The organism is Streptomyces sp. NPDC057438 (genome assembly GCF_042802995.1).
In the GTDB taxonomy this organism is placed as follows: domain Bacteria; phylum Actinomycetota; class Actinomycetes; order Streptomycetales; family Streptomycetaceae; genus Streptomyces.
Map to the genome: position 1 here is coordinate 1 of NZ_JBHVDD010000008.1, position 55,859 is coordinate 55,859.

The following is a 55,859-nucleotide window of genomic DNA, read 5'->3' on the forward strand; positions in this document are numbered from 1 at the left end:
CCCCCTGGAGACAGGGGGTGCCGCCCTCGGGCGTGTCCGGGGTCACATCGGACGCGGGCTCGGCGGCGGAATGCCGGGGCGGGCGGGGCGGTTGTCCGGAGAGTGGCTATATGCATGCGCATGTAATGCGGAGCCGCCCGCTGTTCCATCCGTTCGTCCCGAGGAGCCCTCACGTGACCACCGCATCCACCTCCCGCGCCGCCGAGGTGCTGTCCCGGCCCGTCACGATCAACGGTCTGACCGTTCCGAACCGGATCGCCATGGCGCCCATGACGCGCACGTTCTCGCCCGGCGGTGTGCCGGGGCCTGACGTGGCCGCGTACTACGGGCGGCGGGCCGCCGCGGGCGTCGGTCTGATCGTGACCGAGGGGACCTACGTCGGGCACGAGACCGCCGGGGACCTGGACAACGTGCCGAGGTTCGCCGGTGCGGAGCAGCTCGCGGGGTGGGCGAAGGTCGCGGAGGCGGTGCACGCCGGGGGCGGCACGATCGTCCCGCAGCTGTGGCACATCGGGGCCGTCCGGCGGCAGGGACAGCTGTTCCCCGACGCGCCGGTCCTCGGTCCGTCCGGTCTGCGGGTCGACGGCACCGAGGCCGAGGGCGGCCGGGCCATGACGCAGGCCGACATCGACGAGGTCGTCGAGGCGTTCGCCAAGTCCGCCGCCGAGGCCGAGCGCATCGGCATGGACGGGGTGGAGCTGCACGGCGCCCACGGCTACCTGATCGACCAGTTCCTCTGGGAGCGCACCAACCGCCGTACGGACGCCTACGGCGGTGACCTCGTCGCCCGGACGAAGTTCGCGGCGGAGGTCGTGGCGGCCGTGCGGGACTCCGTGTCGGCCGACTTCCCCGTCATCTTCCGCTACTCGCAGTGGAAGCAGGACGGGTACGACGCGCGCCTCGCGCACACGCCCGAGGAGCTGGAGGCGCTGCTCAGCCCGCTCGTGGCGGCCGGGGTCGACGCGTTCCACGCGTCCACGCGCCGCTACTGGCAGGCGGAGTTCGAGGGCTCCGAGCTGAACCTCGCGGGCTGGACGAAGAAGCTCACCGGCAAGCCCGCCATCACGGTCGGCTCGGTCGGCCTGGACGGCGAGTTCCTCACCGCGTTCGCCGGTGAGGGGGCGACCACGAAGGGGATCGACGACCTGCTGAACAGCCTGGAGGCCGAGGAGTTCGACCTCGTCGCCGTGGGCCGCGCGCTCCTCCAGGACCCGCAGTGGGCCGCGAAGGTCCTCGACGGCCGCTTCGGTGAACTGAAGCCGTTCCAGCCGGCGGCGCTGACCTCGCTCAGCTGAGCTTCCCCGGGGCTGTCACACGGGTGCCCTCTCCTGCTGCTCCGGCCGTCCCTGCTGCCCCTGCCCTGCCTCCTGCTCCTGTCGTCGCCGGTCCATCGCCGCGCGGATCTCCGCCGCGCGGGTGTGGACGGTCGACGAGGACACGAGCGCGTCGGGGCGGCGGGCCGGAGTGCGTTCGCCCCGGCACGGGCCGCAGACGCCGCCCGGCAGGGCCTCCGGGCGGCCCGGGGCGCGGCAGTGGGCGCATTCCAGCATGCGCAGGGGAGGGCGGGACGGCGACCGCTCCGGGGCCCGCCGCGGTTCCGGCTCCGGGGGGAGCTTGTCGCGGAGGCGGGTGCGGATGAGGGCCGCCGGGCTGTGGACGGGGGTGGGGAGGCCCGCCGTGAGGGCCCGGTGGATGCGCTCCTCGGTGGCGCCGCGCTCGAACCACGGTGCCAGGAGCGGAGCCAGTTCCGCGCAGTCGGCTTGGGAGAGGGAGAGCGCGGGGGTCTCCCGGCCCAGGGCCGCGAGGAGGATGTGGGCGCGGGAGCGGGTCGGCGGCGGCTTGTACGACTCCTCCGGTACGCCACCCCGGGTGAAGCTCGCCCACCAGGTGTCGTCGCGCGCGGTACGGGAGAACCACGTTCGGGTGATCCAGTGCGAGGTGCCCGACGCGGCGGTCAGATGTTCGCGCCCCCGGCGCAAGTGCCCCGCCTCCTGCAGCCTGTTGAGGGCGGTCCGCAGGGCGCACTGGCCGTACGGCAGCTCCTTGGCCAGCGTCTTCACGCTGATGTCGGCGCCGTCGGGGAGGCGGTCGAGGTACGCGGCGATCGCTGCTTCGCGGGGGAGGAGGTCTGCGAAGTCGTGTGGGGTGCGCGGAAGTTGATCAGGGGCGGCACGTTTGCCGTAGCCCGGTGCGGCCATGGGATGGCGATGCGGAGGGTGAGGGTCCGCGTGCGCGGGCGGGACGGCAGCACTAAAGTTGGCAACAGCCATGGGATCGAATTCTTCCTTCGATCTTGTAGGTCAAGCCCCCGCAGGTGCTGGTAACACCTGGCGGGGGCTGTTTCGTCTGCGGGCACCGTATCAGCAACGTCACGTTGCGTTGCAAGTCGACCGCATGCCGTCAACTTGCCGGGTGGGAGGGTGGGTTGAGGCCCACCTCCCGTTCCTTGAAAAGAGGGCTCGGGGCTGACGGCTTGAGCTTCGGGGGCCGCGGCAGGAGGCATCAGTGAAATTCTGTTCGAGCAGTAGGTGTTGATGCGGTAGGCGTTGGTGACGGACGGGGGTCCTGGTGGGTACGAGACGCGCGCGGAAGATGTTGCGGAAGATGGAGAGCGGTGAACCCGTACGGCTCGCCTTCGGCATGTCGACGATGAAAGGGCTCACCCGACTCGCCTTCCTTGCCGAGCAGTTCGGGTACGCGTACGGGGACCTGAACGTCACCGGCGACAACAAGATGGCGCTGCGCCTCATGCCCGACCCGAGCCCCGAGGGCCGGGAGCGTGCCGAGCGGAACCGGGCGCGGTATCCCGACGCACGGAACGGGGGTCCGTTGCCGCCCGTCGTGCCCGAGGAGATCGAACTTCTCAGGGCCCGCATGATGTTCGACCTCGGCCATCAGCACACGGACAAGGAGCGGTTGGGCCTCGCCGGTATCGGTCTCACCGGGCTGGCCTTCGGCATCGGATACCTGTTCAAGGGCGTTGCTGTCGGCGTTGCTGTCGGTGTCGGCGTCGGTAGCTGGGTCGTACTCATGGGGCTGGCCTGCCTGGGGCTCGCCGCGACCCGTCGCCGCAACGTCAGGTACACCGCCCGGCTGGAGGCCGCCGGGTTCACGCCGGTGACCGACCGGGCCGGGCGCCTGCGGTATCTGCCGTCGGGCGGCCGGCTGCCGGGCCACGGCAACCCGTTCGGCTAGTGCCGCTTCAGGCCGTCGACGAACGCGGACCACGCCTCGGCCCGGAACACGAGCGCCGGGCCGAGGGGTGCCTTCGAGTCCCGCACGGGGATGTGGATGGGGTGGCCTTCGGCGACTTCGAGGCAGTTGCCGCCGCTGTAGCTCGACTTGTGCCAGTGGGCGAGTGCTGCGGCCCCCGGTGCTGCAGGTCAACGGCGAGGGAAGACTGCCGTGTTGAGCGCTTGGTGACACTTGGAGGGAAGCTGTCCCCTTTGTGGCGCGGGCGTGCCAGGCTGGACGGTCATGGATCGAGGGCGGGGGGACGGCTGTGCGGCGAGGGATGCTCGGGCTGGTGTGTCTGGTGGGGTTGGTGTGCGGGTGCGGCGGCCCGGGCGGCGGCCCGGGGGGCGACGCGAAGGCGGGGTCGGACCGGCCGCGCACCACGGCCCCGGGCTCCCCCTCGGGTTCCTCGGGCGGGGGCCGGGCGTACGTGACGTTCACGTCCGCCGAGCCCGTCGCCGCGGAGGCGTTGGACCGGGCGGCAGGGCTGATGCGGGAGCGGGTGAAGGCCGCCAAGCTGACGGATGTCGAGGTGACGGTCGAGGAGCGGCGGCAGATCACGGTGGCCGGTCCGGCCGAGAGCCAGGAGTCGCTGAAGGCACTGGGCGCGCCGGCCGAGCTGGCGTTCCGGCCGGTGCTGGACCAGACGCCGACGGAGGACAAGGGCCGGTGCCGGGCGGACGTGGACGCCTCCCCGTCGCAGCCGCTCACCGCGTGCGGGGAGCAGCAGGACGTCCTGTCCACGTACGAACTCGGCCCCGTGGCCGTGCCCGGTACGGATGTGTCCGACGCGGCGGCGGACGTCGACGCGGCACGCGGGGGCGGCTGGTTCGTGACGCTGGAGTTCACCTCGGCGGGCGCGAAGAAGTTCGCCGACGTCACGGGCAGGCTGGCCCGGCAGACGTCGCCGCAGAACCAGTTCGCCATCGTCCTCGACGGTGTGGTCGTCTCCGCCCCCGCCGTGAGCAGCGCGATCACCGGCGGTGCGGCCGAGATCTCCGGGGACTTCACCCCGCAGGAGGCCGAGGAACTGGCGGCCAACCTGGACACGGGCGCCCTCCCCGTACGCCTGCGGGTGTCCTCCGTGACGACGCTGCCGGCCGGGGTCGGTTAGTCCCGGGCGGCTGTTAGTCTCCGAGGTCGACGAAGGGGGCAGCTCGTGGCCAAGGTCAACATCAGTCTCGATGCCGAACTGGTGGTGGAGGTGATGGTCCTGGCGGGGGTCGGATCGCCGCAGGACGCCGTCGAGGCGGTCGTGCGGGACTACATCGCCCGGGGGCACCGCACCGAGGCCCGCGCCGGGCTCACGGAGCAGGGCCTGCGCGAGGTCGACATCAAGCCGCAGGAGCCCCAGGGCTGACCGCGGTGCCGGCGGCTACGGGCGTTCCAGGTACTGGAGGATGCCGCCGACGGAGAAGCAGAGGGCGCCGGTGAGGGTGCCCCAGTTGGCGATGTCGGCGTTGATCAGGCTGCCGGTGGCCGGGCGGGTGTAGGCGGCGAACGCCGAGACCATGAAGAGGACCGAGCCGAGCTGGTTCACGGCGACGATCCACCAGCCGAGGTCGTGCGGCAGCAGGCGCGGCCGGCCGTGGCAGATCTCCACCAGGGCGAGGTGCCCGGAGATCAGGAAGAGCACGCAGCCGATCATGTCGGGCGTCCAGATCAGACGGTTGACCTGCTGCACGCTCAGGCCCTGGAGGAAGGAGTCGAGCAGGTTGACGCCGAAGACCAGGGTGCCGGCGAACAGGACGAACGTGCTCAGCCAGTCGGCCCGACCCGGCTCGTAGCTCCACCAGCGCCAGCGCCGGGTGACCAGGGCACCTTCGCCGCCCGGCACATGGCGAGGCGCGTTGATCACCTGGAGCAGGGACACATAGCCGCCGGTGTTGAAGCACAGACCGCCGGCGAAGTAGATCGACGCGGCGGTGGTGGCGTCGCCCGAGCCGAACTGGGCGACGGCGGCGCCCGCGGCGAACAGCGCTCCGCCGAGGACGAAGACGGTGGCGGCGATCGCGTTGAGCCTGCGCAGCCGGGCGACGGAGGTGTCGTCGGCGCGGGCGTGGTGAGGGGCGGCCGCGTCGGTCGGGTGGACGGTGATGAGCCCGCGGCGCCGGGCGAGCCGGGACTCCCAGACCGCGGTTCCGCCGCCGGGCGGCTGCCAGGTGAGCCGTGTCGTGAACGGGCCGGCGCCCTCGGCGTGCTGTCGGGCCTGTCCGGGCTGGCTCATCGAGGGCCGTCTGCCGCTGCGCCCATGGCATCTCCCCAGGTCACTGAGGCCGGGCGCCGTCGGCCACGGCCCCAGGACCCCCGTCGACTCTGCCAGACCCGAGGGGACGCGGCCCGGTGTCGGAGCGGCCGTTGGTCCGATCAGCGGATACCGGGCGGCGGCCGGTGATCAGCACGCTCGACACCCTCCCGCCGGATTCCCGCTCAGACGTTCCCCATCGGCTCGATGTCCATCCGGACCGGCTCGCCCCAGATACGGGTCACGTCGTAGTCCGTGAACTCCTGGACCAGGCGGTACGCGACGGCGGGGCGGGGGCCCCGGCGCTGGGCGGCGAGAAACAGCTCGGCCTCGCGGCGGTCGCGGCGGGGGGTGCCGCAGAGCTGCCAGACCTGGCCGTTCCACGCCTCGGGGAGCCAGCGCTGCTGGGGTTCGGGGCGGTCGTCCCGTACGCCGTAGCGCGAGGGGGCCTGGGCGGTGGGGCCGGCGGGGCGGGGAGGGCCGTAGCTGTCGTTCAGCTGGGTGCGGCGGGCTGCGCGGCGGCGGGTCTCGCAGAGAAGACAGAGGTCGGGGGCCTCCTCGTCGACCGGGCCGTTCGGATGCTCGGCGCAGCGCGTCGTCGGCTTGGCCGCCGTGACCGTCTCGTCCAGCAGCTCCAGGGCGCGCTTGATGTCGTCCTTCACCTCGTGCAGCTTGGCGTCCGGTGTGTCGGCGTTCAGCGCGTCGCCGTGCTCGCCGAGGAGGCGCAGGGCGCGGCCGAGGGCGGTGAGCTGGGCGTGGTTCACGGGCTCGGTCCTTCCCTGGCGGGAGTGGGCAGGGGGCATGCGGGACAACAACGATCCCCACCACCGTGCCACACCCCACTGACAACACAGTCCGGGGCCGGGCTGTGCCGGGCCTGGTGTCGGTGGCCGTGGGGGGTCAGCTCGTCGTCGCCGCTGCCAGGGCCGCTCGCAGGTGTCCTCCGGTCTCCGTCAGCAGGCGGGCCGCGGTGGTCGCGTCCACGCCGCTCAGGATGGTGAGGATGGCGTGTTTGACCTGGCCGTTCGTGGCGGTCAGGGCCGTCTCGATCTCGGCGTCCGTCGCGCCCGTGGCGAGGGCGACGATGCGGTGCGAGCGGGCGCGGAGCTTGTCGTTGGTGGCGCGGACGTCGACCATGAGGTTCCCGTAGGTCTTGCCCAGGCGGATCATGGTGATCGTCGAGAGCATGTTGAGGACCAGCTTCTGGGCCGTGCCCGCCTTGAGGCGGGTCGAGCCGGTGACCAGCTCGGGCCCGGCGACGATCTCGATGCCGTGGTCGGCCGCCGCGGCGAGCACGCTGGCCGCGTTGCAGGACAGACCGATCGTGAGCGCGCCGGCCGCGCGCGCGTGCCGCACCGCGCCGACCGCGTACGGCGTGCGGCCGGAGGCGGAGACCCCGACCACCGTGTCGTCGGGCGTCAGCCCGAGCGCGTCGAGGTCGGTCCGGGCCAGCTCCGCCGAGTCCTCCGCCCCCTCGATCGAAGTGACCATGGCCTCCCGGCCGCCCGCGATCAGGCCCACGACCTGCGAGGGCGCGGTGTTGAACGTCGGCGGGCACTCGGACGCGTCGAGGACACCCAGCCGCCCGGCCGTACCCGCCCCCGCGTAGACGAGCCGGCCGCCCCGCGCCATCCGCTCCGCGATCGCGTCGATGGCCGCCGCGATCAGCGGCAGCTGCGCGGCGACCGCCGTCGGCACGGTCGCGTCCTCGGCGTTCATCAGCTTGGCGATGTCGAGCGTCGGCAGCTGGTCGATGTCGGCCAGCTCCGGCCGGAACGCCTCGGTCGTCAGCGACTCCAACTCGGCGCGCACGGCGAGGCGGTTGGGGAAGGCGGCGTCGGCGGTGGTGTCGGAGGAGGCGGGAGGAGGGGTGGGGGGCATGGCGGCTCATTCCGTACGGGGCGGTGGTACGGCGGTGCTGCGCGGGTGACGGGGGCTGCGGTGCGTGAGTGCCGGGTGCGTGGACGGTGCTGGTGCGTGGTGAGGGCCTGGAGGGCCGGGCGGGACGCTCGTCGCCGGGCTCCCTACCGCGACGGGCCCCCGGTGCGGTGCCGGTGCGCCAACGCCTCGTACGACGCCGACAGCGCGGGCGCCGCCGACTCGTACGTCCGTTGCGCCACCCCGACGAACAGGCAGTCCACCACCAGCAGCTGACTCGTCCGGGACGACATCGCCGCTGGTCTCAGCTCGCTCTCCCGGGCCGTGGACGTCGTCAGGACGTGGTCGGCGTACTGGGAGACCGGTCCGTCCGGCCGCCCGGTGACCGCGATCGTCGTGGCCCCGTGGTCGAAGGCGACCCGCAGCGGCTCGATGACGTCGCCCGTCGAGCCGGAGTGGGTGATCGCCACGGCCACGTCCTTCGCGCGGAGCTGCACGGCGTTGGTGACGGCGAGGTGCGGGTCGCTGTGCGCGTGGGCTATCAGTCCTATGCGGAGCAGCTTCTGGGTGAGGTCCTGGGCGACCAGCCCGGACGCCCCGACGCCGTAGATGTCTATGCGGCGGGCCCCGGCGAGCGCTCCGACCGCCGCGCCGAGCTGAGCCATGTCGAGGCCGGCCGCCGTGTCCGCGAGGGTCTGCTGCTCGTCGTACGCGAGCTTGGCGACCACGTCGGACAGCGGGTCGTCGACCGCGATGTCGGCCGTGACCGAGGGAGCGCGGCCCGACTGCTGGTGGGCGGCGAGTCCGGCGAGGGCGAGGCGCAGGTCACGGTAGCCGGGGTAGCCGAGGAGGCGGGCCGTGCGGACGACCGTCGCCTCGCTGGTGCCGGTCAGCTCGGCGAGGCCGGTGACCGTGAGGGCGGCGCAGGCCGCCGGGTCGTTCGCGACGGCCTCCGCGACGCGCTGCATGGAACGGGTCATGGACGGGGCCAGCGTCCGCACCTTCGCCGCGAGGGCGGCGGGGGCGGGCGGCGTGGACGACGTGGTCGCGGAGCCGCTCCGCCCCTCGGCGGGGCGGCCCGCGGCCTGTCCCGCCGCGGCTGCGAAAATTTCCTTCACGTCATCACTCACATAATGAAAGATATTTTCTGTCCGGCCCTGTGGTCAAGGGCCGCACAATGGATGCATGAGCCCCAGCAGTGACCCCGTGAGCCCCCTTGAGCAGGCGCTGCACGCGGCCCGCGCCCTCGTGCTCGCCGACCTGGCGGCCGGGAGGGTCGCCGAGGCCGATGTCGTCTCCATGGTCGAGGAATCGGTCGTCCAGCGCCGCTGGTGGGTCGAGCAGTGGCCGGACGGCGTGCCGTACGTCGCCGGGCTCGTCGCCCAGGACGTCCAGGACGCCCTGCTCGAACGGTACGGCCGCTGGCCCCTCTGCCCGGTCTGCGACGACGGCGACCCGCACGCGCTCGACGTGGAACCGGAGCTGGGACCCGATCCGCGGTGGGTGTGCCACCAGGCGGGGGTGCGGGTCGCGGCGGTGGGGGCGCTGGGGGCGGCGTTCGGAGGGGAGTTCGGGGAGGGGCCCGGAGAGGGGTTCGAGAGGGGGTCTTCCTCGTGAGCCTCTACATCGATCCGCCCACCTGGCCGGGGCACGGGCGCATGTGGTCCCACCTCGTGAGCGACGCGTCCTTCGACGAACTGCACGCCTTCGCACGGCGGTTGGACATCCCCGAGCGCGCCTTCGAACGCGACCACTACGACATCCCGTCCCACCGCTACGAGGAGGTCGTGCGGGCGGGGGCCGTGCAGGTGGGTTCGAAGGAACTGCTGCGCAGGCTGACGGAGGCGGGACTGCGCCGGCCGAAGCGACGGGGAGCCACGAGGGCCTGAGCGGACCCGGCCGGTGCGAGCCCGGCCGGTGCGCGTCAGGCCGGTGCGCGTCAGGCCCGTGTGGTCCCGGCCCGTGCGACCCCGGCTTGTGCGGTCCCGCCCGTGCGGTCCCGGCCCCTGCGCGTCAGGCCCGTGCGAGGTGGGTCCGTGCGAGTCGGGCCCGCACGGGCGTCAGGTGCCGAAACGGAGTTCGTACGCGCACTGCGTCCCGTGCTCGCCGTCCCCCCAGTCGTCGCTGACCTTCTCGAAGCCGGCCCGGGAGACGACGCCCTGGGACGCCGTGTTGGTCTTCTCGACGACCGCGAACAGCGACTTCACGTCCCCCCGCTCCCGGGCCCGTTCCCGCGCCCAGCCGACCAGTCCGCGCAGGGCCTCGGTCATGTAGCCGCGGCCGCGCGCCCCCTCGACCAGGTCGTAGCCGACCTCGACGCGGCCCTCCTCGTCCGGTGCGCCGTGGTAGCCGAGCGCGCCGACGGCCAGCCCGTCCTCCTTGCGCACGAGCACGAACATGCCCCACTCGGGCCGGTGCACCCCCGCCTCGTACCCCTGGAACGCCAGCCCCGCCCCGACCCGCGTCCCGTCGATGGGCCCGCCCACGATCCACTCGAAGCCCCCGGTGCCGCCCTCGGCGAGATCGGACGCGGCGGCCGGGTGGACGCCCTGGAGGACGATCCGCCCGGCGTCGATGTGCAGCGGATTGCTCCACTGCCAGTGTGTGACGGGCGCGCGCCCCGGCAGCTCACCCCGGCCGGTGGCCCACAACAGGGTCGCCCAGGGGTCGTCACCGGGCCTGACGTGCGGGAAGAGGCGCGCGAGCACGGACTCGCACAGCCCGACGGGCGGCACGTGCGCGGACGCGGGCAGCCCGAGCCCCTCCGCGATGTCGTGGGTGTGCAGCAGCACCTCGGCGACCCCCATCGCCGCGAAGCCCTCCCGGTCGGCCGCGCGGAACGGGTACGGGTGGAAGGCGCGGACCGAGCGGGGAGTGGCGGTGACGGTGGCGGACAGCAGAGCGCCCATCGTCCGGATCACCTCCAGCACGTCGGCGTTCCCCTCGCAGTCCGACATGTCCATCTCGAACGGCACCCAACGCGTCGTCGGCCGCCCCGCCAACTGCCCCGCGTACTCGATCAGGTCCGTCGCGATGTGGTCGGCCGTCCCCCGGCAGCTCCACTCCAGCCGGCCGGCCTTGACGCCCTCCCAGTCCCGGTCGACCACCGTCCCCAGCACCGCCAGACAGTGTTCGACCGCTTCCTGTACCTGTTCCCCACCCATTGGTCGCATGGCGGCGAGGATAGGCGGGGTCAGACGTCCGTACGTACCGGATTTACGGCGCTGTCACCGCTCCCGGCCACGAGCCGGGAGGCCCGCGTACGCCGGTGCAGGCGCAGGGACACGGCGGTGGTGCCGATCGCGGCCGCCGTGATGGCGCCGCCCGCCCAGGCCGTGGAGGCGAAGCCGAAGCCCGCGTCGATGACCACCCCGCCGACCCAGGGGCCGCCGGTGTTGCCGAGGTTGAACGCGGCCGTGGTGGTGGCGCCCGCCAGGGTGGGGGCGGCGCCGGCGACGTTGAACAGCCGGGCGTTGAGCGCCGGGGCGGTGTAGAAGCAGGACACCCCGAGGAGGAAGGAGATCAGGACGGCGGCCACGGCGTACTGGGCGAGGAGGGCCAGGGCGACGAGGAAGACGGTGGAGGCGGTGATGCCGCTGATCAGCACCCCGAAGAGGTGAGCGTCCGCGACCCGGCCCCCGATCGCCGTGCCGATCAGCGCACCGATCCCGAACAGCGCGAGAACCGTCGGCACCCATCCGGCGTCCAGTCCCGCCACGTCCGTGAGCAGCGGCGCGAGATAGCTGAACGCGCAGAAGACACCCCCGGCGGCGAGCGCCACGACGGCGATGGTCAGCCAGACCTGGCGGTCGCGGTAGATCCGGACCTCCTGCCCCAGCCGGGGCAGCTCCTCGGGCCGGGGAATGGCCGGAACCAGGGTCACGACCCCGACGAGCGCGACCGCCGAGGCCACCGCCACCGCCCAGAACGCCGAACGCCACCCGAAGTGCTCCCCGAGGAACGCCCCCGCCGGAACCCCGAGCACGTTCGCGATCGACAAGCCGCCGATCATGATGGCCAGCGCCCGCGCCCGCGCGTTCACCGGCACCATCGCCACGGCCACGGCCGCGCCGACCGCCCAGAACCCCGCACAGGCGAGCGCGCTCACCACCCGGGAGGCGAAGAGGACGCCGTAGTTCGGGGCGAGGGCGCCCGCGACCTGCCCGAAACCGAAGATCGTGATCAGCGCGACGAGAGTCGTACGCCGGGGCAGACGCAGGGTCGCGACCGCCAGCAGCGGCGCCCCGACCACCATCCCGATCGCGAAGGCCGAGATCAGCAGCCCCGCCCGGGGAATGGAGACGTGCATGTCCTCGGCGATGGGCGGCAGCAGCCCCGAGAGCATGAACTCACTGGTGCCGAGCGCGAAGACGGCGAGGCCGAGGACGTAGACGGAGAGAGGTATGCGGAAGCGGGCGGAGGGGTCCGGAGCGGTGGCGGAAGAGGACATATACATGGGCAACCGACGGTCGACGGGCCGCATTCCCCCGGGTGCCCCGGAGGCCTCCCCGCCCGGCCGACCGCTGGGTCCGCATGCTTCCTGGCCGGCCGGCCGCCGGGCCCGCGTGCCTCCTGCTCGGCCGCTCCGGCCGGGTCCGCGGCCGCTATCCGGCCGGAGCCGTCAGTCCCGCCAGTTCGGTGCGCAGGTTCTCCCGCGCCGGGCCCTCCCACTCCCGTTCCCCGTACGGCGTCCTGAACAGCCGGGGCAGGTCGAGCAGCTGGCGCAGCACCGCCGCCCGGCCCTCCCGGAAGGTCTCGTCCGGCACGAACCCGTACTCCTCCCGCACGGCGGCGGCGTAGGCGGCGTACGCGTCCGGCGGCGACGCCAGGATCGCCAGATCCGCGTCGCACAGCACCTGACCGTTGGTGTCGTCGTCGGCCGGATCGTGGGTGATCGTCAGCCGCACCAGCCGGGCGACCTCCGCCACCTTCTCCGCCGGCACCCCGGCCTCGGTCAGTGCCCGCTCGGCGAGCCGGGCCGACCGCTCCTCGTTCTCCGACCGGTCGGGCAGGTACACGGCGTCGTGGAACCAGGTCGCCAGCCGCACGAGATCCGGGTCCGCCGCGTACTCCTCCAGCACCTCGACCCGGTCCAGTACCGCCGTGAGGTGATCAAGGGTGTGGTACTTCCGCTGGGGTTCCGCCCACCGTTCGATCAGGTTGTCGGCGTACGGCGTCGGCGCGGGACCGGGGGCCCCGTCCCGGGCGGCGAGCAGCGCGGGGAGCCAGCGGTGGCGGAGGGCGTCGCGGCGGGCGTCGAGGGCCTTGCGTGTCTCGGGCTTCGCGGGCGTCTCGGGCTTCTCGGGGTCGGACATGGACGCATTGTGCCGTGGCCGTGGCCCTGGCCGGGTCTCAGGGTGAGCCCGGCCATGAGTACCCGGGGATCAGCCCCAGGTGGCGAGGGACTTCGCCGCGCAGCCCTTCTCCTGGCCCGCCGCTTCGGGGTGGAAGGTCGCGGCGGATTCGGTGAGGTTGAGGTCGCGCCTCGGTCCTCGACCGTGTGGGCCGGGCGCTCGTCCGGGTGGCGGACGTGACGGACTCGTCCTTCGCTTCCACTTCTTGGTAAATTGGACTAGACCTGTTGGACTAGACCTGTTGCCGTCACGTGAAGCCGATGCCCGAGGGAAGGGGCCCCATGACCACGCGCGCGCTTCTGGAGGTGATCGCCCTCGACGCCGAGGACGCCGTCGCCGCCCAGACCGGAGGTGCCGACCGGTTGGAGCTGGTCGCGGACATGCGGGCCGACGGACTCACCCCGGCGGTCGCGACGTTCGTGGAGGTGCGGGCCGCCGTCGACATCCCGGTACGGGTCATGCTGCGGCTCGCCGACGGGTTCGCGGCGGGACGCGTGGACGCGCTGGTGCGGGTGGCGTGCGATCTGCGCGCGGCCGGGGCGGAGGAGTTCGTGCTCGGGTTCCTGGGCGAGGACGGCGGGCCCGATCTGGACGCGGTGGAGCGGGTGGTCGCCGAGCTGGACGGGCGGGCGTGGACGTTCCACCGGGCGATCGACCGTGCCGCCGACCGGGAGGCCCTGCGCAAGCAGCTCGCGGACCTGCCGGGGCTGGACACGTACCTGACGGCGGGCTCGGTGGACGGGGTCGACGACGGGCTCCCGGTGTTGCTGGCCGAGGCCGCGCGGCGCGGCGACCCCGGTTACACCCAGCGCCTGATGATCGGCGGGGGCCTGCGTCTCGACCACGTCCCGCGCCTGCGCGCCGCCCGCGTGGACGCCTTCCACATCGGAGGAGCGGCCCGCCCGGAGGGCTGGACCACCCCGGTCGCCGCCGACGCCGTACGAGAGTGGCGTACGGCCCTGGACGCGTGACCGCCCCGCCGTGACGGGCGGTCGTCCGCGGCCGGTGGCCGGTGGCCGGAGTCGCCGGTCACCGCCCGTGCGAGGGCAGCGCGGCCCTGCCGTACTCCGGGTCGCCGAGGTCCTCCCGCAACCGGGCCAGCAGCGGGACGAGCTGGCCGCGGGTCATCTTGCGCAGGCGTCCCTCGTGCGTCCAGGCGCTGACCGCCGTGGGGTCGATGAGCACGATCTCGGGGGTCCAGTCGGCGCCGAAGCGGATGACGGCCTGCATGAGCGGGACCCACTTCAGTCTGCCCGGGTCCTGGAAACCGGGGAGGGGAGGGAAGGTGGGAGGCTGCCACGCGGGGCCGTGCACCTCACGCAACTCCGCCTCCCGCTCGATCAGTTCGTACTCGGCGGCGAGCCGGAAGTGGTCGTACTCCTGCCGCAGGTCCGTGCCCTCGCGGTCGCCGTAGAGCAGCACGAGCACCGACTCGGGGCGGCGCAGGCGCATCACCTCGGTCAGTTCCCACAGGGTGCCCTCGCTGGTGCCGGCCACGAGGAGGACGAGGCGGGCGTCCGTGATCAGTGAGGTGACCGTGGGCTGCCAGTCCTGGAGGGGGAGGTAGAGGCGGCGCGAGCCGGGCAGCGGGAGCGCCTCGTCGGGCTCTCCCACGGCGAGGGGGCGTCCGAAACCACGGAAGGTCCGGCACACCCCTTCCTCCAGGGTGAGCGAACTGCCGCTCACCAGCGCGCCGCCCGTCCCCGTCCAGCGGCTGAACGCGTGCCGCATCGCCTTGCCGGTGACGTCCTCCGCGAAGGGGCGCAGATAGAGGACGTACGGCTCGCTCCTGGCCTCGTCGAGCGTGCGGACCACGCGGACGTGGTGACGCCGGCCCTGACGCCGCATGCGCAGGCCCACGGTCAGCGACACCGCGCCCCAGAGCCCGATCCCGAGGACGATCAGGACGTTGCGCGGCACGGACTCGTCGGCGACGGGAACGAAGACGGTGTGCAGCCGGTTCGCCGCCAGGATCACGAGCAGCCCACCGCAGAGCGTTCCGGCCAGCCCCACGACCCGTAACCCGCAGCCGAGCAGCGGACGCTGGCGCCGACGGGGTGCACCGAGGGGTGGAAGTGCGGGAGGCGGAAGGGCGGGCGGAGGGAGACCGGGAGGCGGAGGCCCGGGAAGCGGGAGTCCGGGGGGCGGGACGGGCGGACCGGGGTGATCTGGCATGGAGGCCACCAGACCGGAGGCCGTGGCCGCCCGCAATCGAACGATCACGGTTGACCGGCAATACCGGCCCGGATTCGCTCTTTCGTGGCACCTACCGGCCGCCCTCGCCCCCGCCCGCTCCCCGGCGGCCATGATGATCCGGTGGCCGACCTCAACCAGTCCCTGTGGAACTCGGACGCGGAGCCCGGCAGTTACACGGTTCCCGCCGGGTACTCGCCTGCCAACGCCCCGTATCTGAGCATGCTCTTCGAGCAGTACAAGCTCTGCGTCGAGACGGCCGACCGGGTCAGCGCGCGGCGGGGCGCCGCCAACACCTTCTTCCTCTCCCTCAACAGCGCGATCGCCACGGCCATGGTCGCGGGCCTCGGTCCGCGTCCGGGCCGGGTGTCCGCGTGGCTGCTCCTCGCCGGTCTGCTGATCCTCGTCGGGCAGTGCGCGGCGTGGTACCTGATGGTCCGCTCCTACCGCCAGCTGAACGCGGCGAAGTGGGCGGTGATCGGCGCCTTCGAGAGCCGGCTGCCCGCGTACGCCTACTCCCGCGCCGAGTGGGCGGAGCTGGGGGAGGGCGAGGACTGGCGCAGATACATGCCCCTGACCCGCCTCGAACAGGGGGTGCCGCCCCTGTTCGTGGCCGCCTACGGGGTCGGGTTCCTCGCGCTGGTGCTGTAGGGCCCCGACCCGCTGTCCGCTACGCGTTCGGGTCGAACGTGATCCCCGACGGCTTCGCCTTGCTGAGGTTGGAGGCGAAACTGCCGTCCTTGAGGCCGAAGTTGGCGCTGCCGAAGTCGTACGCGACCAGGGTGTCGCGGACGCCGGACGGGTAGCCGTTCCAGCCGACGAGCGGGGGGTACTGCCAGGTGCCCTTGTGGTTCTCCGGCGGCTCGTCGTTCGATCCGGCGAGGCGGAAGCAGTGCGTCCGGATGCCGTCCTTGTGGTAGACGATCTTCGCGTGCGTGCCGTCCCAGCGCACCGACGACGCGGCGTGCACCGTGAAGCCGCCGTGGTTGGAGGTCGAGACGTACTGGGCCGCGCCGTTCTGCACCCAGACGACGACATGCTCCCAGTCGTGCCGGTGACCGCCGATACCGCTGCCCGCGACCGCCTGGTCCTTCTCGAAGTAGAGGTCGTACATGATCGCGCACCAGCCGTTGTTGCACTTGTAGCGCGAGTAGCCGTTGGTGTTGTCCAGGTCGGACGCGTCCCGGCAGCTCCCGCTGAGCGAACCGGACGGCTTGAGGCCTCCGTTGACCGTGCCCGTGGGGCCGATCGCGGGGGTCGAGTAGCAGCCGTCCGTGTCGTAGTCGTACGCGGGCTGCCACGTCTTCTCCAGCGCCTCGGCGTTGGCGGGCAGCGCGCCGGGCGGCGCCGCGTGCGCGCTGCCCGCCACACCGACGACCAGCGCGACGGTGGCGCCGAGGGTGACGGCGGATCTGCGGAATCGACGTGCGGCACGCGTGCGTGAACCTGTCTTCACTGCGACCTCCTGATGGACCGCGGCGCGGGGGTGAACGGCCGGGAGCCGGGGTGGGGACATGCCGACGTGCGACGAAGTGGCATGCGCAGGTCAGATTCGCCGTACTCGCGGGTAGTGCGCAAGAGGCAGGCGGTGTCGGAGTGATGAAAACTCAATCAGTGTGCGGATCCTGTGCGTTACCCGTGCGTCGCGATCCGCGCGCCGGAAGCCGCCGCGTGGTGGTACATCACGGACAGATATCCGCCTCGTAGTTGTTGTGTGCGAAGTCGCCCTGCGGACGGGCTCGGAGATCGTTCCGGCACCGTCCGCGGGCATAGTGGTCTCCGCCCTGCCTAAGCCAGGGCATGACAAGTTTCATCACACGGGGACGGGCTTCCATGCCATTCATACGCCGCCGCGGTCTCACGGCCGCGGCCGCCGTGATCGCCGCGATCATGGTCACCACCACCGCCTGCAGCACGACCGACGAGGGCGGGGCCAAGGACTCCGGCCCGACGACCGCGCAGGCGGACGCGGGCGACGGCATCGACACCGGCGAGAACGAGAGCGGCGGCGACACGACCGTCGGCGGCTTCAAGCTGCCCGAGGGCGTGCCCACCGACCTCACCGGTGACGCGCTGCGGAAGTGGAAGGACGGTGGCTGGCAGGACTTCGGGGACGACTGGGCCTCCAGGGCCGAGGACTTCGCCAACCCGTACATCGAGGACTTCTGGACGCCCGAGCGCATCGCCGAGGCCGAGGAGAACCTCCCCGACCTCCCGGCGATCGCCGAGGCGGGCAACACCGCCACCGGTTCGAACAAGACCACCCAGGTCTGGCTGCCCGACGGCAAGGTCAAGAGGCAGCAGGCCGCCAAGGTCAAGGCGACCTACCACAAGAACGCCGCCCCGGTCGGCAAGCTGTTCTTCACCACGCCCCAGGGGTCGAGCGTCTGCTCCGCCGCGGTCGTGAAGGACCCCGCCCACCCCGGCAAGTCCAACCTCGTGTGGACCGCCGGGCACTGCGTGCACGCGGGCAAGGGCGGCGGCTGGTACCGCAACATCGCCTTCGTCCCCTCCTTCAACGACACCGGCCGGCTGGACATCAACCAGGCGTCCCGGGACTACCGGGCCACCAACGTCTCCCCGTACGGCCTCGCCTGGGCCGACTGGGCCACCACCTCCGGCACCTGGATCAAGGGCGGCGCCGCCAGCCAGGGCACCGTGGCCGCCGCGTACGACTACGCCGTGCTGCACATGAAGCCGGAGAAGGGCGCCAAGTCCCTGGAGGAGCGCGTGGGTTCGGCCCTGCCGGTGTGGTTCAACGCCCCCGCCGCCAACAAGGTCAAGAACATGAAGGTCCGCGGCTACCCGGCCGAGGCCCCGTACGACGGCGCGAAGATGTACCACTGCCAGGGCGCCACCAAGCGCTTCGTCCTCGGCTACAGCTACCCGAGCGACTACCCGGCCCAGTACATGGTCGGCTGCACCATGAACGGCGGTGCCTCCGGCGGCCCCTGGTTCATGACCCACAAGGGCCGCACCTACCTGGTCTCCAACAACTCTCTGAGCGACCGCTCCTCGTTCATCACCGGCCCACGCCTGGGGAAGAACGCCAAGCAGGTCTACCTGGCGACCAGCAACAAGTTCAAGTAGGCCGCACGCACACCACGGCCGCCCCCTGACCACGGCCCCCGCTGACCTCGGTCACCGGGGGCCGCCGCGCGCGTACCCGCACCCAGCACCCCGCGCCCACGTACATTCGACGGCATGAACACGTCCGAGTGGTGGGAACGGCTCCCCGCCGGCATCCGCGCACAGGTCGACGGATACGTCCTCCAGGACGCCGGCTTCCAGGCGATCCGCGTCGTCCACGCCGCGGGCCGGGCCCAGGGCCTCGGCCTCACCGAGGCCCAGCGCGTCGTCCACGACCGCTACGGCCACCACGGCGACCGCGTCGCCCGCACCCCGGACAGCCCCCTCGATCCGGACTCCCTGGCCGCCCTCGCCGCCGGCTGTCCCGGCCGCGTCACCGCGATCGAGGCGGTCTGGGACGGCGACACGGTCCACGACTGGTTCGTGGACCTGCTCGCCCTCACCACCGATCCGCGGGGCGAGCACCGGTTGGCCACCCTCTACCGGAGCACGGCCGAGCGGTACCTCAGGAAGCGAGGGGAGCGAGGGGAGCGAGGGGAGCGAGGGAAGAGCGGTGAGGGTGACGGCCGGGTCACCGGCCACCCGTCGGCCGTCGCCGCCGACCGCTGCGGCCGGGACCTGGCCGACCGCCTCTCGATCCCCTTCCGCTTCGCCTCCCCGCACAGCCCGGACGACCGGGCCCGATGGGACGCCGGGGACGGACGGGATCAACGGGACGGGCGGGACGCCGGCTAGCCGAGCTGCTCCGGCAGCGGGGCCGCGTGCGTCACGATCAGGCCCGACACCGCTCGCGTGAGCGCCACGTACAGGCGGCGCAGGCCCGTGCGCTCGTCCGGTTCGCCGTCCACGACCGCCCGGGGTTCGTCCAGGACGACGTAGTCGTACTCAAGACCCTTGGCGAGCGAGGCAGGGACCAGGGTGAGCCGGGTCTCGTACGTCGTCTCCTCGCCCGGCGCCAGATAGCCGATCCCGGCGGCCGTGAGCGCCTCGGCGAGCGCGGGGACCCGGGCGTCGGCGGCGATCAGCCCGGTCGAGCCCTCGTTGCGGAGCAACTCCTCGCAGGCGGCGACGACCTGGGAGTCGTCCGCACTCGGCCGGACGTCGAAGAAGCCCGGGTTCTCACGGACCGACGCCACCGGCGTCAGCCCGGGCGCGATGTGCGGGAGGAGCCGGGAGGCGTACGTGATCACGTCGGTCGGCACCCGGAAACCGGCCGTCAGCTCCTCCACATGCGCTTCCGCCTTGCCCAGGTGCGTCAGGGCCTCCTCCCAACTGCGCGTCGCCCAAGGGGTCGTGCCCTGCGCGAGGTCGCCGAGGACGGTCGCGGACCCGGTGGTGCAGCGGCGCCCCACCGCCCGGTACTGCATGGGGGAGAGGTCCTGCGCCTCGTCGAGGACGACATGCCCGAGGGAGTGCGTGCGCTGCACCAGGTCGGTGGCCTCGTCGACGAGCACGGCGTCGGCGGCGGACCACCGGGCCGCCTTCACGCTCCGCGCCGGCTTCGCCCACAGGATCGTCTTCTGCTCGTCGTCCGTGAGGATCCCGTCCGCGTGCGTGGCGAGGAAGTCCGCGTCGGAGAGCAGCCGCAGGACGAGCCTGGCGGGCTCGACGGGCGGCCACACCGCCTTGACCGCCGCCTTCACGGCGGTGTTACGGGCCACCGCGTCCTGCACCCGGTCGTCGGGCGCCTCCCCGGCCCGCTCCATCTGCACCAGCACGGCGTGCGCGATCCGCTGCGGCAGGGCCTCGCGGGCGGCCCCGTAGCGGATGTCCCGCTCCAGCAACTCCCGCACGATGTCCTCCAGTTCGTACGCCGGTACGCGCCAGCGACGCGAACCCCGGACGACCATCACGGGCTCGGTGGGCAGGGTGACGTGCGAGCGGACGGCCCGCCGGAGCACCTCGGCCATGCGGGCGTCGCCCTTGACGACGGCGGCCGCTGCCTCGTCGGTGCCCCGCACCTCGACGTGGGAGACGAGGTCGTCGACGGTGGCCTGCTTGACCTCCAGCTCGCCCAGCGCGGGGAGGACCTGCTCGATGTAGTGGAGGAAGGAGCGGTTCGGCCCGATGACGAGGGTGCCGGTGCGGGCGAGGCGCTCGCGGTGGGCGTAGAGGAGGTAGGCGACACGGTGCAGGCCGACGGCGGTCTTTCCGGTGCCGGGGCCGCCCTGGACGCAGAGGGAACCGGCGAGGTCGGACCGGACGATCTCGTCCTGCTCCGGCTGGATCGTCGCCACGATGTCCCGCATCGGGCCGACGCGCGGCCGCTCGATCTCCTGCTGCAGCAGCTTGCTGGTGGTGGCCGCCTCGGCGGGGTCGGAGAGGTGCTCGTCCTCGTAGGCGGTGAGGTCTCCGCCGGTGTAACCGAAGCGGCGCCGCAGTGCGACGTCCAGCGGATCGGTCCTGGAGGCCCGGTAGAACGGCTGTGAGACGGGGGCGCGCCAGTCGATCACCATCGGGTCGCCGTCCGCGTCGTGCACATGCCGGCGCCCGATGTAGAACCGCTCCCCGTCCGCTCCCTCGGCGCGGTCGGCGCCGGGGGCGTGGAGGTAGTCGAGGCGGCCGAAGAAGAGCGGGGTGTGGCTCAGGTCGGCCAGCGACTTGATCCGCTCCTCGATCTGGCGGGCCAGCACCTCCGCGTTCACCCAGTTCGCGGTGACGTCCTTGATGTCCAGCGCCTCCACGTCCTCCCGCATGGCGCGCAGAGCGGATCGGGAGGCGGCAAGGTGCGAGCGCTCTCGGGAGAGGGGGTCGGCCGGGTGGGTGGGGTCGGCGGTGGGGTGCGCGGACAAGGGGATGCCTCCGGGGGCCTACGGGACCTGGGGGTGCCGCTGTCACGGTGGTGCGTCCGAGGGCGAGGCCTGAGGGCGATGCCTGACGCGGTGCCTGACGGCGGTCTTCTGCCTGGGGTGGTGGCCGACCGGTTTCCGTCCGGGCGACGGCGCTCCACGGAAGGGAGGCGGGCAAGAGCGGAGAGTGTAGGTGAGGGGCGGGGGTCAGGGCCAACGGGTTTCCTCGCCGTACCCCTAGGGGGTGCGTACGTCGCGGGTACGAGGGGTGGCCCAGACCTGAGAGTGAGCCGGGGACTCAGCGGGTTCACTCCGCAGACCGACGCGATCCACAGGCGGACGTTCCACCATGGAGACATGAGTGCAGCGACGTTCATCCCCGCCTCGGCCTCCGGCCGACCCGGTCCGCCGTCCGGCGCGACCGGCCTCGACGACCACCACAACCGTCACCGCCTCGCCGACGCCCTGCGCGCCGTCAAGGTCTTCGCGAGCGCCGCCTTCGGCGTGATCGTGCTCGGTGAGTACGCGGAGGAGGCGGGCATACGCCGTCGGTGAGGCCCCGCCTCACCCCGCGTACCCCGCCCATTCCGCCGAGCCCCGCGCCAGGCACGGGGCGGTCACCTCTGCGCACGCCGTCCGACGACCCGGCCCCCCGCTGCCCGCACTCAAGGCGGCCCCGGTCCTCGGCGGTCCGGCGGTACCGGCCGCCCCGCTCTCAGCCGCCGCGCCTTCTGCCGTCCCGCCGTCAGCCGTCCGTCAGCAGCTCGTCCGCGTCCATGATCCGGTAGGCGTACCCCTGTTCGGCGAGGAAGCGCTGCCGGTGGGCGGCGAAGTCCTGGTCGATGGTGTCCCGGGCGACCACCGAGTAGAAGTGCGCCTGGTGACCGTCCGCCTTGGGGCGCAGGACGCGGCCGAGACGCTGGGCCTCCTCCTGCCGGGAGCCGAAGGTGCCGGAGACCTGGATGGCCACCGTGGCCTCCGGGAGGTCGATGGAGAAGTTCGCGACCTTCGACACCACGAGCACGTTGATCTCGCCCTGCCGGAACGCGTCGAACAGCTTCTCGCGCTGGGCGTTGCTGGTCTCGCCCTTGATCACCGGCGCGTCCAGATGGGCGCCCAGCTCGTCGAGCTGGTCGATGTACTGGCCGATGACGAGGATCTGCTGCCCCGCGAAGCGGCGGACGATCGCCTCGGCCACCTTCCGCTTGGTCGCGGTGGTGGAGCAGAAGCGGTACTTCTCCTCCTGCTCGGCGGTGGCGTAGGCCAGCCGCTCGGAATCGGTCAGGTTCACCCGGACCTCGACGCAGTCGGCGGGCGCGATGTAGCCCTGCGCCTCGATCTCCTTCCAGGGAGCGTCGAACCGCTTGGGCCCGATGAGGGAGAACACGTCCGACTCCCGCCCGTCCTCCCGGACGAGGGTCGCCGTCAGCCCCAGCCGCCGGCGTGCCTGCAGATCGGCGGTGAACTTGAAGACCGGAGCGGGAAGGAGATGCACCTCGTCGTAGACGATGAGCCCCCAGTCACGGGAGTCGAACAGCTCCAGGTGCGGGTAGACGCCCTTCCTGCGGGTCGTCAGCACCTGGTAGGTGGCGATGGTGACCGGCCGGATCTCCTTGCGCGTCCCGCTGTACTCGCCGATCTCCTCCTCGGTCAGCGACGTCCGCTTGATCAGCTCGTGCTTCCACTGGCGGGCGGAGACGGTGTTCGTGACGAGGATGAGGGTGGTCGACTTGGCCTGGGCCATGGACCCGGCACCGACCAGCGTCTTCCCGGCGCCGCAGGGCAGGACGACGACCCCGCTGCCGCCGTGCCAGAAGTTCTCCACGGCCTGCTTCTGGTAGGGGCGCAGCGCCCAGCCGTCCTCGGCCAGCTCGATCGGGTGGGCCTCGCCGTCCACGTATCCGGCGAGGTCCTCGGCGGGCCAGCCCAGCTTCAGCAGCGTCTGCTTGATCTGCCCGCGCTCGGAGGGGTGCACGGCGACGGTGTCCGGGTCGATCCGGGCGCCGACGAGCGGAGTGATCCGCCTGGACCGCAGGATCTCCTCCAGCACCGGGCGGTCCGTGGTGGTGAGGACGAGGCCGTGCACCGGGTGCTTGGAGAGGGTGAGGCGGCCGTAGCGGTCCATCGTCTCGGCGACGTCCACGAGGAGCGCGTGCGGCACCGGGTAGCGGCTGTACTGCACCAGCGCGTCGACGACCTGCTCGGCGTCGTGCCCGGCGGCCCGCGCGTTCCACAGGCCGAGCGGGGTCACCCGGTAGGTGTGGATGTGCTCGGGCGCCCGCTCCAGCTCGGCGAACGGCGCGATGGCCCGACGGCACTCGTCCGCCTGCTCGTGGTCGACCTCCAGGAGCAGCGTCTTGTCGGACTGGACGATGAGGGGACCATTCACACGCGGCACCTTTCGATTCGGCCAAACGTCCAGTGTGCCTGATCAACAAGGATTTTCGCGGCGCCCGCCCCTCCAGGCCCCGGTCTTATTACATGTCTATTCATTCCGATGAGTGGCAGGAATTCAGATTTGCGGCATTGATTCCGAAGAATGCGAACCGTGCAGCCAACTACCCCCGCAGACCCGGTCACCCCGTCCGTCTCTCCGCAGGGCACCACGCTCGGCTACGCCCTGTTCGCCACCCGCTGGCTCCAGGCACCCCTGTACTTCGGTCTGGTCGCGGCGCAGGGGGTGTACGTCTACAAGTTCTTCAACGAGCTGTGGACGTTAATCGTCAGGTGCGTGGGCGGCAGCGCCACCGAGACCTATGTGATGCTCGCGGTGCTCAAGCTGGTCGACGTCGTCATGATCGCCAACCTGCTGATCATGACGATCGTCGGCGGCTACGAGACCTTCGTCTCCCGCATCGGCCTCCAGGGCCACCGTGACCAGCCGGAATGGCTCTCGCACGTCAACTCCAACGTGCTGAAGGTCAAGCTCGCCACCGCCATCGTGGGCATCTCCTCCGTCCATCTGCTCCAGATGTTCGTGGACGTCCACCACACCTCGCACCACGCGCTGCTGTGGGGCACGGTGATCCACATGGCCTTCATCGCCTCGGCGGTGCTCCTGGCGTACATGTCGGGGCCGATGCTGCGCGAGGACAAGGGCCACGGCTGCTCCCACCCCGGCCCGTCCGACACCACGAAGCCGTTCGTCCCGGGCCCGCGCGTGCCGGCGGAGCCCATGGAGGTCCGGGACCCGGGGGAGCCCCCGGGTTCGGCGGGACCGGAGCTGCCGAAGGGCCCGGCCGCCTCCGCCCCCCGGCGGGCGACGCTGCCGATCCCGGCCCAGGCCACCTCGTACGAGAACCACCTGACCCACGACGGCCGGGTCTCCGCCCAGGGGACCCGGTTCACCCGGGGCGGGGCCCGCATCGCGCCGTACGAGACCCGGCGCACCTCACCCCTGGCCGACGCCGACGCCGGCGTCGAGGGGCGGGTGCGGGCGGCCGGCTTCCCGGCGCGCAAGCTGCTGGAGGACTTCGACACGAGCCACCCGTCCTCCTTCGACCGGCGGGTGCTGACCCGGCTCGGGACGCTGGACTTCATGGCCGCAGGACGGAACGTGGTGTTCGTCGGCGCCCCCGGCACCGGTAAGACGCACCTGGCGATCGGGCTCGGCGTGCGGGCCTGCCAGGCCGGGCACCGGGTGCTGTTCGCGACCGCCACCGAATGGGCCGCGCGGCTGGCCGGGGCACGGGCCGAGGGCAGGCTCGCGGAGGAACTGTCCGGACTCGACGCCTGCCCCCTGCTGATCGTCGACGAGGTCGGCTACCTGCCCTTCGACACGGACACCGCCCGGCTGGTCTTCCAGCTGATCGCGCACCGCTACGAGCGCGCCTCGCTCGTCGTGACCAGCGACCGGCCCCTCGGCCGCTGGGAGGAGATCCTCGGTGGCGCAGCCCCCGCGACGGTCGACCGCCTCGCGCACCACGCCGAGATCGTCCGCCTCGAAGGGGACAGCTACCGGGTCGGCCGCACTACCTCAGCAGGCTGACGTTCTGGATCAAAGGCCCCTCCACGCCGATGCCCTCACCCACCAGCGTGCCGAGTTCGGGGAGGGGCAGGGGCGGGTTGGCCGCGGCCGGGGAGGCGAGCACACCCACCAGGGCGACGGCGGCCAGGGCGGAGACGAGCGTGACAAGGGGGCGCATGCGTACGGGTGGGCCTTTCGAGCGCAGGGAGTCGATCTCGATCGGACCCAGGGTGGCTGCCCCGCCGCCCGCCCCCCGATGCGCCCGCCCCCGCGCGACCACCCGCCAGGGGGAAATCACCCGGTGGCCTGCATGAACTCCCGCGTACGCCCGTACGGGTGAGGGGCGGGAAGCGGCTTGATCAACACGGCCGGACCGGAGGGCTGCCTCGGCTCCCTCAGGTCGCCTCGTCCGCCAGCTCCGCGACGCCCGTGATCCGGTGCAGCGGGAACGTCCGTACCTCGTCCGCCGTGTGGTCGTACGCCGTCACGAAGCCGCCCTCCACGCGGACCGGGGCGATCACACGCTGGCTGGCGGAACCCTCGGCGTTGACGTAGCCGATCCACAGCGCCTCGCCGGTGAGGACGGCCGCCTGCATCGTCGCGAGGGTCTCGGCGGGACCCGTGCGGGGCAGAGAGCCGGACGGGGCCGGCTCCCCCGTCGTCCGGCGGGGCGCGGTGGAGGCCAGGTCGCCGGCGCGGATCGCACGGATCGCAGCGCCCAGCAGCGTGCCGTCCGGAACCGGGGGACCGTCCGGGACCGGCTCGGGAGCCGTGCGGGGCGGGGTGCGACGGGCATGCGCCCGGGTGATCAGGACATCGCCCTCCGCCGACTCGGCGGCCGGCGCGTACCCCATCGCCCGCAGCCCGTCGAGCAGCGTCGCCGGGTCCGCCTGGGCGGCGAGCACGGTCGGCGCCAGCCGCCGCAGCCCGAGCCCCTGCGACCGCTTGTCGGCGAGGATCTCGCTGAGCGTCGCGTCGTCGTCGCAGCGCACGTACGCCGACGCCGCGCCGATCCGCAGCTGCCCGTGGCGCCGGGCCACGTCGTCGATCAGGTACGCCAGGGGCTGCGGGACCGGTGTACGGGAGTGCGCGGTCAGGAATTCGTGCAGGTCGGACGCGCTCTGGCCCGCGTCCAGCGCCCGGCGCACCGAACCCGGCGTGAACCTGTACACCGTCGCGCCACCCTTCGACTCCACGTCCGCCAACACGCCCAGCGCGTCGGCCAGCGGCCGCTTCAGCGGGCCCGGAGCCACCGCCGTCAAATCCGCCTGCAGCAGCACGTGGTCCAGCGGCTCGGGCAGCAGCGGCGCGAGCAGCCGTGCGGCCCGGGAGGCGGCCGCGGCCCGCTCGGCGACGGGGTCGGAGGAAGACACCGGAGGGTGCGGCAGCGGGACGTGGTGGGCGGGGAGCCGGTCGCCGGGGGTCTCCGGCAGGTCGGTGGGGGCCGCCGCCTCCGGGGGAAGACCGAGGAGCGCGCGGCCGTGCGAGGACAGCGCGCCCCGCCCGGTGACCCCCAGCGACTCGGCCTCCGACAGGGTCCACCGCGCGATCCGGGCCCGCAGATCGTCCCCCTGCCGGGCCTGCGACGCCGACGATGGGAGCTGCGACGACGGGAGCTGCGGCGACGGGGACTGCTGGCCGCCACGGGTCGGGCGCTCCCAGTGCAGCCGGGCCAGTACGGAGTCGGGCGTGGCCGACGTGCCCTCCGGGAGCCCGGCCAGCAGCGCGAGGACCCGGTGCCGCACCTCGGGCGCGGCCGAACGGTCCAGCCCCGGGCCCAGCGCCGACAACGTACGGTCCTTGGCGTCCCGTTCGCCGATCACCCCGGACGTACGGGTCGCCGACAGCCACGCCGTGGCGAGCCGCGCCCAGCGCTCGGCGGTGGGCAGCTCCAGCCACTCGTCGTACGCGGGGGTCGCGGCGTACCGTTCGTCGGCCTCGCCGTCCGACGCCAGCAGCCCGGCGGCATAGGCCAGTTCGACCCAGAACGCGGTGGTCTGCTCCGACAGGTCCAGGGCCGCGGCGGTGCGTTTCAGGTCCCGCACACTGAGCCCACCCGCGCGCAGGACGCCCGGCCCGCCCTCGTCCCAGTCCTTCAGCAGCTCCTCCACGGTCGCCAGCGCGGTGTACGCCTGACCGGCCGCCGTCGCGTCCACCACCTGCGGGCGGTGCGCGCCCGACGCCTCCACCGGCGGCGGCACCGGTCGCACCTCCCGGTGAGCCCGGCCCGCCCGCAGATGCAGGGCGACCTCGCGCGGCAGGACGACGGTGCCGGGCGCGGTGGGCAGGAGCAGACCCCGGTCCAGCAGCCAGCGCAGATGGGCCGCCGGGCTGGCCGTGACCTGCCCGTACGGCGGCCCCCACACCAGACGGGCCAGCACGTCGAGCGACTCCGAGGGCGCGGCGGCGAGGAGCGCGGCCATGCGGCGGCGGTCGCGGAACAGCCCGCTGAGTGCGGTGACGGCCGACACCGAGTCATGGGTGCTGGCCAGCCCCGCCTCCGCGACGATCTCCTGCACCCGCCCCGGCGACATGCCCGCCGTGGCCTCCGCGACGGTCGGGCCGAGACCGGTGGGGGAGGGGTGCTGAGGGGACGGAGCGAGCAGCTCCCGGGCCGTGCGCACGAGACGCAGACGGTCCTCGGGCCCCCAGACGAGGGCCTGGTCGCGCAGGGCGCCGAGCGCGTGGGGCAGCGCGGCGGTGACGGCGGGGTCGGCCTCGTCACCGGCCAGCAGTCCCGCGAGTTCGCCGTACGACGCCGGGTCCGACGCCACGGCCAGGGCCTGCGCGGTCTGCAGGGCGAACCGGTCCAGGCGCTCCAGCGCCCGCACCACCGAGGCGCGGGTCCCCGCCCGGGTCGCCAGCTGGGTCAGGTCGGTCGGCACGGGCGTGATGAGATCCGGCCGCGCCCGGAGCAGCACGGCGAGCGAACGGTCGTCCCGCCCGCGCAGCGCCTCCGCCAGCGAACGGGGGGCCCCACCGGCAGGCGCCGCCTCCGTGGGGGTGTGCTCCTCGGTGCTCATCCGGCCAACGTTAGCGCCTGGGCTCCGCCGGGCTGGGGCGCCTCAGGGGGGTGGGGGCGTTCGGTTCGTCGGCGGGTGCGGGTCCGGGCATGTCGCGCAGTTCCCCACGCCCCTGAAAGGCGGGGGCTTCGCCCCGTGCCTTTCGGCTTGGGTTCGTGGGTGGTGCGGCTTCGGTGGGGGCTTCTCGCGCAGTCCCCCGCGCCCCTGAAGGGCAGGGGCGGCTTCGGGTATGCGGAAGCGATAACGTCGGGAGGAAGCATGCGCGCCAACCCCGGAGGGGCTTCGTGGGGATTGAGAGCGACCAGGTCGTCTACGAGTATCTGAGCCGGGTCGGCGATCTGGCTCAGCAACGGCAGCTGCCGTCGGCGACGCGGATGCGGCTGGTGGCGGGGCTGCGGGACGAGATCGACCGGCGGCGCGCGAAGGCGCCCGTCGACAGCCCGGCCGCCGTGCGGCGCATCATCGCCCGGCTGGGTACGCCCGGTGAGGTCGTCGAGGCGGCGGGCGCACCCGGCGACGGACCGGAGCCTCGCGCCGCCGCGGTGCCGGTGCAACGGGTGACCGGCGCGGACGGGGACGACACGGTCGACGCCGGGGAGCCGGCCAAGGGGCTGTCGCGAGGACTGCGGAAGGTCGTGCCGCGGCCCCGCTCCGCCGAGGCCGGCACCGCGCCGCCCCCGGCCGGCGGCGCGGCCCCGCCGCATCTCGCCCCGCTGCACGAGCTGGGCGACGGCGACGTGCAGCCCGACTGGTGGCGGGTCGGCGGCGGTGGGGGCCCCGGGGACGGGGACATCGGGTTCGGGCTGGGGGACTCCGTGCCCGGGTTCGTCGGGGGTGTGGAGATCCCCGAGCTGCTGAAGCCACCGCCGGTGCGGGCCGAGGGGGAGGCGGTTCGCGGGCCCGCCGAGAAGGAGAAGGAAGGGGCGGCCGCGGCGGTCGTCACGGAGGAGGACGGCGGACGGCGGCGACGGCTGCGGCTGCCTCGGCTGCGGGCCTCGGGCGCGGGGTGGAGCAACCCACTGCTGCTGCTGGCCGCCGTCCTGCTGGTCGCGGGGGCGGTCATGGGGAGCCTGGTGCCGCTCGGGCTCGGATGGCTGATCGCCTATCTGTCACGGAGGCTGACGCCCGCCGAGTCGAAGTGGGCGGTCATGGGGATCCCCGGCGCGGTGGCCGCGGGCGGGGTCGTCTGGCTGTGGGGACGTACGGACGGGCGCTGGGGCGAGCCGATCGCCAAGGGCCACATGGACGCGGCGCTGGCGGAAGCGTGGCCCTGGATGCTCCGGATCGCGGCGGTGTCCTCCGCGCTCTATCTGCTCTGGCGCTCGCAACGCCCCCGGTGACTTCGGTGCGTCGGCGGGTGCGACCGGACCGCCGCCCCCCGGCCCCCGATCCCCTCGCCCCACAATGGGCGGTATGACTTCTCGCGCACTCACCGTCGGGTTCGATCTCGACATGACGCTGATCGACTCACGGCCGGGGATCCACGCCTGCTACGAGGCCCTGGCGGCGCGGACGGGAACGTACATAGACGCCGACCTGGCGATCACCCGCCTCGGCCCCCCGCTCGCGGACGAGCTGGCGTGCTGGTTCCCGGCCGCGGACATTCCGGCGATGGCGGACCTCTACCGCTCGATGTACCCGGCGATCGCGATCGCCGCGACCCCTGCCATGCCGGGCGCGCCGGAGGCCATCGCGGCGGTCCGCGCGGCCGGCGGGCGGGCGATCGTGGTCACCGCCAAGTACGAGCCCAACGCCAAGCTGCACCTGGAGCACCTCGGCATCGAGCCCGACGTGGTGGTGGGTGACCTGTGGGCCGAGGCCAAGGCGGCCGCGTTGCGCGAGCACGCCGCGAGCGTCTACGTCGGCGATCACACCGGCGACGTACGCGGCGCCCGCACGGCTCAGGCGTACGCGGTCGCCGTCGCCACCGGGCCCTGCGACGAAAGGGAACTGCGCGAGGCCGGCGCCGACGTCGTCCTGGCGGACCTGACCGCGTTTCCCGCGTGGCTCACGAGCCACCACCGTCCCTAGGGCATCAGGTACGTACCTCGCGCGCCCTTCTGCGCCCCGCCGCGACGGACTGCAGGACTCCCGCGCCCGCGATGAGGAATCCGACGCCCATGAGCATGCTCAGGACGAACATGTAGGTCGGGAACGGGGTCGTCCCGAGGAAGAGCGGGGCCACGGTGACGAGGGTGGCCACGGCGCCGACGAAGAACACGATCGCTCCGGCACGGATCAGCCGGTCACCGGGTTCGGCGGAATTCGGTTGGGTTTTGTCACGCACCCGACCAGGGTAGTTCCCAGCGCGAGGGAAGAGTCGGCCGACGTCTTGTCACCCGCCCCCGGACCAATAGGCTGGGGACCGGCGGGTCCGGCGACCCGCTGCAGTGCTGTCCAGAGCAGTTTGCGCACACCGAGAACACCTTCAGAACACTTTTCAGACGCAGTTTCCGACGAGTACGAGGACGAGGACAGACGTGCCTACCGGCAAGGTCAAATGGTTCAACAGTGAGAAGGGCTTCGGCTTTCTCTCCCGTGACGACGGCGGTGACGTCTTCGTCCACTCCTCCGTACTGCCCGCCGGTGTCGACACCCTGAAGCCCGGCCAGAAGGTCGAGTTCGGGGTCGTCGCCGGTCAGCGCGGCGACCAGGCCCTCTCCGTGACGATCCTGGAGCCGGCCCCCTCGGTCGCCGCCGCCCAGCGCAAGAAGCCCGACGAGCTGGCCTCGATCGTGCAGGACCTCACCACACTGCTGGAGAACATCACGCCCATGCTGGAGCGTGGCCGCTACCCCGACCGTGCCGCGGGCGGGAAGATCGCGGGTCTTCTGCGCGCCGTGGCCGACCAGTTGGACGTGTAGTGCCGGCAACTGCGCAGGTGAGCTAGGGGAATTCGAGCGCGTCCGGGCCGAGGGGCGGTACCAGCCCCTCGGCCGCCGCACGGGTGAGCAGACCCCTGACGGCCGCGTAGCCGTCCTCGCCGAGTCCGGCCGTGAACTCGTTGACGTACAGGCCGATGTGCTGGTCGGCGACGGCCGGGTCCATCTCCTGGGCGTGTTCCAGGACGTACGGGCGGGAGATCGCCGGGTCGTCCCAGGCCGCGCGGACGGAGGCGCGAATGGTCTCGGCGAGCCCGGCCAGGGTCTCGGCGCCCAGGGAGCGCTTCGCGATGATCGCGCCCAGCGGGATCGGCAGCCCCGTCGTCCCCTCCCAGTGCTCGCCCATGTCGGCCAGCTTGTGGAGTCCGTAGTTCTGGTAGGTGAAGCGGGCCTCGTGGATGACGAGTCCGGCGTCGACCCTGCCGTCCCGCACGGCGGGCATGATCTCGTGGAACGGCAGCACGACGATCTCGCCGACCCCGTCGGGCAGGGTGTCCGCCGCCCAGAGGCGGAAGAGGAGGTACGCGGTCGACCGCTCGCTCGGCACGGCCACCGTACGGCCGGTGAGGTCCGTTCCCGGCTCCCGGGTCAGCACCAGCGGGCCGCAGCCCCGCCCGAGCGCCCCACCGCAGGGCAGCAGCGCGTACTCGTCGAGGACGTAGGGCAGTACGGCGTAGGACACCTTCAGTACGTCGAGTTCACCGCGCTCGGCCATGCCGTTGGTGATGTCGATGTCCGCGAACGTCACGTCGAGCGCGGGCGCGCCGGGGATCCGGCCGTGCGCCCAGGCGTCGAAGACGAAGGTGTCGTTGGGGCAGGGCGAGTACGCGATCCGCAGCGCGGTCGTTCCGGCGGGGGTAATGGCGCGGTTCACGGGCGCCGCCTCAGTGCTCGTGGGGGTCGGAGGGGGCGTGGTGCTCGTGGGGCTCATGTGACGCGTAGGGCTCATGGGGGTCCCAACTCTCCAGTACGGGCGTGAGCTTCCCGTAGGCCTCGGTGAGTGCGGTCAGCGCGTCGCCGATGCGCCAGGCGGCGCGGTCGCGCGGGCCCACGGGATTGGAGACGGCGCGCAGTTCGAGGACGGGCGTGGTGTGCGCGGCGGCGGCCTCGGCGACCCCGAAGCCCTCCATCGCCTCGGCCAGCGCGCGCGGGTGCCGGGCCCGCAGGGCGGCCGCGCGCTCGGCGCTGCCGGTGACCGTGGAGACGGTGAGCACGGTGCCGGTACGGGCGCCGGCGGCGGTCGCGGCGGCGCGGACGAGGTCGCGCGGCGGCTGGTGGGTGACGGTGCCGAAACCGAGGTCGGTGACCGGGACGAAGCCGTCCGGGGTCTCGGCGCCCAGGTCGGCCGCCGTGATCTCGTCGGCGAGGACGAGTGAGCCGAGGGGTGCCTCGGGAGGGAAGCCGCCCGCGATACCGGCGGACACGACGAGTCCGTACGGCCTGCCCGCGAGAGCCGCCGCGGTCAGTGCGACGGCGGTGGAGGCGGCGGCGAGGGCGGGACCCACACCGGCGGCCAGGAGGTCGTGCTCGTGCGGGGAGGTGCGGAAGCGGTGGAGGGTCCCCGCCGGGAGGCGTACCTCGGTGGCGGGGCCCGGGAGCGCTCGTGCCACCGCGTCCCGTTCGGCGGGGACGGCGGTGGCTACGAGGATGCGCATGGGCGGCGGCAGGGGATCAGGCGTCCGGGTTCTTCAGCTTGAAGTTCCACACGCCCTTGATCGCGGAGCCCGAGGCGTTCTGCTCGACGATGCTGATCGTGAGCGACTTCTGGGGAGGCTGGCCGGGCTGGGTGGCGAAGAGGCCCGGGTTCTCGAAGGACCAGTACGTCTTGTCGAACGTGTCGCTGGTGGCCTGCTCCCCGTTGATCCACAGGGCCCATCCCGTCTTCGCCACCTCCGGGTCGACGCCGATGCGCAGGGCCTTGCCCTCCGGCAGCTCGATCGACTTGGAGGGCTTCTCCTCCGCGCACTCCTTGGCCTGAGCGACGTCGAGGGTCCGGTAGCACTCGGCCTCGGCGCTGATCGAGTCGGTGCCGATCGTGACGGTGGCCATCGGCGTCGGCTCATCGCAGGCCGACAGGACGAGAAGTCCGGCGGAAACGGCGCCGAGAGTGGCTGCGGCGCGACGGGAACGCGGGAAGGTCATGGGCGAAGGCTATCTGGCATGTCCAGGGGTTCCCTTACGTGGGGTCCGGCGTGCCGGGCCGACTGGGGAAACGGTCAGGCCACGCGGGCGCGGGGAGCGCCGTCGTGACGGGCGGAGGAGAGCAGGCCGCGCACGGTGGTGAGCCAGCCCGCGGCGACGATCGCGGCGGCCACGGCCATTCCGAGGGTGCCGTTGAGGGGGAGGGCGATGCCGATGGCGCCGCCGACCACCCAGGCCATCTGCAGCAGGGTCTCGGAGCGGGCGAAGGCGGAGGTGCGGACGAGTTCGGGGACGTCGCGCTGGATCAGGGCGTCCAGGCACAGCTTGGACAGGGCCTGCGAGAACCCGGCGACCGCGGCGAGGCAGGCGATGAAGAACGCGCTGAAGAACAGGGCCGCCGTGATCGCCACACCGAGTTCGACGGCGACGACGGTCACGATGATCAGCTCCGGCGACCGCTGCTTCGCCCACGCCCCCACGGCGGTGCCCAGGGCGTTTCCGGTGCCGGCCGCCACGGCCACCATGCCGAGGGAGACGGCGGCGCTCTGTCCGTGCAGGGGGTGGATGCGCAGCAGGAACGCCAGGAAGAAGATCAGGAACCCGGAGAGACCGCGCAGGGCGGCGTTGGCGGCGAGGGCGTGGGTGACCGCCGGGCCGACCGTCCTGAGGCCCGGCCGTTTCAGCGTCCCGCTGCGGTGCGGGCCGTGCAGGTGCTCGGGGTCCGCCGCGAGCAGGGCCCGGTCCTCACCCTTGGCCGAGTCGACCTTCGCGGGGAGCGTGAAGGAGAGGAACGTACCCGCTACGAAGATCACGAAGGCGCCGTAGAGAGGCCAGCGCGGGCCGAGTGCCTGCAGTCCGGCGCCGATGGGCGCGGCGACGCCGGTGGCCAGCAGACCGCAGAGGGTGACCCGGGAGTTGGCCTTCACCAGGGAGAACCGGGGCGGGAGGAGGCGGGGTACGACCGCGCTGCGGACCACCCCGTACGCCTTCGACGCGACCAGGACGCCCAGGGCGGCGGGGTAGAGCTGGAGGCTGCCGGTCTCGACGGCGCCGACGAGGAGGAGGGCGAGGAGGGCGCGGGCCAGCATCGCGCCGGCCATCGCGGCGCGGCGGCCGTGCGGGAGGCGGTCCAGCAGGGGGCCCACGACGGGGGCGAGGAGGGCGAAGGGGGCGAGGGTGATGGCGAGGTAGAGGGCGACTCGGCCGCGGGCCTCGTCGGTGGGGACGGAGAAGAACACGGTGGAGGCGAGGGAGACGGTGATCATCACGTCGCCGGCGCCGTTCACTCCGTGCAGTTCGATGAGTTTGCCGAGGCCGGATTCGCCGGCGCCGTGGGCGTGGGTGGCCTTGCGGATGCCGCGGGCGGGGCCGGTGAACGGCAGGTGCAGGGCGCGGCCGACCGAGCGGACGGCGCCGGTCACCCGGCCCGATCCGCGCGCTTCGCTCCGCTCGGCGCCGGTCACCTCGTCATAGTGCCCCGAGAAGGGGGACCGTAGTGCGCCTACCGCTCGGATGGCCCCGGCTGCGGCCGGCCCCCCCCCCGCGCGACGGGGGCCGTCTGTCTGCGGGCCGGTGGGGGGCCGGTCGCGCAGTTTCCCGCGCCCCTGTGAAGCGGGGCCTGCGGTTCTTGGTGGGCCGGTGTCGGGGGTGGTGGCGTGGGTTGTGTGTGTCTGCGGGGCGGTGGGGGCTGGTCGCGCAGTTCCCCGCGCCCTTGAGAAGCCGGGGCTGCGCCCCGTGCTTTTCATGCCGCCGGTCTGCCGCCTTCCAGGCCCGCAGGGCATGGTGCTGTCAGGGGCGCGGGGAACTGCGCGATCAGCCACGACGAGCCGGTGGACGGCCTGCGACCTCCGCGTATCCACATCTGGGGCGGCGCCCGGGGCGGCAGCCCCGGTGGTTTTCTGCCAACTGCCAAGGGCGACCGCAGAGCCCCCGGCACCCCCCTCCCCGCCCAGGCCGAGCGCAGCGGAATCGCGGAACCGCTACGTCGGTGTGGGCGCAGAGCCTCGGAGAAGGTAGCGTGCATAGCGCGCCTGCGGCGGTTGTTCTCGGCCGCGCGCCTCTCGTTCATCCCGCAGAATGGATGACATAGGTGCGCCCGAGTGCGATCGGGCGCGGACGTCGACGCGGCCCCCTGGTCCGCTCCGTCCGCACCCCCCGCCGAGGGAGGCGCACTCGTGAGACGGCGTAGGAGAGAAGCGATACCTGTGAGCGCAGCGACAACGCGAAGCCGCACCCCCGACCGTCTGTGTGCCGAGGCCGTCGACCTCGCCCGCTCCGCCGCCGAGGAGGCCGCCGCACCAGGCGTGGTCGGCGAGCACGCGGGGCTCGTGTCCGAGGGCGACCGGGTCGTGACGCACTTCTTCGAGTGCAAGGAGATGGGCTACCGCGGCTGGCGCTGGGCCGTCACCGTCGCCCGCGCCTCACGCGCGAAGTTCGTGACGCTGGACGAGGTCGTCCTGCTCCCGGGCCCCGACGCGCTGCTCGCGCCGGAGTGGGTGCCGTGGAGCGAGCGGCTCCGCCCTGGCGACATGGGCCCCGGCGACCTGCTGCCCACGGACGCCGAGGACCTGCGCCTGGAGCCCGGGTACTCCGGCGAGGACGAGCCCCTGCCGAACTCCCCCGTCTCGCACGACATGGCCGAGCTGGTGGAGGCGGAGGACGCCGAGGTCACCGCCGGGGTCCCGGCGAACCTGCCGCTCGCGCCGACCCGCGGATCGATCGCGGCGGTCGCCGAGGAACTGGGCATGCGGCGCGCCCGGGTCCTGTCCCGGTACGGGCTGCACACGGCCGCGGACCGCTGGGAGGAAGGGTTCGGAGCGAAGACCGCGATGGCGCAGGCCGCGCCGGCGGCGTGCGTCAGCTGCGGGTTCCTCGTGGCGATCGGGGGCTCGCTGGGGCAGGCCTTCGGGGTGTGCGCGAACGAGTTCGCGCCGGCGGACGGGCGCATGGTGTCCCTGACGTACGGCTGCGGGGGGCACTCGGAGGCGGCGGTCATGCCCGCCCCGCCGCGCCCGGCCCCGCCGCGGCTCGACGAGACCCGGGTGGATCCCTTCCCGCTGCGGCCGTCGCCCGATTCCGGGTCGGTGCCGATGGGTTCGGAGGAGGCCGAGTCCGAGGCGGATCTGGGGCATTCGTAGGGCGCCTGTTCGCGCGAGCGCGCCTCATGGCTCGGGGGTGCGGGGTTCGTCGGCGGGTGCGGCTCCGGTGGGGCTTCCCGCGCGGTTCCCCGCGCCCCTAGAAGCCCAGGTCCTGCGCCCCCGATAGCCCAGGCCCCGCCGGCCTGAAAGCCAGGGCCCCGTGGGCCTGGAAGGCGGCCGGTGTCGGCGCTGAGAAGCATGGGGCGCAGCCCCTGCTTCTCAGGGGCGCGGGGAACCGCGCGACCAGCCCCCACGCACCCCCACCCGCCCACGTACCAGCTACCCCCCACCTCCCTGGGCGCCCGGCCTGAGCAGCGCGGCGACGCGGTACCTTCGTGGACACCAGGCGACAGGGAGAAGTGAACCGTGAGCAAGTTCGTGCGGCCGGCGGCCGAGGGTGCGGACCCGTTCGGGACGGCTCGGCTGCGGCGGGGCGTGCTCGACGCCTGGGCTACCAGTCCGGCCCGGTTCCGTGAGGATGCCAACGCCGAGGAGGATCTCGTCCTCGGCGGCTACCGCGACCGTCTCGTCGTGGAGTTGGCGCAGAACGCCGCCGACGCCGCCGCGCGGGCCAAGGTGCCCGGCCGGCTGCGGCTGACCCTCCGCGACGGCGTCCTCGTCGCCGCCAACACCGGCGCCCCGCTCGACGCGGGCGGCGTCGAGTCGCTGTCCACGCTCCGCGCCTCCGCGAAGCGGGACGCGCAGGGCCACGACGGCGCCGTCGGCCGTTTCGGGGTCGGTTTCGCCGCCGTGCTCGCCGTCACCGACGAGCCCGCCGTCATCGGGCGGCACGGCGGTATCCGCTGGTCGCTCGCCGAGGCGCGGCTGCTCGCCGCCGAGACGGCCCGGCACAGCCCCGGCCTCGGGGACGAGATCCGCCGCCGGGACGGGCATGTGCCGCTGCTGCGGCTGCCGTTCGCGGCCGAGGGGACCGCCCCGGAGTCGTACGACACCGTCGTCATCCTGCCGCTGCGCGACACCGCCGCCGCCGATCTCGCCGAGCGGCTGCTGCACGCGGTCGACGACGCGCTGCTCCTCGCCCTGCCCGGTCTCGACGAGGTCGTCATCGAGATCGGCGCCGACGAGGTGCGGACGGTGCGGCGGAGTGTGGAGGGGGCGCACGTCGTCGTCGAGGACTCGCGGGACGGGGTCACGCGCTGGCGCACCGTCGCCGAGCACGGGGCGCTCGACGCCGCGCTGCTCGCGGACCGGCCCGTCGAGGAGCGGCTGCGACCGCACTGGTCCGTCACCTGGGCCGTGCCGACCGGGCCCGACGGCGCGCCGGTACGCCCGCGCACCACCGCCGTCGTGCACGCGCCCACCCCCAGCGACGAGGCCCTCGGCCTGCCCGCTCTGCTCATCGCCTCCTTCCCCCTGGACACGACCCGGCGGCACGCGGCGCCCGGCCCGCTCACCGACTTCCTCGTGGAGCGCGCGGCGGACGCGTACGCCGGGCTGCTGGCCGCCTGGGAGCCGGTGGCCGAGGGGATCATCGACCTGGTGCCCGGCCCGCTGGGCAAGGGCGAACTGGACGGCGCGCTGCGCCGGGCGATCCTGGAGCGGCTGCCGCGCACCGCGTTCCTGCCGCGCGCGGTGACGCCCGAGCCCGACGACGAACTGGAGGGCCTGCCCGTCGCCCTGCGCCCCCGGGACGCCGAGGTCGTCGAGGGGGCCGGCGCGGAGACCGTGCGGGTGCTCGCCGACGTCCTGCCCAGTCTGCTGCCCGCCGGGCTCGAACGGCGCGCGGAGCTGCGTACGCTGGGCGTCGCGCGCCTGCCGCTGGGGGACGTCATCGACCGGCTCGCCGGGCTGGAGAAGGCTCCCGACTGGTGGCGGCGGCTCTACGACAGCCTCGCGGGAGTGGACCCGGACCGGCTGTCGGGCCTGCCGGTGCCGCTCGCGGACGGGCGGACCACCATCGGGCCGCGGCAGATCCTCCTCCCGGCCCCCGACGGCCCGCAGGCGGCCCGCCCCGACACCCTCGCCCGCCTCGGGCTGAAGGTCGCCCACCCGGACGCCGCGCATCCGCTGCTGGAGAAGCTGGGCGCGCTGCCGGCGACCCCGCGCGCCGTGCTCACCACCCCCCAGGTCCGAGCCGCGGTCGCCGCGTCCCTGGACGACGACGGGGGCGTCTGGGACGAGGAGGACGGGCGGCCGGACGCCGACGAACTCGCCGACCTCGTCCTCGCGCTGGTGCGCGACGCCGCGCTCGAACCCGGCGACGAACCCTGGCTCGGCGCCCTCGCCCTGCCCGACGAGGACGGCGAACTGGCCCCCGCCGGTGAACTCGTCCTCCCCGGCAGCCCCTTCGCCCGGGTCATGCGCGAGGACGAACTCGCCCTCGTGGACGCCGAACTGGCCGACCGCTGGGGCGAGCAGCCCCTGGCGGCCTGCGGGGTGCTCGCCACCTTCGCCCTCGTCCGCGCCACGGACGTCGTCCTCGACCCGGACGAACTGGAGCCGCGCGACGGGGACTTCGCCGAACCTGACGACGCCGGTCTGCTCGACGCGGTGGACGTGTGGTCCGAGGACATCCTCGACCGCTTCCCGGACAGTCCCGTGCCGCCGGTCGCGACGGAGATCGTGGCCGTGCGCGACCTGGACCTCGTCGACGAGGACCGGTGGCCGGAGGCGCTGGCCCTGCTCGCCCGGCCCCCGCTGCGCGACGCCCTCGTCCAGCCGGTCCGCGTCCTGCTCCCGGACGGCACGCACGAGGTCGTCCGCCCCTACACGGCCTGGTGGCTGCGCGGGCACCCGGTGCTCGACGGCCGCCGCCCGGCGGGCCTCCTCGCGGCCGGCGGCGACCCGCTGCTGCGCGGTCTGTACGACGAGGCCGACGCCACCGGCTTCGACGACGAGCAGGTCCTGCGGGCGCTGGGGGTGCGCACCTCGGTGGCCGCGCTGCTGGACGAGCCGGGCGGCGCCGCCGAGCTGCTGGACCGGCTGGTCGACCCGGACCTCCCCGTGTCCGCCGCCCAACTCCACGGTCTGTACGGCGCGCTGGCGGACCTCGACCCCGACCAGGTGACCCTGCCGGACGAGCTGCGCGCGGTGGTGGACGGTGAGGTGACCGTCGTGGACGCGGCCGACGCCGTCGTCGTCGACTCGCCCGACCTGCTGCCCTTCACCGCCGGGACGCCCCTGCTCCCCGTACGGCCGGCCCGGGCCGCCGAGCTGGCCGAGCTGTTCCAGGTGCGGCGGCTCAGCGAGTCGGTGACGGGCGAGGTGGACTCCGAGGGCACCGAGCACGACGTTCCGGAGGCGGTGCGGGTCCTGCTCGGCCCGGCCACCCCCGCGTCGTACGTCGAGCACGAGGAACTGGTCGTCGACGGCGTGGAGCTGGACTGGCGCCGCACCCGCGACGGCGTCCTGCACGCCGCCACCCTGGAAGGCGTCGCCGCCGGGCTGGCCTGGGCGGCGGGCCAGTGGCCGCGCCGCTTCGAGGTCGCCGCCCTGCTGGAGGACCCGTCCAGGACGGCGGAACTGGCACGGGACCGCTGGTTCGACTGAGAGGAAGACACACGATGACGGCGCGGGTCACGGCAGTGAGCGCGAACGGAACGTACTCCTTCAGCAAACCGAACCGGACGAGCATCACGCTGCTCACCGGGCTCGGTGTCGAGGGCGACGTCCATGCGGGGACGACCGTGAAGCACCGGTTCCGTATGACGTACGAGCCGGACGCGCCCAACCTGCGTCAGGTGCACCTCATCCACGAGGAGCTGTTCGACGAGCTGGCCGCGAAGGGCTACACGGTCGCGGCCGGTCAGCTCGGTGAGAACGTCTCCACCCGGGGGATCGACCTGCTGGGGCTGCCCACGGGTGCGCTGCTGCGCCTCGGCGACGAGGCGGTCGTGGAGGTCACGGGGCTGCGCAACCCGTGCGACCAGATCAACACGTTCCAGAAGGGGCTGCTGAAGGAGGTCTTCGAACTCGACGCCACGACGGGGGAGTTCACTTTCAAGTCCGGGATCATGGGGGTCGTCCGGCAGGGCGGGACGGTCCGCCCCGGCGACGGGATCACCGTGGAGCTGCCCGCCGGGCCGCACCGCCCGCTGGAGCGCGTATAGCCGTTTCACTCGGCGGGGCCGGGACGCGCCGGGATGAGCGCGAGGCTCGCTGTGATCTGGGCGACATCCGCACCGTTTTCGCGGAACTCGTACAACCATTCCCCCTGCCTCATGGATCTGATCACCCGAGCCGACGGCTTTCTCAGAGGTCACGGGAGTCACACGACTCCCGGGCTCCGGCCGGCTCGACAGACCTGAACCGGGTCTCGCGCGACGGAACCGTCCGTGAGGCCCCTTCCACGTGGGGAATACTTTGCACAAGCGTGCGATCGTGGGCGCCGTCACCGGCGCCCTGGCCCTGACCGCCTTCGCCGTACCCGCCGTGTACGCCGCGGACGAGGCGAACGGCATCGCCACCTCTCCGCGGTGGGCGCCGGTCACCGCCGCCGGCGGGCCGTCGGCGTTCGGCGCGGCCACCGCCGCCGACGGGGACCTCGACGTCTCCTTCTCCGGCATGAAGGTGAACGGAGGCAAGCCGATCGTCGTCGGCGCGACCAAGCACCGCTCGGTGCCGGTCACCTACACGCTCACCCACGCCGCGGACCTCGACATCACCGACGAGGACTTCGCCAACGGGCCGTTCCTGTACCTCAAGTCCATGCCCGGCTCGGTGCTCGACGAGTTCGACGAGCCGGTGCAGTTCGGCGAGGAGGAGGCGACCTGCGCGCCCACCTCCTCGACCACCGCCAGCTGCAAGGCGTCCATCGAGCTGTACCCGGGCGAGTCTCTCGTCAACTCGCAGGCCACGACCTGGAAGGTCGGCGGCCTCGCGTTCCAGGGCGACCCGCTCGGCGGAGACCTGAAGGAGACCTGGCAGGGCAAGCTCGGCACGTCCAAGGTCCAGCGCCAGTCGAAGCTCACGGGCGCCAACGCCTCGCCCGAGCCCGTCAGGAAGGGCAGCACCATCACGGTCACGAGCAAGCTGACCCGCGCCGACTGGAACACCAACAAGTTCCCGGCGTACGGCGGCCAGTCCGTGAAACTGCAGTTCAAGAAGAAGGGCACGTCCACCTACACGGACGTCAAGACGGTCAAGTCGTCCTCGAAGGGCGCCCTGAAGACCACCGTCAAGGCGACCGTCGACGGCACGTACCGCTTCGTCTTCGCGGGCACGTCGACCACGGCGGCCGTGACCTCGGCGGCCGACGCCGTCGATGTGAAGTAGGCGCGCCGGTAGCGAGAGGCGGGGCGTCGGCCCGGGGTCTCCCGGACCGGCGCCCTCTCGTTCGGCCGCTCACCGTCGACGCCGGGCCGGAACCGGTCAAGAAGGGGAAGACCGTCACCGCGACGGGCCGGCTCACCCGCGCCGACTGGCAGAGCCCCCCTACAAGCCCTCCGCCAAGCAGCTGGTCAAGCTGCTAGTTCCGCAAGGCGGGCAGCAGCACGTACACCACCGTCAGGACGGTGTACTCGGACGCCTCCGGCAACGTGAGGGCCACCGGCACCGCCGCGTACGACGGGTACTGGCGCTTCAGCTACGCCGGGGTGACCACGACGGCGCCGGTCAGCGCGACGGCCGACTACGTCGACGTGACGTAGGGCCCCGCGCGGTGACGTGACAGGGGGTGGGCCGTGCTGCCGGAGGCCGCCGTGCCGGTGCCCGTGCCGTCAGAGGCTCGGGAAGACCAGCACGAAGAACAGCCACAGCAGCACGGCCCAGAACAGCGCCGCCGCCAGCGACACGAGCAGGGAACTGCGCCACTTCAGCACCAGGAACGGGAAGAGGACCAGGGCCGCCCAGTGGCCGGCCACGTCGATCGACATGCCGGCGGCCTCCTTGAGGTCTCTGGCGCGGCCCGTCGCGATGCGGCGCAGCAGCCGCTGCGAGGCGAAGCCGTACAGGCCGAAGACGACGGGGAAGAACCACAGCGGGGTGATCGACACCAGCTCGGTCTCGGAGAACTCGTCGAACATGACGAGATAGACGAGGCCCGCGCCGAGGAGCCCGCCGATCAGCGCGGTGACGTAGAGCGCGGTCAGCGCGGCCGGTTCGACGGCACCGGCGGGCACGGGCACCGCCGAGGCGTACGGCACGTCGGGCGACGGAACCCGGGCCACCCGGTGGCAGTGCGGGCAGCGGACGTCCTGCCCGACCCGGTCGGCCGGAGCCGAGATCAGGTGTCCGCACGGGGCGTGGAACTCCACCGGCTGGTACGGGTTCATGCGCTGTTACTCCCCTCCCCGCGCCGCCTCCCGGTGCCGTGGGACGCCGGTGACGCGACGGTGCGGCCTCGGCGAGACCGGTCGGAGGAAGAGGACGCGGGCCGGAGTCGTCCGGTTTCCGGCACGCGCATACGCTCTACGGCACGCGCATACGCCCTACGGCACGCGGGTGCGCGGCCCTACGGCGCGCATGTGCGCCCTACGCGGGGAAGCGGCGGTCCACCCACCTCCACAGGAACTCCAGCAGGGCCGACGCCCCCGCCGCCACGGCGACCGCGATCCACGGCATGGTCGCCCCGACCAGCCGCAGGGCGAAGAAGTCCTGGAGCCAGGGCACGACGAGGACCAGCAGGAAGCATCCGCCCATCGCGGCGACCAGGCCCAGGCGCCACCAGGTGTACGGGCGGGCGATGATGGCCAGCACCCACATGGAGATCAGGAAGAGCGTGAGGGTGGCCGCGCTGGTCTCCGCCCCCAACGCACCCTCGCCCGTGTAGTGGTGACGGGCGATCAGATAGGTGACGAAGGTGGCGACGGCGGCCAGCACGCCGCCGGGGATCGAGTACCGCATCACCCGCCGCACGAAGTGGGGTTGCGCGCGCTCCTTGTTGGGGGCCAGGGCGAGGAAGAACGCCGGGACCCCGATCGTCAGGGTGGAGAGCAGGGTCAGATGGCGGGGGAGGAAGGGGTACTCCACCTGCCAGCAGACCACCAGGACGGCGAGGAGTACCGAGTAGACCGTCTTGACGAGGAACAGGGTGGCCACCCGCGTGATGTTGCCGATGACCCGGCGGCCCTCCGCGACCACGGACGGCAGCGTCGCGAAGCTGTTGTTGAGCAGGACGATCTGGGCGACGGCCCTGGTCGCCTCCGAGCCCGAGCCCATCGCCACACCGATGTCGGCGTCCTTGAGGGCCAGCACGTCGTTCACGCCGTCGCCCGTCATCGCGACCGTGTGGCCGTGGGACTGCAGCGCGCCGACCATCTCCCGCTTCTGCTGCGGGGTGACCCGGCCGAAGACCGTGCCGGAGTCGAGGGCGGCGGCCATGCCGTCGCGTTCGCCGGGGAGCCGACGGGCGTCGACGACCTCGCCGGTCAGGCCCAGCTTCCCGGCCACCGCGCCGACCGACACCGCGTTGTCGCCGGAGATGACCTTCGCCCGTACGTTCTGCTCCTCGAAGTAGCGCAGGGTGTCGGCGGCGTCGGGGCGCAGCCGCTGTTCGAGGACGACGAGGGCGGTGGGGCGGGAGTCCCGGGCGACCTCGGGGTCGTCGAGTTCGCGGGTCACCCGGGCCAGCAGCAGGACGCGCAGCCCCTGCTCGTTGAGCCGGTCGGTCTCGGCGAGGGCCGGGGCGCCGTCGGGGAGCAGGACGTCGGGGGCGCCGAGCAGCCAGGTGCTGGTCGCGCCGTCGCTCTCGCCGAAGGAAGCGCCGCTGTACTTGCGGGCCGAGGAGAACGGCAGGGACTCGGTGCAGCGCCAGCCGTCGCTGTCCGGGCAGGCGTCGATGACGGCCTGGAGGGAGGCGTTCGGGCGGGGGTCGGATTCCCCGAGCGCGCCGAGGACCGTGCGTACGTACGCCTCGTCGGCGCCGTCGAGGGGGCGCAGTTCCGTGACGTCCATGCCGCCCTCGGTGAGGGTGCCGGTCTTGTCGAGGCAGACGGTGTCGACGCGGGCGAGGCCCTCGATGGCCGGCAGTTCCTGCACCAGACACTGCTTGCGGCCGAGGCGGATCACCCCGATCGCGAAGGCGACCGAGGTCAGCAGCACCAGGCCCTCGGGGACCATCGGGACGATGCCGCCGACCGTGCGGGCGACGGAGTCCTTGAAGTCGTTCTCCTTCACGATCAGCTGGCTGATGATCAGGCCGATCGCGGTCGGGACCATCATCCAGGTGACGTACTTGAGGATGGTGGAGATGCCGGAGCGCAGCTCGGAGTGGACCAGGGTGAAGCGGCTCGCCTCCTCCGCGAGCTGGGCGGCGTAGGCCTCCCGGCCCACCTTCGTCGCGGTGAAGGCCCCGCCGCCGGCGACCACGAAGCTGCCGGACATCACCGGGTCGCCGGGGTGCTTGACGACCGGGTCGGCCTCGCCGGTGAGCAGCGACTCGTCGATCTCCAGCCCGTCGGTCTCGACGCACTCGCCGTCCACGACGATCTTGTCGCCCGGGCCGATCTCGATGAGGTCCCCGAGGACGATGTCGGAGGTCCCGACCTGCGCGGCGACCCCGTCCCGCCGGACCGTGGGTTTCGCCTCGCCGATCACCGCGAGGGAGTCGAGGGTCTTCTTCGCCCGCCACTCCTGGACGATGCCGATGCCGGTGTTGGCGAGGATCACGAAGCCGAACAGGCTGTCCTGGATGGGCGCGACGAACAGCATGATCACCCAGAGGACGCCGATGATCGCGTTGAACCGGGTGAAGACGTTCGCGCGGACGATGTCCACCATGGAGCGGCTGCTCCGCACGGGTACGTCGTTCACCTCGCCGCGGGCGACCCGCCCGGCCACCTCGGCGGCCGTCAGACCACGCGCCCGCCCCGGGTGGGCCGGGGCGGGCGTGGGGTGCGCGGGATCGAGTTCGGTACCCGCGTCGATGTGCGTCATGCATTCGACGGTACGTGCGGATTTGGGGGTTCACCCGCCGAGTGCGCCAAAGATCCGACCTGGGGAGGAGGGACGGGTCACGCCGTGCTGCCTGGGTCGTACGGGGCCTTGTCGGGGGTGGGAGGCACGCGGAGGTGCGTGCCGGGCGCTGCGCCTCCCGGGTGCCTGCCGCGCTGCTGGGGTGGACGTCGCGTGCCGGGCGGAGGGGAGGGGAGGGGCTGGGGCTGTCCGAGTCCGGGGGCAGTCGTTTTCGGACCGCGGGCCTTCTGTCGCTTTCGGACCGTCGGCGTACCCCGGTGGCGTCCGCGATCGCCGGGCGGGCGGGGCTCGGTGGCGGCGGCGCGGCGCGCCGCGCCGTACCTCTCGTGCCGCGCCGTACGTCTCATGTCGTGGCGTGCCGTACGTCTCATGCCGCCCGACGTCCCGCGGCGGTGCCGGTGGCCCTCGGCCCCCGGGGGCGGCGCCGTCGGGCTCAGTTGGAGGCGGGCCGGGCGGTCACGTCGTCGGACTTGGACTCGGACGTCTCGGTTCCGGTCTTCTCCGGCCCCGTCGTTCCGGGGCCCGCCGTCTCTGTGTCGGACGAGGCCGTGCCGGACGAGGCCGTGCCGGGCGCGGTGGCCTGCTCCTCAGCCTCTCGTGCCGCGTCCCGCTTGATCGCCGCGTCCCGTCGGCGGACGTAGTAGACGCCGATGAAGCCCAGCCCGCCGCCCGCGAGGCACGTCCAGATCCACCAGGTGTGTCCGTGGTCCTCGTACCAGCCGTAGAAGGGGAGCTGGACGACGAAGAGGACGAGCCACAGGATCGTGCCGCCGGTGATGGTCGGCACGATGGGCCCCTCCAGGGGCGCCGGTGCCTCGTGCTTGGGGATCCACTTCGCCATGGGCACAGCTTACGAGGCGGATGGGTCTACGCGCGGAGATGGCGTGACTTGAATTATATGTTCATACTGAAACGGTTTCTGTCTGACCACTTCTGTTCGTAGAAAACTCCAACAGCATTGGGCTGCCTGTTGGGGATGAGGTTCCGCATGTCCCCGCAGAGCAGCACCCTCGGCGTGTTCGACCGCCACTTCAGGATCACCGAGCGCGGCAGCACCCTGTCCCGCGAGATCCGGGGCGGTTTCGCCACCTTCTTCGCGATGGCGTACATCATCGTGCTGAACCCGATCATCCTGAGCAGCGCGAAGGACATGTACGGCCACCAGCTGGACTACGGCCAGTTGGTCACCGCGACCGCCGTCACCGCCGCCTTCACCACGCTCCTCATGGGGGTCATCGGCAACGTGCCGATCGCCCTGGCGGCGGGCCTCGGCGTGAACACGGTCGTCGCGCTGCAGCTCGCGCCGCGCATGTCCTGGCCGGACGCGATGGGCATGGTCGTCCTGGCCGGGTTCGTCGTGATGCTGCTGGTGGCGACGGGGCTGCGGGAGCGGGTCATGAACGCCGTGCCGCTGAGTCTGCGCAAGGGCATCTCCATCGGTATCGGCCTGTTCATCATGCTGATCGGGCTGGTCGACTCCGGCTTCGTCACCCGCATCCCGGACGCCGCCCGCACGACCGTGCCGCTCCAGCTGGGTGCCACCGGGCACCTCGACGGCTGGCCGGTGCTGGTCTTCGTCCTCGGCGCGCTGCTGACGCTCGCGCTGATCGTGCGCAGGGTGCCGGGCGCGATCCTGATCTCCATCGTCGCGATGACGCTGCTCGCGGTCGTCATCGAGGCCGCCGCCGACCTGCCCGAGGGCGCCTGGGGCCTGACGACGCCGAAGTGGCCCGGCAACCCGGTCGCGTCCCCCGACTTCGGTCTGATCGGCCAGGTCAGCCTCTTCGGCGGGTTCTCGAAGGTCGGTGTGCTGACCGGTGTCCTCTTCGTCTTCACGGTCCTGCTGTCGTGCTTCTTCGACGCGATGGGCACGATCATGGGCGTCGGCGACGAGGCCAGGCTGACCGACGCGGACGGCCAGCTGCCCGGCATCAACAAGGTGCTTTTCGTCGACGGCATCGCCGTCGCCGCCGGTGGAGCCAGCTCGTCCTCTGCCACGACCTGTTTCGTGGAGTCGACCGCCGGTGTCGGCGAGGGTGCGCGCACCGGCTTCGCGAACCTGGTCACCGGCGCGCTGTTCGCCGTCGCGCTGTTCCTGACGCCGGTCGCCACGATGGTGCCCTCCCAGGCGGCGACCCCGGCGCTGCTCGCGGTCGGATTCCTGATCCTCGCGAACTCGGTCCGCGAGATCGACTGGGCCGACTACACCATCGCGATCCCGGCCTTCGTGACGATGGTGATGATGCCGTTCACCTACTCGATCACCAACGGCATCGGCATGGGCTTCATCACCTTCGTCGTGCTGCGTCTGGCCGCGGGTCGTGGACGCGAGGTTCCGGTGGCGATGTACGTGGTGTCGGCGGTCTTCGGCTTCTACTACCTGATGCCGGCGCTGGGGCTGACGTGAGCGGCACCCGGCCGCCTCACGTCACCCCGTAGAACTTCTCCGTCTCCTCGACGGCGCTCTGGAACCGCTCGTCGAAGTCGTCCCGGATGAGCGTCCCGATCACGTAGTCCTGGACGCTCATCCCCCTTTTCGCCGCGTGGGTCCGGAGCCGGTCGAGCAGCTCCCCGTCTATCCGCAGGCTGAGCACAGTGGTCCCCATGTGTACAAGAGTCGTGTATCTGCCGCCCCTGGTGTCACGTTCCGCTTACTAGTCACTCATATGAGTGACGTGGAGGTCGGTGTGGGCATGAGTGGCGGTCCTCACGGGCACCGCTGTGGAGTTCCGGTGGTCTTTAGCGAGAGTAATGACTTATGCTAAAGAACATGCCTGACCTGAACCATGGCGACGACGAGGCCGCTGTGAACGCCCTCCGTTCCGCCGTGATGCGCCTGTCCCGTCGGCTCAAGCACCAGCGGGTCGACGAGTCGCTGAGCCCGACCGAGATGTCGGTGCTCGGCACCCTCGCCCGCTGCGGCACGGCCACCCCCGGTGAGCTGGCCCGCAAGGAGCACGTGCAGCCGCCGTCGATGACCCGGATCGTCGCCCTGCTGGAGAGCAAGGGCCTCGTGAAACTGGAGCCGCACCCCGAGGACAGGCGGCAGAAGGTGGTCACCCAGACCGAGCGGGCCGAGGCGATGCTGGAGGAGAGCCGCCGCAGGCGCAACGCGTTCCTCGCCTCCCTCGTCGAGGGCCTCGGCGAGGACGAGTGGGAGAAGCTGCGCGCGGCCGCGCCGGTCCTGGAGAAGCTCGCCCACCTCTGACCCGCCACTCGCCCGCCGGGGCGCGCCTCGGCCATGGGCGTACGCCGGTCCGGCCACCGGTACGCCCGGACGACGGTCCGCGCGCCGCCGGGGGGCGGGCATGGGCGGCCCCGGGAACCGGCAGGCAGAAGAAGGCAGAAGTGCACGGAACATCCAGAAGAAGGCATAAGAAGCCACAGCAGACAGAACGGGAGTCGTGAGGCTTACGCAACCGCACGACACGCACGCGTTCCACGCAAGGAGGCGATCCCCTTTGAGTACGGGCCCCGGAGCAGCTTCCGTCCCCGCACCACCGAACCCTCACACCACCCCGCCCTCGCACGAGGTGCGCGAAGCACCGCCGGATACCACCGGCCCGCTGCACCGTCCCACCGCCCCCGAGGCGCCGCCCGAGGCGCCGCCGAACGCCGCCGTCCCGGCGGTGACCGCCGCCGACACCCCGCCGGCCGCACAGCCGGCCGCCCCGCAGACCCCCGCCTCCCGTGAGCGCGCGTCCATGTTCCGGTCGCTGCGGGTGCGCAACTACCGGTTGTTCTTCGTCGGACAGGTCGTCTCGAACGTCGGCACGTGGATGCAGCGGATCGCACAGGACTGGCTGGTCCTGAGCCTGGCCGGCTCGTCCACGGCCGTCGGTGTGACGATGGCGCTGCAGTTCCTGCCGATGCTGCTGTTCGGGCTGTACGGCGGCGTGCTGGTCGACCGGTTCCCCAAGCGGCGGCTGCTGTTCCTGACGCAGACGTCGATGGCGGTCACGGGACTGGCGCTCGCCGCGCTGACGCTCTCCGGCCAGGTGCAGGTGTGGCACGTGTACGTGGCCGCCTTCGCCGTGGGCATGGCCACCGTGGTCGACAACCCGGCCCGGCAGTCGTTCGTGTCGGAGCTGGTCGGACCGGACCAGTTGCAGAACGCGGTCAGCCTCAACTCGGCGAACTTCCAGTCGGCCCGTCTGGTCGGCCCCGCCGTCGCCGGCGTGATGATCACGACCGTCGGCTCGGGCTGGGCCTTCCTGTTCAACGGCCTCTCCTTCGTCGCCCCCATCATCGGCCTGCTGCTGATGCGCACCCGCGACCTGCACCCCGTCCGCCGCGCCCCGCGCGCCAAGGGCCAGCTCCGCGAGGGCCTGCGCTATGTGGCCGGCCGTCCCCAGCTGCTCTGGCCCATCGTCCTCGTCGGCTTCATCGGCACCTTCGGCTTCAACTTCCCCGTCTGGCTGTCGGCGTACGCGGACGACGTGTTCCACTCGGGTGCCGGCTCGTACAGCCTCTTCAACACCCTCATGGCGGTCGGCTCGGTCGCCGGCGCCCTGCTCGCCGCCCGCCGCGGCACGACCCGGCTGCGGGTGCTGATCGGGGGAGCGCTCGCCTTCGGCCTGCTGGAGATCGTGGCCGCGCTGGCCCCGTCGTACTGGATGTTCGCCCTGCTCATGGTGCCGATAGGGATGTTCGGCCTGACCGTGAACGTCACCACCAACACGGCGATCCAGATGAACACCGATCCCGTCATGCGCGGCCGTGTCATGGCCCTCTACATGATGGTCTTCCTCGGTGGCACCCCGCTGGGCGCGCCGGTCGCCGGCTGGGCCACCGACGCGTACGGCGCCCGCGCCGGGTTCGTCGCCGGTGGTGTCGTCTCCACCGTCGCCGCCGTCACCGTGGGCCTGATCCTCGTCAGGGCCGGCGGACTGCGGCTGTCGATGGGGTGGAACCGGGGTCACCCGAGGATGCGGGTCGTGCCCCGGGAGCGGGCTGTTCCCGTGACGACGGCGGCGTAGACCTGCGAAGGTGGCCGCCATGAGTGCCACGCCCACCGTGCGGCTGTTCGCCGCCGTGCTGCCGCCCGCCGATGTCGTCGACGAACTCGGCCTGCTGATCGGGGAGTTGAAGGGCCTCGCCGGTGCGGACCGGTTGCGCTGGACCGAGCCGCCCGGCTGGCACTTCACCCTCGCCTTCTACGGTGAGGTCGGGGAGGACGTCGTACCGGAGCTGTCCCGACGCCTGGAGCGGGCCGCCCGGCGGAGCGAGCCGTTTCCGCTGGCGGTACGCGGCGGCGGGCAGTTCGGGCGCGGCCGGGCGTTGTGGGCGGGCGCCGACGGGGATCTCGGCGCGCTCCGGCTGCTGGCCGACCGCGCGGAGGCGGCGGCGCGCAGGGCCGGGGTGCCGATGGGGGAGCACCGCCGGTACACGCCCCATCTGACGGTGGCCCGCAGCCGGGAGGACGTCGACGTACGGCCGTACGTCGAGGTCCTCGACACCTTCGCCGGGCGTACGTGGACGGTGGCCGACCTCGTGCTGGTGCGCAGCAATCTGCCGACGTCCGGGGTGCCGGGGGAGCAGCCGCGGTACGAGGCGGTGGGGCGCTGGGCGCTCGGGGCGGCCGGATGACCGTTCGGGCCGCCGGTTAGGCTCGGGGGGTGGACCCGAAGACCCGAAACCGGATCATGGCCGGTGTGCTTGTGCTGATGTTCGCGGTGGTCGCTGTCGCGGCGGCGCTCGGCAGGTGAGCGCCGGGTTCCGGTGACCGTCGGTTCCGGCGGCCGTACGTCGCGGTAGCCGTCTGTTCCAGCGGCCGTCCGTTCTGGCGGCCGTCCGTGGCGGAAGTCGTCCGTGGCGGAGGCAGTCCGTGGTGGTGGGCGTCCGTGGTGGTGGCCGTCCGTGGTGGTGGCCGTCCGTACCGTGGCGGCCCGTTCGGTGGCCGCCGTTTTCGGTGACCCTCGGTCGTGGTTGCCGTAGGTCGCGGTGGCTGTCGGGGAACTGCGGACCGTTCTCGTCCGCCCGCCGGTGGGGGCCGACCGCGCAGTTCCCCGCGCCCCTTACGGAGGGCCGGTGGTGGTCACCAGGCGAAGGCCTCCGGGGACGGGCCCGGGCCCGGGAAGATCTCGTCCAGCGACGCCAGCAGCTCCTCGCTCAGTTCCAGCTCGCTCGCGCGGATCGCCGACCGGAGCTGCTCGGCCGTCCGCGGGCCGACGATCGGGCCCGTGACGCCCGGCCGGGTGAGAAGCCAGGCGAGGGCGGCCTCGCCCGGTTCGATGCCGTGCTTGTCGAGCAGGTCCTCGTACGCCTGGACCTGGCCGCGCACGGCCGGGTCGGAGAGGGCGTCGGCGCTGCGGCCGGAGCTGCGGCGGCCCTGTGTGGCCTCCTTCTTGATGACCCCGCCGAGCAGTCCGCCGTGCAGCGGCGACCAGGGGATGACCCCGAGGCCGTACTCCTGCGCGGCCGGGATGACCTCCATCTCCGCGCGGCGCTCGGCGAGGTTGTAGAGGCACTGCTCGCTGACGAGGCCGATGGTGCCGCCGCGCCGGGCGGCGGTCTCGTTGGCCTGGGCGATCTTGTAGCCGGGGAAGTTGCTGGAGCCGGCGTACAGGATCTTGCCCTGCTGCACGAGTACGTCGACGGCCTGCCAGATCTCCTCGAACGGGGTGTTCCGGTCGATGTGGTGGAACTGGTAGACGTCGATGTGGTCCGTGCGCAGCCGCTTGAGGCTGGCGTCCACGGCCCGCCGGATGTTCAGCGCGGAGAGCTTGTCGTGGTTGGGCCAGGAGTCGGCGGACGCGGCCATGTTCCCGTACACCTTGGTCGCGAGGACCACCTTGTCGCGGCGCTCGCCGCCCTTCGCGAACCAGTTGCCGATGATGCTCTCGGTGCGGCCCTTGTTCTCGCCCCACCCGTACACGTTCGCCGTGTCGAAGAAGTTGATGCCCGCGTCCAGTGCGGCGTCCATGATCGCGTGACTGTCCGCTTCGTCCGTCTGCGGACCGAAGTTCATCGTGCCGAGGACCAGCCGACTGACCTTGAGACCTGTGCGTCCGAGCTGTGTGTACTCCATGACCGTCTAGCCAAGGCGGTGGAGTGCGCTCTAGGCAAGGGGGAGGAAGGGGGAGGGATCTTGACGCTAACCAAGGGGTAGTGCTTTCCTTTCGTAAGTAGAAGCTTGAAGTTTCAAGCTCACTTCTCCGATGGGAGCATCGTGACCCCCACCACGCCTGCCCGCCGCGCCCTCGTCGCCATCCTCGCGGCCGTCGCGCTCACCTCCACCGTCGCCGTCGTACCGGCCGTCGCGGCCCCGGCCGCCGCCGTCGGCGAGCGGGCCCCGTACGGGGACGCCGCGCGGCTCGGGTACCAGAAGTCCGTGGCCGTACGCGTGCTGAAGGGGGTGTTCGAGGACGGGGACACGGCGGTCGTGGACCGGTACGTGCGGCAGGACTATATCCAGCACAATCCGCTCGCGGCGGACGGGGCGGAGACGCTGAAGGGGCTCGCCTTCGTGGTGCACCAGCAGTTCCCGGAGGCCGCGTACGACGTCAAGCGGGTCGTCTCGCAGGGCGACCTCGTGCTCGTGCACTCCAACGTCGTGCTGACACCCGGCAGTCGGGGCTCCGCCGTCTTCGACATCTTCCGTTTCCAGGGCGGGCGGATCGCCGAGCACTGGGACGTGGCGCAGGACGTGCCGGCGTCCTCGGCCAACGGCAACGACATGTTCTCCACGGTCAGCCGGCCCCGGACGGGCGAGCCGGGACCGGCGTGGCTGACCTCGTCCAACGAGAAGCTGGTGACCAGGGCGTTCGACCGGCTGATGGTGCGGAAGGACCTGTCGGCGATCGACGAGTACTGGGGGCCCGAGTACCACCAGCACAACCCGGACGTCCCCGACGGCGTGGAGGGGGTCAAGGCCGGTCTGGGCGGCTACTTCCAGCAGTTCCCCGCCCTCGCGGTCTCGCGCAAGCGTGTCATCGCCGAGGGCGACCTCGTCGCCGTCCACAGCCACTACGGAAACGCGCCGGGGGCGCGGGGGCAGGCCGTCCTCGACCTGTTCCGGGTGCGGAACGGGAAGATCGTGGAGCACTGGGACGCGATACAGGACGTGCCGGAGACCTCGGCGAACGACAACACGATGTTCTGACCGCCGCGCCGTTTTCCCGGAGCGCCCGGCCGTCCGCTCGCTCAGCCTGCCAGGACCTGCGTGTTCTGGCAGGCGGTGAGGAGCCGACGGCCGTCGGGCTGCTTGCGGCGGTCATCACATGGAGCGGGGATCCCTCGCTCTCGTGTCGGCGGCTGGCACGTGGTTCTCCGTAGCCAAGCGGACCATGCTGGAACGTCAAGCACGGTTGAGATCACGGGAGTTGTCAGTTCTCGCGTCGGGCCGTTCGCGGTGACGGTGGGGGAGGAGGAACAGAGGGGTCGTCAGGAGGAGCAGGCCGGCCGTGGCGATCGCCGTGCGGGGGGTGGTGACGGCGGCGAGGACGCCCCAGAGGGCTGTCATGGCGGCGGTGGTGAGCTTGCCGGTGACGGACCAGGCGGTGAGGGTGCGGGCGACGCGGTCCGGCGGGGTCCGGGTGAGGCGCTGGGTGGCCAGCACGGGGTTGAAGACGCCGATGCAGGTGATCAGGCCCAGTTCGACGACCATGACGAGGACGAGTCCGGCCGGCCCCGCGCCGACGAACGCCAGGCCCAGCGGCCAGCACGCCCGGAGGGTTCCGGCGACCCGGACGACCCTGTCCTGGCCGTACCGGGCGACCAGCGGACGGGACAGGCGCGAGCCGATCAGACCGCCGACGCACGGGACGGCGAAGGCGAGACCGTACTGCCAGGGCGCGAAGCCGAGTTGACCCACCATGAGCATGAGCAGCAGTGGCGCCGGGGCCATGATCAGGGCGTTGACCAGGACGGAGTTGAGGAAGAGGGGGCGCAGGGCGGGGTCGCGGAGGATGTACCGCCAGCCGTCCAGGAGGTCGCCGAGGCGGAGCCGGGGGGTGGTGCCCGTAGCCGGTTTCCTGGGCGGGGCCGCGTGGGTCTCCTTACTGCGGGTCGGGCGGGGCTCATTACTGCCGGTCGGGCGGGGCTCCTTGGCGCCGATCGCCCGGATGCCCGCTGCCGAGAGGAGGTAGCTGGCGGCGTCGATCAGCACGGTGACGACCGGGCCGAAGAGGCCCATCGCGGCGCCGCCGAGGGGCGGGCCGAGCATGGTCGTGGTCCAGGTCGTGGCCTCGAAGCGGCCGTTGGCGGCCACGAGGTGCTCCTGGGGGACCAGGAACTTCAGACAGGCGCCGCTCGCCGCGGTGAAGGTGATGTCGGCCACGGCGACGACCATGGCGACCAGGAGGAGCTGGGGGAAGGTCAGCAGGTCCAGGGCGTAGGCCGCCGGGACGGACAGCAGGGCCGCGCAGCGGACCAGGTCCATCGAGATCATCACCGGGCGCTTGCGGTGGAACTCCACCCACGGGCCGAGCGGCACGGCCACCGCCGCACCCACCGCCAGACCGGCGGCCGCCAGCGCGGAGACCTCCGTGGGGCCGACGTGCAGGACCAGCACCGCGAGCAGGGGGAGCGCGTCGAACGACAGCCGGGTCCCGAACGCGCTGACCGCGTACGCCGCCCACAGCCACCGGAACTCCCGTCCCAGCCCACCGCCGCTCCCGGCCCGCGCCATCCCCACCCCGCCCCGCATTCGTCACCGCGCCGTCCGACCGGGTCATCCAAGCGAGTGGGAGGCGGCCGGGCAAGTGCGGATGGCCCGGGCCGGGAGGTCGCGGGCGACGGCGTCAGCCTCGGGGGAAATCGGCGGTGGGCAGGACCAGGCCGAGGAGGGTGGTGGTCATGTCGACGTCGCCGCCGTAGGTGACCGACAGGTCGCTGATGTAGTCGCCGTCCTTGGGCTGGGTGAACAGACGGCACTTGCCCGTGTACGGATCGGCGATCAGGTAGACGGGGACCTCGGCCAGTGCGTACGCGGTCTTCTTGGGGCCGTAGTCGTTCCTGGCGGTGTCCTTGGAGATGACCTCGGCGATGAACTCGACGTCCTCGTGGCGCCGGCGGCCGTGGGAGTCCTTCTCGGCGTCGTCACGCAGCTTCGCCACGTCCGGGGCAAGGCCGTTCAGCTGGCCGAGGAAATCGATGCGGACGTCCGAGACGATGTTCACCCCCTTCCCGAAGGCCTCCAGGAGCGCCTGGAGGATCGCGAAGATGGTCTTCCAACGGGCATCCCGCTGCGGCGACATGGAGATGGTCCGCTCGACGATCTCTACCTTGTGGCGCTCCTCCTCGGCCGCCCCCTCGATCGAGGACGGCCGCGCAGTACAACGGTACGTACGGTGACGAGGGCACGACCGACGAAGGGGACACGGAGGCTACGCCTCCTCGTACGGTCCCCCCAGGTCCCACGCCTCGTGCATCGCGTTCGCGAAGGTCGCCGCGATCTTGTGTTCGCCGGAGGCGTTGGGGTGGGTGCCGTCGTAGGTGTCCCCGTGGATGTCGTACGACGGGGGCGGGGAGGCCAGGAGGAGGGGGGAGCGGGGTTCGTCGAGGTCGGCGGCGGTCTTGGCGAGGAGTTCGTTGAAACGGGCGACCTGGGCGGCGAAGGGGGCGTCGGACTCGGCGCGGACGTTGGGGGTGACCGGGAGGAGGACCATGCGGACGTGCGGGTTCGCCTCGCGGGCGGCCTCGACGAAGCGGCGGGTGTTCTCGGCGGTCTGCTCGGCGTTGGTGTAGAAGCCGAGGTCGATCAGGCCGAGGGAGACGAGGAGGACGTCCGCCCGGTGGGAGCGGACCGCGTCGGCGATCAGCGGGGCCATGTGCAGCCAGCCCTCGCCCCAGCCGGCGAGGTGCGCCCGGGGGAAGCGGGGGTCGGTCCCGGCGTACTCGTAGGACGTCGGGGCGTCCGTGGCCTTGTCGTGGAGCGTCTCGCGCGGTCCGACGATCTCGAAGGGGCCGTCGTACGTCGTGCGCAGGTGCTGCCAGAGCCGGTAGCGCCACGTGTGTTCGCCCGCGCTCCCGATCGTCATGGAGTCGCCTACGGGCATGAACCTGAGCATCCGCACATCATGAACGATCGCTACCGGCCGGTACGACCT

General features: G+C 72.5%; 52 protein-coding genes and 1 pseudogene. 25 read left to right on the forward strand and 28 right to left on the reverse strand.

Going from position 1 to position 55,859, the window contains the following annotated elements; genetic code table 11:
• Positions 1–173: 173 nt before the first annotated feature.
• Positions 174–1,295 (forward strand): NADH:flavin oxidoreductase, encoded by a 1,122-nt coding sequence (locus tag ACFU5F_RS07160; protein ID WP_383883149.1) that lies wholly within the window; start codon positions 174–176, stop codon positions 1,293–1,295.
• 15 nt (positions 1,296–1,310) lie between these two features.
• Here the strand turns inward: ACFU5F_RS07160 and ACFU5F_RS07165 are convergent, their stop codons facing one another.
• Positions 1,311–2,198 (reverse strand): hypothetical protein, encoded by an 888-nt coding sequence (locus ACFU5F_RS07165; protein ID WP_383883152.1) that lies wholly within the window; start codon positions 2,196–2,198, stop codon positions 1,311–1,313.
• Positions 2,199–2,604: 406 nt separating this feature from the next.
• Between ACFU5F_RS07165 and ACFU5F_RS07170 the strand changes: the two genes are divergently transcribed.
• Positions 2,605–3,195 (forward strand): hypothetical protein, encoded by a 591-nt coding sequence (locus ACFU5F_RS07170; protein ID WP_383883155.1) that lies wholly within the window; start codon positions 2,605–2,607, stop codon positions 3,193–3,195.
• Here ACFU5F_RS07170 and ACFU5F_RS07175 read toward each other — a convergent pair.
• Positions 3,192–3,344 (reverse strand): annotated as a pseudogene (locus tag ACFU5F_RS07175) (DUF397 domain-containing protein); the annotation flags it as partial. The gene ACFU5F_RS07170 and the pseudogene ACFU5F_RS07175 sit on opposite strands and share 4 nt — an antisense overlap.
• Positions 3,345–3,664: 320 nt before the next feature.
• On the opposite strand from ACFU5F_RS07175, the gene ACFU5F_RS07180 reads away from it, so the two are divergent.
• Positions 3,665–4,348, forward strand: coding sequence for a hypothetical protein (locus tag ACFU5F_RS07180; RefSeq protein WP_383883157.1), 684 nt, complete (start codon positions 3,665–3,667; stop codon positions 4,346–4,348).
• Positions 4,349–4,393: 45 nt separating this feature from the next.
• Positions 4,394–4,594, forward strand: coding sequence for a type II toxin-antitoxin system VapB family antitoxin (locus ACFU5F_RS07185; protein ID WP_383883160.1), 201 nt, complete (start codon positions 4,394–4,396; stop codon positions 4,592–4,594).
• A 15-nt stretch (positions 4,595–4,609) separates the two neighbouring features.
• Here ACFU5F_RS07185 and ACFU5F_RS07190 read toward each other — a convergent pair whose 3' ends face one another.
• From ACFU5F_RS07190 to ACFU5F_RS07205, 4 genes are all read right to left on the reverse strand, one after another.
• Entirely contained in the window at positions 4,610–5,461 is an 852-nt protein-coding gene (locus tag ACFU5F_RS07190) for a hypothetical protein (protein WP_383883162.1), read from the reverse strand.
• Positions 5,462–5,664: 203 nt separating this feature from the next.
• Positions 5,665–6,243 (reverse strand): hypothetical protein, encoded by a 579-nt coding sequence (locus ACFU5F_RS07195; RefSeq protein WP_383883165.1) that lies wholly within the window; start codon positions 6,241–6,243, stop codon positions 5,665–5,667.
• A gap of 136 nt (positions 6,244–6,379) precedes the next feature.
• Positions 6,380–7,360 (reverse strand): N-acetylmuramic acid 6-phosphate etherase, encoded by a 981-nt coding sequence (gene murQ / locus ACFU5F_RS07200; protein ID WP_383883167.1) that lies wholly within the window; start codon positions 7,358–7,360, stop codon positions 6,380–6,382.
• A gap of 143 nt (positions 7,361–7,503) precedes the next feature.
• A complete protein-coding gene (locus ACFU5F_RS07205) occupies positions 7,504–8,487 on the reverse strand; it encodes a MurR/RpiR family transcriptional regulator (RefSeq protein WP_383883169.1) in 984 nt (327 codons plus the stop codon).
• A gap of 55 nt (positions 8,488–8,542) precedes the next feature.
• Between ACFU5F_RS07205 and ACFU5F_RS07210 the strand changes: the two genes are divergently transcribed.
• Together ACFU5F_RS07210 and ACFU5F_RS07215 are read left to right on the forward strand one after the other, a co-directional pair.
• Positions 8,543–8,974, forward strand: a complete 432-nt coding sequence (locus tag ACFU5F_RS07210; protein ID WP_383883172.1) for a hypothetical protein — start codon at positions 8,543–8,545, stop codon at positions 8,972–8,974.
• A complete protein-coding gene (locus ACFU5F_RS07215) occupies positions 8,971–9,246 on the forward strand; it encodes a DUF4031 domain-containing protein (protein WP_383883175.1) in 276 nt (91 codons plus the stop codon). Before ACFU5F_RS07210 ends, ACFU5F_RS07215 begins: the two co-directional genes overlap by 4 nt.
• Positions 9,247–9,417: 171 nt before the next feature.
• Here the strand turns inward: ACFU5F_RS07215 and ACFU5F_RS07220 are convergent, their stop codons facing one another.
• From ACFU5F_RS07220 to ACFU5F_RS07230, 3 genes are all read right to left on the reverse strand, one after another.
• Positions 9,418–10,521 (reverse strand): GNAT family N-acetyltransferase, encoded by a 1,104-nt coding sequence (locus tag ACFU5F_RS07220; RefSeq protein ID WP_383883458.1) that lies wholly within the window; start codon positions 10,519–10,521, stop codon positions 9,418–9,420.
• 29 nt (positions 10,522–10,550) lie between these two features.
• Positions 10,551–11,762 carry a Cmx/CmrA family chloramphenicol efflux MFS transporter gene (locus ACFU5F_RS07225; RefSeq protein WP_383883460.1) on the reverse strand — a complete coding sequence of 404 codons (1,212 nt, stop codon included), beginning with the start codon at positions 11,760–11,762 and terminating at the stop codon, positions 10,551–10,553.
• Between the two features lie 199 nt (positions 11,763–11,961).
• Positions 11,962–12,672, reverse strand: coding sequence for a hypothetical protein (locus tag ACFU5F_RS07230; protein WP_383883177.1), 711 nt, complete (start codon positions 12,670–12,672; stop codon positions 11,962–11,964).
• A 320-nt stretch (positions 12,673–12,992) separates the two neighbouring features.
• Between ACFU5F_RS07230 and ACFU5F_RS07235 the strand changes: the two genes are divergently transcribed.
• Positions 12,993–13,682 (forward strand): copper homeostasis protein CutC, encoded by a 690-nt coding sequence (locus ACFU5F_RS07235; protein WP_383883178.1) that lies wholly within the window; start codon positions 12,993–12,995, stop codon positions 13,680–13,682.
• A gap of 58 nt (positions 13,683–13,740) precedes the next feature.
• Here ACFU5F_RS07235 and ACFU5F_RS07240 read toward each other — a convergent pair whose 3' ends face one another.
• Positions 13,741–14,724, reverse strand: a complete 984-nt coding sequence (locus ACFU5F_RS07240) for a hypothetical protein (protein WP_383883181.1) — start codon at positions 14,722–14,724, stop codon at positions 13,741–13,743.
• A 303-nt stretch (positions 14,725–15,027) separates the two neighbouring features.
• On the opposite strand from ACFU5F_RS07240, the gene ACFU5F_RS07245 reads away from it, so the two are divergent.
• Positions 15,028–15,555, forward strand: coding sequence for a hypothetical protein (locus ACFU5F_RS07245; RefSeq protein WP_383883182.1), 528 nt, complete (start codon positions 15,028–15,030; stop codon positions 15,553–15,555).
• A gap of 19 nt (positions 15,556–15,574) precedes the next feature.
• Here ACFU5F_RS07245 and ACFU5F_RS07250 read toward each other — a convergent pair whose 3' ends face one another.
• Complete coding sequence (locus tag ACFU5F_RS07250; RefSeq protein WP_383883185.1) at positions 15,575–16,360, reverse strand: NPP1 family protein; 786 nt, start codon at positions 16,358–16,360, stop codon at positions 15,575–15,577.
• A gap of 377 nt (positions 16,361–16,737) precedes the next feature.
• On the opposite strand from ACFU5F_RS07250, the gene ACFU5F_RS07255 reads away from it, so the two are divergent.
• Together ACFU5F_RS07255 and ACFU5F_RS07260 are read left to right on the forward strand one after the other, a co-directional pair.
• A complete protein-coding gene (locus ACFU5F_RS07255; RefSeq protein ID WP_383883187.1) occupies positions 16,738–17,994 on the forward strand; it encodes a trypsin-like serine peptidase in 1,257 nt (418 codons plus the stop codon).
• A gap of 114 nt (positions 17,995–18,108) precedes the next feature.
• Positions 18,109–18,729 carry a hypothetical protein gene (locus ACFU5F_RS07260; protein ID WP_383883190.1) on the forward strand — a complete coding sequence of 207 codons (621 nt, stop codon included), beginning with the start codon at positions 18,109–18,111 and terminating at the stop codon, positions 18,727–18,729.
• Here the strand turns inward: ACFU5F_RS07260 and ACFU5F_RS07265 are convergent.
• A complete protein-coding gene (locus ACFU5F_RS07265; protein ID WP_383883193.1) occupies positions 18,726–20,786 on the reverse strand; it encodes a HelD family protein in 2,061 nt (686 codons plus the stop codon). The genes ACFU5F_RS07260 and ACFU5F_RS07265 overlap by 4 nt on opposite strands.
• A 354-nt stretch (positions 20,787–21,140) precedes the next feature.
• On the opposite strand from ACFU5F_RS07265, the gene ACFU5F_RS07270 reads away from it, so the two are divergent.
• Positions 21,141–21,338: a hypothetical protein gene (locus ACFU5F_RS07270; RefSeq protein WP_037722794.1), complete on the forward strand. Its 198-nt coding sequence runs from the start codon at positions 21,141–21,143 to the stop codon at positions 21,336–21,338.
• A 190-nt stretch (positions 21,339–21,528) separates the two neighbouring features.
• On the opposite strand, the gene ACFU5F_RS07275 is transcribed toward ACFU5F_RS07270, so the two are convergent.
• Positions 21,529–23,172, reverse strand: a complete 1,644-nt coding sequence (locus ACFU5F_RS07275) for a DNA repair helicase XPB (protein WP_383883197.1) — start codon at positions 23,170–23,172, stop codon at positions 21,529–21,531.
• Between the two features lie 150 nt (positions 23,173–23,322).
• On the opposite strand from ACFU5F_RS07275, the gene istB reads away from it, so the two are divergent.
• Complete coding sequence (gene istB / locus ACFU5F_RS07280; RefSeq protein WP_383883199.1) at positions 23,323–24,771, forward strand: IS21-like element helper ATPase IstB; 1,449 nt, start codon at positions 23,323–23,325, stop codon at positions 24,769–24,771.
• On the opposite strand, the gene ACFU5F_RS07285 is transcribed toward istB, so the two are convergent.
• Both ACFU5F_RS07285 and ACFU5F_RS07290 read right to left on the reverse strand, forming a co-directional pair.
• Positions 24,755–24,928 (reverse strand): hypothetical protein, encoded by a 174-nt coding sequence (locus tag ACFU5F_RS07285; RefSeq protein WP_383883202.1) that lies wholly within the window; start codon positions 24,926–24,928, stop codon positions 24,755–24,757. The genes istB and ACFU5F_RS07285 overlap by 17 nt on opposite strands.
• 217 nt (positions 24,929–25,145) lie before the next feature.
• Positions 25,146–27,773, reverse strand: coding sequence for a helicase C-terminal domain-containing protein (locus ACFU5F_RS07290; RefSeq protein WP_383883205.1), 2,628 nt, complete (start codon positions 27,771–27,773; stop codon positions 25,146–25,148).
• Positions 27,774–28,057: 284 nt separating this feature from the next.
• On the opposite strand from ACFU5F_RS07290, the gene ACFU5F_RS07295 reads away from it, so the two are divergent.
• Both ACFU5F_RS07295 and ACFU5F_RS07300 read left to right on the forward strand, forming a co-directional pair.
• Entirely contained in the window at positions 28,058–29,113 is a 1,056-nt protein-coding gene (locus ACFU5F_RS07295) for a hypothetical protein (protein ID WP_383883207.1), read from the forward strand.
• Positions 29,114–29,177: 64 nt separating this feature from the next.
• Positions 29,178–29,804: an HAD family hydrolase gene (locus ACFU5F_RS07300; protein ID WP_383883210.1), complete on the forward strand. Its 627-nt coding sequence runs from the start codon at positions 29,178–29,180 to the stop codon at positions 29,802–29,804.
• A gap of 4 nt (positions 29,805–29,808) precedes the next feature.
• Here ACFU5F_RS07300 and ACFU5F_RS07305 read toward each other — a convergent pair whose 3' ends face one another.
• On the reverse strand, positions 29,809–30,060 hold the full coding sequence (locus ACFU5F_RS07305; RefSeq protein WP_383883212.1) for a hypothetical protein: 252 nt from the start codon (positions 30,058–30,060) through the stop codon (positions 29,809–29,811).
• Between the two features lie 193 nt (positions 30,061–30,253).
• Here ACFU5F_RS07305 and ACFU5F_RS07310 point away from each other — a divergent pair, with 193 nt between their 5' ends.
• A complete protein-coding gene (locus tag ACFU5F_RS07310) occupies positions 30,254–30,637 on the forward strand; it encodes a cold-shock protein (protein ID WP_005486266.1) in 384 nt (127 codons plus the stop codon).
• Between the two features lie 22 nt (positions 30,638–30,659).
• Here the strand turns inward: ACFU5F_RS07310 and ACFU5F_RS07315 are convergent, their stop codons facing one another.
• From ACFU5F_RS07315 to ACFU5F_RS07330, 4 genes are all read right to left on the reverse strand, one after another.
• Entirely contained in the window at positions 30,660–31,529 is an 870-nt protein-coding gene (locus ACFU5F_RS07315; protein ID WP_383883215.1) for a 1,4-dihydroxy-6-naphthoate synthase, read from the reverse strand.
• Positions 31,530–31,539: 10 nt separating this feature from the next.
• Positions 31,540–32,310, reverse strand: coding sequence for a futalosine hydrolase (locus ACFU5F_RS07320; RefSeq protein ID WP_383883218.1), 771 nt, complete (start codon positions 32,308–32,310; stop codon positions 31,540–31,542).
• Positions 32,311–32,326: 16 nt separating this feature from the next.
• Positions 32,327–32,797 carry a hypothetical protein gene (locus ACFU5F_RS07325; protein ID WP_383883221.1) on the reverse strand — a complete coding sequence of 157 codons (471 nt, stop codon included), beginning with the start codon at positions 32,795–32,797 and terminating at the stop codon, positions 32,327–32,329.
• 74 nt (positions 32,798–32,871) lie between these two features.
• Entirely contained in the window at positions 32,872–34,218 is a 1,347-nt protein-coding gene (locus ACFU5F_RS07330) for an MFS transporter (RefSeq protein WP_383883463.1), read from the reverse strand.
• Between the two features lie 783 nt (positions 34,219–35,001).
• Between ACFU5F_RS07330 and ACFU5F_RS07335 the strand changes: the two genes are divergently transcribed.
• The 5 genes from ACFU5F_RS07335 to ACFU5F_RS07355 all read left to right on the forward strand — a co-directional run bounded on the left by ACFU5F_RS07335 (position 35,002) and on the right by ACFU5F_RS07355 (position 41,543).
• A complete protein-coding gene (locus tag ACFU5F_RS07335; RefSeq protein WP_383883223.1) occupies positions 35,002–35,934 on the forward strand; it encodes a DUF3027 domain-containing protein in 933 nt (310 codons plus the stop codon).
• A 366-nt stretch (positions 35,935–36,300) separates the two neighbouring features.
• Complete coding sequence (locus tag ACFU5F_RS07340; RefSeq protein WP_383883226.1) at positions 36,301–39,444, forward strand: sacsin N-terminal ATP-binding-like domain-containing protein; 3,144 nt, start codon at positions 36,301–36,303, stop codon at positions 39,442–39,444.
• A gap of 14 nt (positions 39,445–39,458) precedes the next feature.
• Positions 39,459–40,004 carry an MOSC domain-containing protein gene (locus ACFU5F_RS07345; RefSeq protein WP_383883229.1) on the forward strand — a complete coding sequence of 182 codons (546 nt, stop codon included), beginning with the start codon at positions 39,459–39,461 and terminating at the stop codon, positions 40,002–40,004.
• A 271-nt stretch (positions 40,005–40,275) separates the two neighbouring features.
• Positions 40,276–41,169, forward strand: a complete 894-nt coding sequence (locus ACFU5F_RS07350) for a hypothetical protein (RefSeq protein ID WP_383883232.1) — start codon at positions 40,276–40,278, stop codon at positions 41,167–41,169.
• Between the two features lie 239 nt (positions 41,170–41,408).
• Positions 41,409–41,543 carry a hypothetical protein gene (locus tag ACFU5F_RS07355; RefSeq protein WP_383883235.1) on the forward strand — a complete coding sequence of 45 codons (135 nt, stop codon included), beginning with the start codon at positions 41,409–41,411 and terminating at the stop codon, positions 41,541–41,543.
• A gap of 69 nt (positions 41,544–41,612) precedes the next feature.
• Here ACFU5F_RS07355 and ACFU5F_RS07360 read toward each other — a convergent pair whose 3' ends face one another.
• From ACFU5F_RS07360 to ACFU5F_RS07370, 3 genes are all read right to left on the reverse strand, one after another.
• Complete coding sequence (locus ACFU5F_RS07360) at positions 41,613–42,167, reverse strand: hypothetical protein (protein WP_383883238.1); 555 nt, start codon at positions 42,165–42,167, stop codon at positions 41,613–41,615.
• A 199-nt stretch (positions 42,168–42,366) separates the two neighbouring features.
• Complete coding sequence (locus tag ACFU5F_RS07365; RefSeq protein ID WP_383883241.1) at positions 42,367–44,769, reverse strand: HAD-IC family P-type ATPase; 2,403 nt, start codon at positions 44,767–44,769, stop codon at positions 42,367–42,369.
• A 472-nt stretch (positions 44,770–45,241) separates the two neighbouring features.
• On the reverse strand, positions 45,242–45,649 hold the full coding sequence (locus tag ACFU5F_RS07370; RefSeq protein WP_383883244.1) for a DUF2530 domain-containing protein: 408 nt from the start codon (positions 45,647–45,649) through the stop codon (positions 45,242–45,244).
• A gap of 147 nt (positions 45,650–45,796) precedes the next feature.
• Between ACFU5F_RS07370 and ACFU5F_RS07375 the strand changes: the two genes are divergently transcribed.
• Positions 45,797–47,215, forward strand: a complete 1,419-nt coding sequence (locus ACFU5F_RS07375) for an NCS2 family permease (protein WP_383883247.1) — start codon at positions 45,797–45,799, stop codon at positions 47,213–47,215.
• 16 nt (positions 47,216–47,231) lie between these two features.
• Here the strand turns inward: ACFU5F_RS07375 and ACFU5F_RS07380 are convergent, their stop codons facing one another.
• A complete protein-coding gene (locus tag ACFU5F_RS07380) occupies positions 47,232–47,414 on the reverse strand; it encodes a ribbon-helix-helix protein, CopG family (RefSeq protein ID WP_383883249.1) in 183 nt (60 codons plus the stop codon).
• A gap of 164 nt (positions 47,415–47,578) precedes the next feature.
• Between ACFU5F_RS07380 and ACFU5F_RS07385 the strand changes: the two genes are divergently transcribed.
• The 3 genes from ACFU5F_RS07385 to thpR all read left to right on the forward strand — a co-directional run bounded on the left by ACFU5F_RS07385 (position 47,579) and on the right by thpR (position 50,397).
• Positions 47,579–48,016 carry a MarR family winged helix-turn-helix transcriptional regulator gene (locus tag ACFU5F_RS07385; RefSeq protein WP_383883252.1) on the forward strand — a complete coding sequence of 146 codons (438 nt, stop codon included), beginning with the start codon at positions 47,579–47,581 and terminating at the stop codon, positions 48,014–48,016.
• Positions 48,017–48,269: 253 nt separating this feature from the next.
• Positions 48,270–49,787, forward strand: coding sequence for an MFS transporter (locus tag ACFU5F_RS07390; protein ID WP_383883255.1), 1,518 nt, complete (start codon positions 48,270–48,272; stop codon positions 49,785–49,787).
• A 37-nt stretch (positions 49,788–49,824) separates the two neighbouring features.
• On the forward strand, positions 49,825–50,397 hold the full coding sequence (gene thpR, locus ACFU5F_RS07395; protein WP_383883466.1) for an RNA 2',3'-cyclic phosphodiesterase: 573 nt from the start codon (positions 49,825–49,827) through the stop codon (positions 50,395–50,397).
• Between the two features lie 448 nt (positions 50,398–50,845).
• Here thpR and ACFU5F_RS07400 read toward each other — a convergent pair whose 3' ends face one another.
• Positions 50,846–51,838 (reverse strand): aldo/keto reductase, encoded by a 993-nt coding sequence (locus ACFU5F_RS07400; RefSeq protein WP_383883258.1) that lies wholly within the window; start codon positions 51,836–51,838, stop codon positions 50,846–50,848.
• A 141-nt stretch (positions 51,839–51,979) separates the two neighbouring features.
• On the opposite strand from ACFU5F_RS07400, the gene ACFU5F_RS07405 reads away from it, so the two are divergent.
• Positions 51,980–52,912 (forward strand): ester cyclase, encoded by a 933-nt coding sequence (locus ACFU5F_RS07405; RefSeq protein ID WP_383883261.1) that lies wholly within the window; start codon positions 51,980–51,982, stop codon positions 52,910–52,912.
• 195 nt (positions 52,913–53,107) lie between these two features.
• On the opposite strand, the gene ACFU5F_RS07410 is transcribed toward ACFU5F_RS07405, so the two are convergent.
• From ACFU5F_RS07410 to ACFU5F_RS07420, 3 genes are all read right to left on the reverse strand, one after another.
• The gene (locus ACFU5F_RS07410) at positions 53,108–54,439 is read right to left on the reverse strand and encodes an MFS transporter (protein WP_383883263.1); all 1,332 of its coding nucleotides are present in this window, start codon (positions 54,437–54,439) and stop codon (positions 53,108–53,110) included.
• 112 nt (positions 54,440–54,551) lie between these two features.
• Complete coding sequence (locus tag ACFU5F_RS07415) at positions 54,552–55,067, reverse strand: Uma2 family endonuclease (RefSeq protein ID WP_383883469.1); 516 nt, start codon at positions 55,065–55,067, stop codon at positions 54,552–54,554.
• A 69-nt stretch (positions 55,068–55,136) separates the two neighbouring features.
• Positions 55,137–55,820, reverse strand: coding sequence for an SGNH/GDSL hydrolase family protein (locus tag ACFU5F_RS07420; protein WP_383883266.1), 684 nt, complete (start codon positions 55,818–55,820; stop codon positions 55,137–55,139).
• Positions 55,821–55,859 lie beyond the last annotated feature (39 nt).

Excerpts from the sequence above, each read along its gene's own strand:
- ACFU5F_RS07235 (WP_383883178.1), top strand. The coding sequence starts at position 12,993 with ATGACCACGCGCGCGCTTCTGGAGGTGATCGCCCTCGACGCCGAGGAC.
- ACFU5F_RS07165 (WP_383883152.1), bottom strand. The coding sequence starts at position 2,198 with ATGGCCGCACCGGGCTACGGCAAACGTGCCGCCCCTGATCAACTTCCG.
- ACFU5F_RS07325 (WP_383883221.1), bottom strand. The coding sequence starts at position 32,797 with ATGACCTTCCCGCGTTCCCGTCGCGCCGCAGCCACTCTCGGCGCCGTT.
- ACFU5F_RS07360 (WP_383883238.1), bottom strand. The coding sequence starts at position 42,167 with ATGAACCCGTACCAGCCGGTGGAGTTCCACGCCCCGTGCGGACACCTG.
- ACFU5F_RS07385 (WP_383883252.1), top strand. The coding sequence starts at position 47,579 with ATGCCTGACCTGAACCATGGCGACGACGAGGCCGCTGTGAACGCCCTC.
- ACFU5F_RS07210 (WP_383883172.1), top strand. The coding sequence starts at position 8,543 with ATGAGCCCCAGCAGTGACCCCGTGAGCCCCCTTGAGCAGGCGCTGCAC.
- ACFU5F_RS07270 (WP_037722794.1), top strand. The coding sequence starts at position 21,141 with ATGAGTGCAGCGACGTTCATCCCCGCCTCGGCCTCCGGCCGACCCGGT.
- ACFU5F_RS07170 (WP_383883155.1), top strand. The coding sequence starts at position 2,605 with ATGGAGAGCGGTGAACCCGTACGGCTCGCCTTCGGCATGTCGACGATG.
- ACFU5F_RS07290 (WP_383883205.1), bottom strand. The coding sequence starts at position 27,773 with ATGAGCACCGAGGAGCACACCCCCACGGAGGCGGCGCCTGCCGGTGGG.
- ACFU5F_RS07300 (WP_383883210.1), top strand. The coding sequence starts at position 29,178 with ATGGGCGGTATGACTTCTCGCGCACTCACCGTCGGGTTCGATCTCGAC.
- ACFU5F_RS07400 (WP_383883258.1), bottom strand. The coding sequence starts at position 51,838 with ATGGAGTACACACAGCTCGGACGCACAGGTCTCAAGGTCAGTCGGCTG.
- ACFU5F_RS07220 (WP_383883458.1), bottom strand. The coding sequence starts at position 10,521 with ATGGGTGGGGAACAGGTACAGGAAGCGGTCGAACACTGTCTGGCGGTG.
- ACFU5F_RS07285 (WP_383883202.1), bottom strand. The coding sequence starts at position 24,928 with ATGCGCCCCCTTGTCACGCTCGTCTCCGCCCTGGCCGCCGTCGCCCTG.
- ACFU5F_RS07380 (WP_383883249.1), bottom strand. The coding sequence starts at position 47,414 with ATGGGGACCACTGTGCTCAGCCTGCGGATAGACGGGGAGCTGCTCGAC.
- istB (WP_383883199.1), top strand. The coding sequence starts at position 23,323 with ATGCGAACCGTGCAGCCAACTACCCCCGCAGACCCGGTCACCCCGTCC.
- ACFU5F_RS07410 (WP_383883263.1), bottom strand. The coding sequence starts at position 54,439 with ATGGCGCGGGCCGGGAGCGGCGGTGGGCTGGGACGGGAGTTCCGGTGG.
- ACFU5F_RS07255 (WP_383883187.1), top strand. The coding sequence starts at position 16,738 with ATGCCATTCATACGCCGCCGCGGTCTCACGGCCGCGGCCGCCGTGATC.
- ACFU5F_RS07320 (WP_383883218.1), bottom strand. The coding sequence starts at position 32,310 with ATGCGCATCCTCGTAGCCACCGCCGTCCCCGCCGAACGGGACGCGGTG.
- ACFU5F_RS07420 (WP_383883266.1), bottom strand. The coding sequence starts at position 55,820 with ATGCTCAGGTTCATGCCCGTAGGCGACTCCATGACGATCGGGAGCGCG.
- ACFU5F_RS07230 (WP_383883177.1), bottom strand. The coding sequence starts at position 12,672 with ATGTCCGACCCCGAGAAGCCCGAGACGCCCGCGAAGCCCGAGACACGC.
- ACFU5F_RS07370 (WP_383883244.1), bottom strand. The coding sequence starts at position 45,649 with ATGGCGAAGTGGATCCCCAAGCACGAGGCACCGGCGCCCCTGGAGGGG.
- murQ (WP_383883167.1), bottom strand. The coding sequence starts at position 7,360 with ATGCCCCCCACCCCTCCTCCCGCCTCCTCCGACACCACCGCCGACGCC.
- ACFU5F_RS07375 (WP_383883247.1), top strand. The coding sequence starts at position 45,797 with ATGTCCCCGCAGAGCAGCACCCTCGGCGTGTTCGACCGCCACTTCAGG.
- ACFU5F_RS07345 (WP_383883229.1), top strand. The coding sequence starts at position 39,459 with ATGACGGCGCGGGTCACGGCAGTGAGCGCGAACGGAACGTACTCCTTC.
- ACFU5F_RS07190 (WP_383883162.1), bottom strand. The coding sequence starts at position 5,461 with ATGAGCCAGCCCGGACAGGCCCGACAGCACGCCGAGGGCGCCGGCCCG.
- ACFU5F_RS07365 (WP_383883241.1), bottom strand. The coding sequence starts at position 44,769 with ATGACGCACATCGACGCGGGTACCGAACTCGATCCCGCGCACCCCACG.
- ACFU5F_RS07260 (WP_383883190.1), top strand. The coding sequence starts at position 18,109 with ATGAACACGTCCGAGTGGTGGGAACGGCTCCCCGCCGGCATCCGCGCA.